We start from the raw sequence: 55,248 nt of genomic DNA, 5'->3' as shown, positions 1-55,248 counted from the left end.
ACACGTCGCCGAGAGCCGCGAGTACGGCACCCGCGTCGCCGAGTTTCCGACCACCCTCGAGGCGGCCGAGGCCTCGCACCGCGCCGGCATGGCGGTCATGATGGGCGCGCCCAACGTAGTACGCGGCGGCTCGCATTCCGGCAACATTGCCGCCGCCGAGCTGGTCGAGCGAGGGGTGCTGGATGTGCTCTCTTCCGATTACTATCCTTCGGCGCTGCTCGATGCCGTGTTCCGCATCGCGCGCATGGAAGATGGCTACGCGTTACCGCGGGCCGTGGCCACGGCCACGCGGCTGCCCGCCGAGGCGGTGGGGCTCACCGACCGCGGCCGCCTCGCCCCCGGGCTGCGCGCCGACCTGATTCGGGTGCGGCTGTGCGACGACCATCCGCTGGTCGAGCGGGTCTGGTCGGCCGGCAGGCAGGTGCACTGATGGCCACTGTCGAGGCGGGTCGGTTGGTGTACGTGATGGGTGCCAGCGGCGTGGGCAAGGACAGCCTGCTGCGTGCCGCTCGGCGCCGGCATCCGCAGTGGCCGGTAGCGCACCGCTATATCACCCGGACGAGCGGCGACAGCGAGGACTGCGTGAGCTTGAGCCGCGAAGAGTTCGCCTGGCGTCGCCAGGCGGGGCTGTTCTGTCTCGACTGGCGGGCCCATGGGCTGGAGTACGCCCTGGGGCTCGAGGTGGAGGCCTGGCTCGAGCGGGGCCTGACGGTATTGGTCAATGGCAGCCGGGATGCGCTGGCGCTGGCCGAGACGCGCTTCGGCGAACGGCTGCGGCCGGTGCTGGTCACGGCGCGCCCCGAGGCGCTGCGGGAACGCCTGGCGGCCCGTGGCCGCGAGAACCCCACCGAGATCGAGGCGCGGTTGGCGCGCCATCGGCGCCTGAGCCATGCCTGCCCCGAGGTGCATCGGCTCGATAACAGCGGTGCCTTGGCAGCAACCGTGGCGGCGCTTGACGCTTGGCTCGCCGGGGAGTGCGTCTCATGAAGCTGCGCTTCGTCGGTACCGGTGACAGCGCTCAGGTGCCGTGCTTCGGCTGTCACTGCGCGGCATGCGAGCGGGCCCGGGTGCTGAGCTGCCATCGACGCGGGCCCTGCTGCGCCGAAGTGAGCGTGGATGGCCAGCGCTACCTGCTCGACGCCGGGCGCACGGACCTGGCCGAGAGCTGCGAGCGGAAGCGCCCTGAAGCCATCCTGCTTACGCATTACCATGCCGACCACGTCCAGGGGCTGTTCCATCTGCGCTGGGGTATCGGCGAGCCGATCCCGGTCTACGGGCCCAAGGATGCCCAGGGCTGTGCCGACCTCTACAAGCATGCCGGCGTGCTTGCCTTCCAGCCCGGGCTCAAGCCGTTTCGCCCCCTGCGACTGGAAGGGTGCGAGGTCATACCGGTGCCGCTCATTCACAGCAAGCCGACGCTCGGTTACTGCCTGGACGACGGCGGGGCGCGGCTGGCCTACCTCACCGACACTTGCGGCCTGCCGGCCGAGACCGAGCGGTTCCTGCGGGGCTGGCAGCCCGATGCGGTAGTGCTCGATGCTACTCACCCGGCCAGTCACGCCGAGCCGCGCAATCACAACAGCGTGGCGATGGCATTGGAGATCATCGAGCGGCTGGCGCCGCGCCGGGCATGGCTGACGCACCTGAGCCATGCCGTGGATGCCGAGCACATGAGGGTGCACCTGGCGCTGCCGCCCCACGTGGCGCTGGCCCGGGACGGGCTCGAACTCGACCTCGACCTTTGCGCGGACCTGGCCCGGCTTGCCTAGACTGAGCGATACATGCCCCAGTACCGCGAGGCCCCGTGCTCGATATCGATACGCCCCAACCCATCTCACGCGACACTCTGCAGGCCCTGCTCGAGCGCCTGGCCGCCGATGCGCCACGCTGCTTCGGCGAGGGCCGGGTGGCCAGCTATATCCCGGCGCTGGCCGAGGTCGAACCCGACCGCTTCGGCATTGCCGTATGCCATACCGACGGCAGCGTGCAGTACGCCGGTAGCGCCGAGACGCGCTTCTCGATCCAGTCGATCTCCAAGGCGCACGCACTGGTGCTGGCCATGCAGCGCCTTGCACCCGAGGCGATCTGGCACCGGGTGGGCCGCGAGCCTTCCGGTCAAGCCTTCAATTCCATCGTCCAGCTCGAAGTGGAGAAGGGCGTACCGCGCAATCCCTTCATCAACGCCGGCGCCCTGATGGTCACGGATATGCTGGTCTCGGACCTGTTCCTGCCCCAGCAGACCCTGCTCGAGCATGTCAGGTATGTGAGTGCCACGCCGGACGTCGAGTTTGACGAGACCGTGGCACGCTCGGAGATGGACCACAAGGCGCACAATGCAGCCCTCGCCTACCTGATGCAGGCCTACGGCAACATCCACAACGACGTGGAAGTCGTGCTGGATGTCTATTTCCATGGCTGTGCGCTGTCGATGAGCTGCGTGGAGCTGGCGAAGAGCTTCGCCTTCCTGGCCAACCACGGCATCAGTCCGTTCGATGGCCGGCCGGTGCTGTCACCGGTTCAGACGCGCCAGCTCAATGCGCTGCTGCTGACTTGCGGGCTCTACGACGCCGCGGGCGATTTCGCCTGGCGTGTGGGATTACCGGGCAAGAGCGGCGTCGGCGGGGGCATCGTCGCCGTCTTGCCCCGGCGCATGAGCATCTGCGTCTGGTCGCCGCGGCTCGACGGCTACGGCAACTCGATAGCGGGGCGACATGCTCTCGAAGGGCTGGTGGCGGGGCTGAACGTGACGCCCCTGGGTTGACCTGCGGGAAAAGGTCAGTAACCGAGCCACCAAACTCGCTTACCTGCGGCCGGCCGTGGCTGCACTATGGTGAGTGAAGGTCATTCGCTTTCGCTGACAGACAGGGAGAGAGTCCATGAAAGCGCTGTGTTGGCACGGCAAGAACGATATCCGTTACGAAACGGTTCCCGACCCGCAGATCGAACATCCCCGCGACGCCATCATCAACGTCAGCAGCTGCGCCATCTGCGGCTCCGACCTCCACCTGTTCCATCACTTCATTCCCGCCATGGAATCGGGCGATGTGGTGGGTCATGAGTTCATGGGCGAGGTCATGGAGGTCGGCTCCGAGACGCGGGATCTCAAGGTCGGCGATCGCGTCGTGGTGCCCTTCACCATCACCTGCGGCGAGTGCGAGCAGTGTCGTCGCGGCAATTTTTCCCTCTGCGAGCGCTCCAATCGCAACAAGGCGCTGGCCGATAAGGTCTTCGGCCATGCCGGTGCCGGGCTGTTCGGCTACTCGCACCTTACCGGCGGCTATGCCGGCGGCCAGGCGGAGTACGTACGGGTACCGTTTGCCGATCAGACCCACGTCAAGGTACCCGATAGCTTGACCGACGAGCAGGTGCTGTTCCTCGGCGACATCTTTCCCACGGGCTGGCAGGCGGCGGTGCAGTGCGGCATCGAGCCGACCGACACGGTGGCCATATGGGGCGCGGGCCCCGTCGGCCAGTTCTGCGTGCGCAGTGCCGTGCTGCTGGGCGCCGAGCAGGTGGTGATCATCGACAACGTACCCGAGCGCTTGGCCATGGCCGAGGCCGGCGGGGCGATCGCGATCAATTTCGACGAGGAGAGCGTGCTCGACCGCCTGCAGGAGCTGACCCAGGGCAAGGGCCCCGAGAAGTGCATCGACGCGGTGGGGCTGGAGTCCCACGTGCCGCGCTCCATCGATTCGGTCTACGACCGCTTCAAGCAGGCCATGATGCTGGAAAACGATCGTGCCCACGTGCTGCGTGAAATGATCTACGTCTGCCGCCCGGGCGGAATTCTGTCGATTCCCGGCGTCTACGGCGGCCTGATCGACAAGGTGCCCATGGGTCCGCTGATGAACAAGGCACTGACCATGCGCACCGGCCAGACCCACGTCAAGCGCTGGACCGATGACCTGCTGGGCCTGATCGAAGAAGGGCAGATCGATCCCTCCTTCGTGGTGACGCACAGCGCTGGGCTGGATCAAGGGCCCGACATGTACAACACCTTCCGCGACAAGCAGGACGGCTGCGTGAAGGTCGTGCTCAAGCCCTGAGCGGCTGCGAGCGGACAAGCGTGAACGGACAAGGAGGTGAACATGAATCTCGATCGTAGCCATTCCCTACAACCCAGCGACAGGTTGGCGCGGGGGCTCGGCTGGCTGGGCATCGGGCTGGGGCTCTACCAGCTGCTGGCGCCGCGCAGCGTGACGCGAGCGCTGGGTGTCGAAGGCGCGGAGGCCATCGTGCGCACCTGCGGGGCGCGTGGCCTTGTCACGGGCATCGGTGCTCTGACCGTCAATCCGAAGCAGGCCCTCTGGGCGCGCAGTGCTGGCGACGTCATGGACCTTGCTGCGCTGCTGGCGCTGCTGACCGACCGCGATCACCCCAAGCGCAGCAACGTCAAGCTGGCGCTCGTGGCGGTGGGGGCGAGTACCGCGGCGAGCCTCTACTGCGCCCAGGCGCAGACCCGGCGTCATGCCTACCAGGGCGGGCGTACGCCCGACTACAGCGGACGCAGCGGTTTCCCACAGGGCTTGGAGCAGGCCCGTGGTGCCGCGGCGCGCAGCGGCGGGCTATCCTCGCGCCCCGCGGCCCTGCCTTCGCCGGCGCGCTCACCGGGCCCGCGGCTACAGGCCTCTTCGCCGCGCCATGTCGATACCGGCGGCTACCGCAAGGGTAGCGACTACGATTACTGAGGCAGGCGAGTCGCGCAGTAAACGCGCAAAGCAAAAAGGCCGAACCCGTCATGGGTTCGGCCTTTTTGTGGGTTCGGCCTTTTTCAGCCCCCGCCGATCCCCTCGACGACATAACCGGAGCCGCCACACTCGGGGCAGGTGCGGTTCTCGATCTTGCCGTCGCCCTTGCACTTGGGGCATACGTTCTGCCCAGTGCCGGGAGTCCCGGGGGGCGCCTCATCGCCCGGCTGCTCGGGCCGGGTTGCGTCGGGTTTGTCTGCCATGTCTGCCTCCTTGCGATCGGGTGGCTTCCCTCCTGAAGGGAAGGGTACCCTGACAAGTTAGGCACCCTTCCCCGGTGGCGACAAGCGAAGCGGTATTGGCGACGATGGTCACGCCTCCCTGGCAGTGCCAGAATGGAGCCTTCAGGAGGATGCCCATGACGCAGATGCACTGGCCGCAATTGCTCGACCCTTCGCGGCTGCACGGAAAACCCACCAGCGGCCGCGACGAGATCGGCCGTAGTCCGTTTCACAAGGATCACGACCGCATCGTCTTCTCCGGCTCGTTTCGGCGCTTGGGGCGCAAGACCCAAGTACACCCCCTGACCGACAACGATCACATCCACACGCGCCTGACCCACTCCCTGGAGGTGGGCTGCGTGGGACGCAGCCTGGGGATGATCGTCGGCGAGCTGCTGCGCGAGCGGCTGCCGAGCTGGATCACCCCCGCCGATCTTGGCGTGATCGTCCAGGCGGCCTGCCTCGGGCACGACATCGGCAACCCCCCCTTCGGCCATGCCGGCGAATACGCTATCCGCGACTGGTTCAAGCGCGCCGAACGTGATGGCAGCGGGCTGCTCGAAGGGCTGACCGAGCGCGAGCGGGCCGACCTGCTCACCTACGAGGGCAACGCCCAGGGCTTTCGCATCGTCACCCAGATCGAATACAACCAGTTTCGCGGTGGCATGCGCCTGACCGCGGCGACCCTGGGTACCCTGCTCAAGTACCCCTGGACCGTGGAGCACGGGGGCGGTGCCGGCAAGTTCGGCTGCTACCAGTCGGAGCGGCCGATGCTCGAGGACGTGACCCGTTGCCTGGGGCTATTGCCGCGTGGAGAAGGGCGCTGGTGCCGGCATCCGTTGGCCTGGCTGGTCGAAGCGGCCGACGACATCTGCTATGCGCTGCTGGATCTCGAGGACGGCCTGGAGATGGGCATCCTGCGCTTCGAGGAGGTGGCCGACGTGCTGCTGCAGATCGCCGGCGACGCCCCGCCCGACTATCCTCGCATGGCCCGCGACGGCGTTTCGCAGCGCCGCCGTATCGCCGCACTGCGTGGCGCCGCCATGGAGCGTGCGGTCAACGACGTGGGAGCCGTGTTCGTCGAGCACGAGAGCGCGCTACTCAACGGCACCTTGACCTCCGATCTGCTCGAACTCTGCCACCCCGACCTGGGCTGGGGCGTGGCGGCGGCCAAGCAGCTGGCCCGCGAACGCATCTTCCAGAACGAGCGCAAGGCCAAGCTGGAGATCGGCGCCTACACCACGCTCGGCATCCTGCTCGAGGCCTTCATCGGTGCCGCCCACGAGCTGCACTACACCGGCCAGGCCAGCTTCAAGCACCAGCGGGTGCTGGCGCTCATCGGGGAGAATACCCCGCGCCCCTCCTGGCCGCTCTACGACAGCTACCGGCGCATGCTCGACTTTATTGGTGGCATGACCGATCACTACGCCGTGGACCTGGCCCAGGAAATGGGCGGCCGCCTCAGGGGGGACTGAAGGGATGAGCGCGTGGCTTCGAGGCTTCTGGGGTACGCTGGCACTGCTGGTGATGACCTCCACGGCACCCGCCGATACGGCCTTGGAACGGCTGGAGGCCGAGGGCTTCGATCACTTTACCCTGGCCCTGACCTGGCATCCGGGTTTTTGTGACTCGCAGCGCCAACCGCCGCGGGAGTGCCGCGAACCGTCGCTGCGGGAAGGGGCCGGGCAAGGCTTCGTGCTGCACGGTCTGTGGCCTTCGCTCCCGGAGCGCTTCGCCGAGCAAGGCGTCGACCGCCGGCGCTGGTGGCAGAAGGGGTGCTTTCTCGAGCGACCGCGGGCCGACGGCAGCTTCTGTCGTGCCCATCCGCCCCTCGGCCTGGAGGAAACCTTGGCCGACAGCCTGGATGAGGCCATGCCGGGGCGGGCCAGTTGCCTCGACCGCTATCAATATGCCAAGCATGCGGCCTGCCTGGAATTGCCTGAAGAGGATTACTTCGCCGCTTCGGTGACACTGCTGGAAATCGTCAACGCGAGCGCTTTTGGCGCCTTCGTGACACTCAACCAAGGCGGGGAGGTCAATCGCAACGACGTGATCGCGGCGTTCGAGGCCGCCTTCGGTGAAGGTACTGGCCGTGCGTTGCGCCTGGAATGCCGTGGGCGCGGCAATCGTATCCTGACGGAGGTGCGCATCGGTATCGACTCACAGCGCCTGGATGATTTCCCGGCCCGCGACACTCTGGTGCCCCAGGATCGCGGACGCTGCGCCACTCGGCTCCATATCGCCGCCTTCGACTGAAGGGCGTTCAGATCGAGGGTTCGCTCAGCGTCGGATTCCTGTCCAGCTCCGCGGCACGATCGATCAACGCCGAGATCACCTCGTCATGCAGGGTGTCGCCCAGGTCGCCTAGGCGGCGCTCGCTGAGCTGCTGCGAAAGGGATTCGCCGCTGACGACCATCAGGCCCTCCGGCGTGCCGGCACAGGTGATGTCCCAGCCGGGCAGGGCGAGCACGCCCATGACCGGCACCGGCTGGCCGCAGCGCTGCTCCAGCCAGGCGGCCAGCCAGCGTGTGGCGCGCAGGGTCTTGGTCAGCGGGCGATGTTCGCTCCAGCCGGGGAAGCGCAATCGCTCCGGCTCGACGGTGACGATGTTGATCTCGCGTCCATCCGCAGTGAACGGCCATGTCCTGGCGCGTGTCTCAACCGCGAAGACGCCATGGGGCGTGACGGCCACGTGGTCGATGATATCGGTGTCGGTCGGCACATCGTGAAAGACATAGTAGGGATGGGCCTCGGGGCGCACCATGCGCTCCAGCTCCTGGCCCACGGCCAGCTCGCAAGCGAGCCCCAGCTTGATGCGACGGATGTGCTGGAAATCGCGAATCAGCAGGAAGCAGTAAACCAGCACCAGTACCGTGCTTAGCGCGCCGTAGAGTGCCCACTCGAGCCAGTTCTGACGGCTGGCGAAGAGCATGCGGCCCATTCCGTAGACCAGCGGTGCCAAGGTCAGGATGGGGCCCAAGGCGCCGTTGAGGAACAGCGTGGCGAAGGCCCGGTCGAGCCGATTGCGCAGGGCCTGGCCGGGTTCGCGCAGATGGCGGGCGTTGAACGGTGAGCGAACCCGGGCGTCATGCAGGTTGCGCAAGGCAATGACGATGACGGCCATGGCCCCCAGCGGGAACAGGAAGATGAGGGGTAGCAGGTACTCCAGCCAGGCCATGGGGTCCGTCCTTGCCGGTAAGCGTCACATAAGCAGTACATTCTAGACAAACCGAGGCGCCTAGGGCCATCTTCAACGGTCACGTGCACCGCAGCATGACGGATAGACGATGAACGATACACGACAGCCAGCCGTGACAGAAGCGGCCGAGCGATTGCGTGATTTTCTGAGGTGCCATCCACGCCTGGCCGTGCTCACCGGGGCGGGTGTCAGCACCGATAGCGGCATTCCCGATTACCGCGATGCCACGGGGGCCTGGAAGAGCGCCCCGCCCATGCAGCATCAGCAATTCATGTCCAGTCACGCCGCCAGGCAGCGTTATTGGGCGCGCGCCCTGGTGGGGTTCCGTGCCCTGCACGGGGCGCGACCCGGCGATGCGCATCGCGCCCTGGCGAGGTTGGAGCAGGCCGGCGTCGTCCATGGCATCGTCACACAGAATGTCGATGGGCTGCACCAGAAGGCCGGCTCACGGCGCGTGATCGACCTGCACGGCCGCGCCGAGCAGGTACGCTGCATGGCGTGTGGCGCCCTGCGCATGCGCCATGACCTGCATGCGGAACTGGCCGAGCGCAATCCCGAGTGGGGGGATACGGAAGCCGAGGTGCGTCCCGATGGTGACGCCGACCTCGAAACCGACTTCTCTTCGTTCGTGGTCCCCGGCTGTTGCCGTTGCGGCGAGGGGATCTGGAAGCCGGACGTGGTGTTCTTCGGCGACAGCGTGCCACGGGATCGGGTTTCACGGGCGCGGGCCCTGGTCGACGAGGCGGAAGCGCTGCTGGTGGTAGGAAGCTCCCTGATGGTCTATTCCGGCTTCCGATTCGCGCGCCAGGCCGACGCCAGCGGCAAGCCGATCGCCTGTCTCAACCTGGGACGCACACGCGCCGATGCGCTCTATGCGCTCAAGCTCGAGGCGCCGATAGGGGAGGTGCTCGCAGCGGTGGCTGCTGGATTCACTGACGTGGGACGAGCGGCAGGCTGACGGGAGACCCTTCCTCGGTCGGCATTGCGACCGGCTCCGGCGAGGCATGGGTCAAAGTGCCCTGCTGGCGCAGCTCGGCCGACAGCTGAGGAGAGCGAGCCGTTTCCAGGGTGCGCTGGTCGATGCGCAGCGTAACCGGCCAAGGCCCGCTTCCGCTCGGGGTGGCACGGGTTTCCGCCAAGGGGCCGTCGGCGTCGCGCAACTGTACCTGGAGCTCGGCGTCCGCACTGGGCTGAAGTCCCGCAGGGGGCTCGACCCGAGCGTTGAGTTCCGTGAATTCAGGTGTGCCGGCACAGCCGGCCAGGACCAGCAGTCCCAGCATGCCGATGCCGAGTCGTCTCGGTCGCATGACTTCTCCTCGTTCAGCCGCCTGACAGCTTGACGGTGTAGCCGAGTCGCTCGAGCTCGGCCTTGAGCAGTTCCCGATGATCACCCTGGATCTCGATGACGCCCTCGCTGTTTATCGAGCCACCGGTTCCGCAGCGCTTCTTCAGCGTCTTTGCCAGCGCCTTCAGTTCTGCGGCGGGCAAGGGAACGCCGCTGATGGTGGTCACTCCCTTACCCTTGCGCCCACTGGTCTCACGGCGTATCCGTACGATGCCGTCGAGCGCAGCGAGGCGGTCCTGCTCGGCCAACTCGGCACAGCGGCAGTCGCGTTGCGGCTGGCGGCAGTCCGGGCAGATGTCGCCATGTTCGGTCGAATAGACCAAGCCGCGCAGCTGGTCCTGCAATGAAGCCATGAAGCGCTCCTGGCGTGTTAGTCGGCGCAGGGAATGATAACGTCTCGCGGAAGGCTCTGCCTACCGCCGCTCGGGCTCAGCGGCCGAACAGGACCTGGCGGTTCTCCCTGGCTCGGGCATGAGCCAGGTTTTCGATCACCGTGGGCAATTGATACATGCTACTGATCATGATCGCCCCCTCGGGGGTCTCCTCGGCATCGGGAAAGCGGTTCAGGTGAATGACCGTCATGCTGGCATCCAGCGCGGCTTTCACACCCACCAGGGCATCGTCGACGGCAATACAGTCCTCGGGATCGAAGCCCATCGCCTGCGCAGCATGCAGATAGAGACGGGGGTCGGGTTTCCAGCAGTTGGCGGTATAGCCGCTATAGAGATGGCTGCCGAAGAAGTCGGCAAAGCCGATAGTTTTCAATGAGGTACGAATCTTGTTCTCGGGGCCGTTGGAAACCACGCCGCATGGGTAATCGATCAATGCCATGAGGGCTTCGCGCGCTCCCGTGATGGCCGAGAGCTCGGTCTCGAGCCGACGGTTCAAATTGCTGCGCATCTCGGCCTCCGTCGCGGCCAGGTGCATCGGGTCGACGCTGCCATGACGCCCCTCCAGCACTGCCACGATATTGCGGAAACGGCTGCCACGAAACTCCCCGACATAATCGCTGGCCTGGAAGGGCAGCCCCAGCCGGGTCAGGCTGGCCGCCATTTCGTCGGCCAGCAGGGGCTCGCTGTCAACCAGCGTGCCGTCACAATCGAAAAGCAGGCATAAGGGGCGAACCATACCAATCTTCCTTCGCAGTCTCGTGACTGTCGAACAGTGCCGTACCTCTTCTATCGGCATGCAGGCCTTGAAGTTTAGGCCGCTCTATGTTTGAAAACGCTGTTTCCTAAGTATTGCGCGTTAGGGTTCCGCTTTCAAGTCTGTCGGACCGTCGGGTTCGTCGCCTGTTACGAGGCCGTAAAGCGGCCGTGATTTGGCTGCCTATAACAGACCCATGTGCCAGATATCACCACCTTTCGTGGACCCTCAGTGCGCTCAGGGGGAAGTCTGGAGATAGAATAAGTAGTTGAATATAATGCCATTTAATAAAAGTTGGCAGGTGTTGGCCCACCTGGTGCAACAGTCAGGGTGAGTAGGACATGCCGGTCGAAATCGAGCAAAGGTTGCTAACCGGTATGACACGCGAAGCTTCGGCTTCACATAAGGAAATTCACGTTCAACTCCTTTGGAGGTGCGAACATGATGTCCAAGGAATTTCTCAAGAAACTCGGCATTGTCGGTATCACTTTCGGCCTGACTGCCAGCCCGCTGGCCCTTGCCGATTTCCATGACGAAGAGGATGAAGGCGCCGTTCCGCAGGAATCTGCTCCGGGTGCTGACGCTGGTGCGGATACCCAGATGGGTACTGAGGCTGGGGCCGATACCGGCATCGATGCCGGCTCCGATACCGGCGACAGCGGCCTGGGTACTGATGCGGACACTGACGTCGGTGCCGATGCTAATACTGACATGGGTGTTGGCTCGGATTCAGAGGCAGGCACCGCCATGGGTACCGATGATACGGGCACCAATGCAGGCGGCGCCGATACTGGCATCGAAGCCGGATCTGAAACGGGCGACAGCGGCCTGGGCACCGATGCTGATGCCGGCGTAGATGCTGAAGCTGAAGGCGACGCAGGCTTCAACGACGATTCCGCCAGCGAGTGGGAAGAAGAGAACGAAGAGGAAGAGTGGGAAGAGGAACAGGATGACGACCAGGATTGGTAAGTACTGATACCCAAGGACGGGTAGTCGCTGACAAGGAAGTTAGTGACGTCATCTGAAGGCTGACCCGATCAGCCGCCTCGAACCGCCCCCGGCCATGCCCGGGGGCGGTTTTCGTTTTACCGGGGCGTCAGACCGGGGCACGGTCATTTTGTGCTCATGTGACATTTTTCTCCACTTGTCTGACGCATCCCAGCGGCGCCCTGGCCAGGGTGGTTTCTTATAACTTCATATTTTTAAACGGATTTAAATTCGAAGAGTCAGATTGGCCTGCATTTCGCTCTAGCCTAAGTGCTGTCGGAATCCTCACGATGCGATTTCGGTACACCACTTCAGGAAAGCAAGTTCAAACTTCAGTTGGAGGTACGAACATGATGTCCAAGGAATTCCTCAAGAAGCTCGGCGTTGTCGGTATCACTTTTGGCCTGTCTGCGAGCCCGCTGGTCCTGGCCGATTTCCATGACGAGGAAGAGGACCAGGAAACCTATCCGGAAGAGACCGCTCCGGAGACTAACGGCAGCGCTCAGGGTGGCGTCGACTTCGATACCGTAGAGTACGAGAACGAAGAGGAAGAGTGGACCACTGACGAAGAGTGGGAAGAGGAGAACGAAGAGGAAGAGTGGACCACTGACGAAGAGTGGGAAGAGGAGAACGAAGAGGAAGAGTGGACCGCTGACGACGAGTGGGAAGAAGAGAACGAAGAAGAAGAGTGGGAAGAGGACACCGAAGCCGACCAGGATTGGTAATGGCCTAGGCTCCTTGAGCCCTCGTAAGACCGCCCCCGGCCATGCCGGGGGCGGTTTCGTTTTGGCCGGTGCATCCTCCTATTGACCCGGCGGTCAGATCAGGAATCAGCCGGTTCGGCCTGTTGCGGCGGGGCATCCTCGAGGATCTCTCCGTCGGGAGAGATCAGGTACCAGTGTCCGCCCAGGTGGTCGAGCCCTTGGCCCAGCGCGTCGCCGGGGTAGACGTCTCGGGCGAAGTAGTAGAGTGGCCAGCCGTCATACGTAACCTGAAGTGTCTCGTCCTCTCGCTCGATGACTCCGAGTCGATCTGCATCTACCTCTTCGCCGGCGATGGGGGGCTCCTCAGTGGCGTAGGGCGGCCAGGCAATAGCGCAGCTCTCGTCGCAGGTGCTGTAATCACCGCCCTGCTCATCCTGCATGAAAACGTAGAGACTCTTGCCGTCCTGGTTGGTCAGGTAGCGTCCGTAGGCTTCCTGTTCGGCGACTTCGAGGCGGGCCTGACCGCTAGGGTCGGAGGTAGGCTCCAACTGTTGCTCCGATTCCTCGGGGCTCATGCCTTCGACCTGTTGCGGATTGTCGTCTCCACCGGTTTCGGTGGTTTCCGGCCCGGCGAGCGCCGGAGCGGTGACGAGCGCCGCCACCAGAAAGCTGCTTGTCAGCGCACTTGGCATCATGTCGACCTCTCCTTGTCAGGTGCCTGGATCACTCTAGGTAACGTCGCGAGAACGGTGCAAGCTCAGCGACGACGGGACAGCCTTTTGGAATTGGCGCTGCTGCGGCGGTGATAGGGCGTCATGGTGCGCCGGCTGGTCACCCACCAAGGTGTCGTCTGGCCGAATGCCATCTGAAGCATGGCCTTCTGAATCTCAAAACCGGTTTCCATACCGGCCTCGAGCTTTTCGGTGACCATCCGCTGGTTCTCCTTCAACATCCGGGCGCTGGTAGGCGATTGGGTCTGCCAAAGGCCTTGGCGCATGGCGATGGTGGACATCGAGGTCGACCAGAGCTCGAAGGCCATGATGCTCAGGCGCCAGATTTCTGCCATCGGTGCCGGAGAATAGGTCATTGGAGGGGTGAAGGGGGTTAGCATCGTGACTCCTTGTCGTTGCTGGCGGCGATTCCACGCCTGCCGGTATCAAAAACCTGAGGGTATTCTTGGCCACTTGGTGCTGCATTGCAACATGAAGTGGCCGGGCATGGCGGACACGAATGGGATCTCAGCCGCGTAGCCGCCAGGCTGCCTCGTTGACCAGGCTGATGGGGCGCCTCCCGTCGAGGGCTAGCGCGATGTTGTCCACCGCGCGCTGAGCCATGGCGTCACGGGTTTCGTGGGTGGCCGAGCCGATGTGCGGCAGTGCTACCACGTTGGCCATGTGCGGCAGCGGCGATTCCGGCGACAGTGGCTCCTGCTCGAACACGTCGAGACCGGCGGCGTGTATCTCCCCGCTCTCCAGGGCGCCGATCAGCGCTGCTTCGTCGACCACCTTGCCTCGGGCAATGTTGACGAAGATCGCCGAGCGCTTCATCAAACCGAACTCGCGCTTGCCGATCAGATGGGTCGTTTCAGCCGAGAGCGGCACGGTTACGCAGACGAAGTCACTCTGTGTCAGCAGCTCATCCAGCTCGCAGCGCAAGGCGCCCAGCTCGCGCTCCAGGTCAGGCTTGGGCGAGGCGTTGGAGTAGAGCACTCGCATGCCGAAGCCCAGCGCGCCGCGACGGGCGACGGCGGCGCCGATGCGGCCGAAACCGATCATGCCCAGCGTCTTGCCGTGCACGTCGCTGCCGAACTGGGCTTCGCCTATGCTCCCCTGCCAGTCGCCGCGGCGAACGAAGTTGGCCAGTTCGATGGCACGCCTGGCGGTTGCCATGATCAGCAGGAAACCGGTATCGGCAGTGGTCTCGGTGAGCACATCGGGCGTGTTGCACAACAGAATGCCGCGCTGGGTCAGTGCTTCAACGGGGTAGTTGTCGTAGCCCACCGAGATGGTGGCGATGGCCTCCAGGTGCGGGGCTTGATCGAGCAGCTCGGGTGTGATGGCGAGACTTGAGCCGACGATGCCGTGGGCCTCGCGCAACGCTTCGCGAAAACCGGGGTCATCGGCGCTCTGCAGGGCTTCGAAGTAGTCGACGTGAAAACGCTGCCTGAGCGGGTCGAGGTGCGTGGGTTTGAGGCGGCTGTAGGCGACGATGCGTTTGGTCATTGTCTCGCTCCGGTGTGCAATGGCGGTTACGGCAAGTCTGGCAGGACGCGCTCGAGTTCGGCCAGGCGCGTGCGACTCGGCAGACCCTCCATGTCGCCCTGCACCTGCACGGCTTCGGCGCCGATCAGGTTGCCGCGGCGCGCGGCTGCCTGTGGCGAAAGGCCATCGAGCAGGGCGCTGATCACGCCCACGGCGAAACCATCCCCGGCGCCCACGGTATCCACCACCTGCTCGACCCGAAACCCGGCTACCGTGGCCTCCGTCTCGCGGCCTTCGAGTACGCCGCGGTAGTAGGCGCCCTCCGGCCCAAGCTTGAGGAACACGGCTTGGGCGCCACGCTCGAGATAGAAATCGGCGATGCCGCGAGGTGTATCGTGCCCGGTCAGCAGGCGTCCCTCGGCCAGGCCCGGCAGTACCCAGTCGGCCTGGGCTGCCATGGCATTCAGCGTTTCGCGCATCGCAGCCTCGCTGGGCCACAGACTGGGGCGAAGGTTGGGGTCGAAGGAGATGCTGGCGCCATGGAAATGGGCCTGGTCGAGCATGTGTCGGGTCAGCTCCCGGCAGCTGTCGGAGAGCGCCGGTGGAATGCCGGTGGCATGCAGGTGGCGCGCGGCGGTGAAGTCGATCTGCTCGGCATCCCCGGGTGCCATGTGACTGGCGGCGCTGCCGCGACGAAAGTATTCTACCCTGGGGTCGGCGCCACCCAGGGCGCGCTCCTTGAACACCAGGCCGGTGGCGTGTTCAGGGTCTTCGCTCAGGTAGCGGCAGTCCAGGCCCTCCGCTTCGAGCTTGTGGCGAATGTAAGTGCCGAAGCCGTCGCTGCCGACGCGGCTCAGCCAGCCGACGCGAAAACCGAGCCGGGCCAGGCCGATGGCGACGTTGGTATCGGCCCCGGCGATGCCGCGCCGGAAGCATTCCACGTCGGCCAGCGCCCCGGGGGTCTCGGCCACGAACAGGGCCATCGCTTCGCCGAAGGCAAGGATTTCCGGTGGGAGAGAGGAGTCGCTCATGGTGCCTCCTGGTCGTGATCGATGTCATGGTCTTGGGCGGGGCCCGCGGGGCAAGTCGAGCCGCGGGCATTCAGCCGGGCCGGGAACAGCGTGCGGCGGGGCGGCTGTGGGGGCGTACCGTCGTCAACTCGTGCCAGCAATTGCTGCACGGCGGCCCGGCCGATGGTCTCGGTGGGCTGGGCCAGCGTCGTGATGCCGGGGGGAACCAGCTCGCACCACGCGAGTTCGTCGATGCCGAGCAGGCCAACTTCGCCGAGGCGCACCCCGAGGGCCTGCAAGGCGCGGGTGGCGGCCAAGGTCACGTTGCCATTGGCGCAGAGCACGGCTGGACGCTCGGCCCGGGCGAGGAAATCCTGCAGGATCTCGCGTGCCGCATCCGGGGCGCATGGCCTCAGGTCGCGGCGCTCACCGTGCAGGTTCGGCTCGTCGGTCAGGCGCTGCTCGAAGCGCTGCCAGCGTTGCTGCCGTGGACTCGCCTGGCCCACCGGTTCGCTGAGAAACAGCAGGCTGCGGTAGCCCTGCTCGATCAGGTGATCGATGGCCATGTCCACGGCGAGCGCGTTGTCGAGGCCGACCACGTCCGCTTCCACTTCCTCCAGCCAGCGGTCGAGCAGGACCAGCGGCAGACCCTGTTGGGTCAGCTCCTCAAGCACATGAGCGGGGCTGCCGGCGGCATTCACCACCAATCCCTCTACCCGGTAGGAGGCAAGCAGGGCCAGGTGGGTGCGCTCTTGCACCGGGTCGTTGTCGGTGTTCGCCACCAGCAGCGAGAAGCCGTGCTCGCGGCAGGCCTGCTCGATGCCATGCATCACCGCGATCGAATAGGGGTTGCGGATGTCGGCCACCAGCATGCCGAGCAGCTTCGAACGCCCTCCCTTGAGGCCGCGGGCCATCTGGTTGGGACGGTAGCCGAGCCGGCGCGCAGCCTCTGCGATGCGCTGCTGCAGGGTTGGCGAGAGCCGCTCGCGCTCGCCGCTGAAATAGCGTGACACGCTGGTCTTCGAGGCATCGGCTTCGCGTGCCACTTCGAGAATGGTGGCGTGCCGGGTGGATCGGGCAGGCATGGGGCTTCTCTTGATGGGAACGTTCCCATCCTAGGCGCGAAACCGTGCATCGTGCAAGTGCCGTCATTCAGGCCAGGGAGGAGTGAGGGGCTGAGACAGGCCGTAATGCAGCGGGGCGGCCATGAAGGCCGCCCCGCTGATGGTTACAAGGAGCCTGCTCGCGCGGCTTACTTCACCTTGGGGTCCAACTCGCCACGGGCGTAGCGTTCGAACATCGCCTCGAGGCTGATCGGCTTGATGCGGCTGGCATTGCCGGCGGTGCCGAAGGCTTCGTAGCGGGCAATGCAGATGTCGCGCATGGCGGTCACGGTTTCCTTGAGGTACTTGCGCGGGTCGAACTCGCTGGGGTTGTTGGCCAGGAAGCGGCGTACCGCCCCGGTGGAGGCCAGGCGCAGGTCGGTGTCGATGTTGACCTTGCGCACGCCGTGCTTGATGCCCTCGACGATTTCCTCGACCGGCACGCCGTAGGTCTCGGGAATCTCGCCGCCGAACTCGTTGATGATGGCGAGCCACTCCTGCGGCACCGAGGAGGAGCCGTGCATCACCAGGTGGGTGTCGGGGATGCGCGCGTGGATCTCCTTGATGCGCTGAATCGAGAGGGTGTCGCCAGTAGGTGGCCGGGTGAACTTGTAGGCGCCGTGGCTGGTGCCGATGGCAATGGCCAGCGCGTCGACCTGGGTGGCCTTGACGAACTCGGCGGCCTCCTCCGGATCGGTCAGCAGCTGGTCGTGGGAGAGCACGCCCTCTGCGCCGATGCCGTCCTCTTCACCGGCCATGCCGGTTTCCAGACTGCCCAGGCAGCCCAGCTCACCCTCCACCGAGACGCCGCAGGCGTGGGCCATCTCGACGGTGCGGCGGGTGACGTCGACGTTGTACTCGTAGCTGGTCGGGGTCTTGCCATCCTCGCCCAGCGAGCCGTCCATCATCACCGAGGAGAAGCCGAGCTGGATCGAGCGTTGGCAGACCGCGGGAGAGGTGCCGTGGTCCTGGTGCATCACCACCGGGATGTGGGGGAACTCCTCCACGGCAGCCAGGATGAGATGGCGAAGGAACGGCGCGCCAGCGTACTTCCGCGCGCCGGCGGAGGCCTGGACGATCACCGGGGAGTCGGTTGCGTCGGCCGCTTCCATGATGGCGCGCATCTGTTCGAGGTTGTTGACGTTGAAGGCTGGAATGCCGTAGCCGCGCTCGGCGGCGTGGTCCAGCATCTGGCGCATGCTGATCAGTGCCATTGACTCACCTGTTCTCTTTCAGTCTGTCTGGGGGTGATGAAGCGCCGCCTGGCAGCGCCGGGCGGCATGGGGGTCAGCGTGCGGCGGCGTCTTCCAGGGCCTTGACGGCGGGTAGCGTCTTGCCTTCCACGTATTCGAGGAAGGCGCCCCCGCCGGTGGAGATGTAGGAGACCCGCTCCTCAATCCCGTACTTGTCGATGGCCGCCAGGGTATCGCCGCCGCCGGCGATGGAGAAGCCGTTGCTTTCGGCGATGGCTTTCGACAGCGCCTCGGTGCCCTTGCCGAACTGGTCGATTTCGAACACGCCCACCGGGCCGTTCCAGAGGATGGTGCCGGCGTCCTTGAGCAAGCCGGCCAGCCGCCCGGCCGTGTCGGGGCCGATGTCGAGGATCATCTCCTCGTCGCCTACCTGGTCGACCGGCTTGACCACCGCCTCGGCCGATTCGGAGAACTCGGTGGCCACCACCACGTCGGTGGGCAGCGGAATCTCGACCTTGGCCATCAGGGCCTTGGCCTGGTCGATCAGGTCGGCTTCATGCAGCGACTTGCCCACCTTGTGGCCCGCCGCGGCAATGAAGGTATTGGCGATGCCGCCGCCGACGATCAGCTGGTCGCACTTTTCGGAGAGCGCGTTGAGCACCTCGAGCTTGGTCGAGACCTTGGAGCCGCCGACGATGGCCACCATGGGGCGCTTGGGCGTGGCCAGCGCCTTTTCCAGCGCGTCGAGCTCGGCGGCCAGCAGCGGACCGGCGCAAGCCTGCGGGGCGAAGCGGGCCACGCCGTGGGTCGAGGCCTGGGCGCGGTGGGCGGTGCCGAAGGCGTCCATCACGTAGACGTCGCACAGCGCGGCGTACTGCTGCGAGAGGGTTTCGTCGTCCTTCTTCTCGCCGACGTTGAAGCGCACGTTCTCCAGCAGCACGATTTCGCCCTCGGCCAGGTCCTGGGCGGTGTCGAGGTACTCCTCGACCAGGCGCACCGGGCGACCGAGCAGCTCGCCCAGGCGCTCGGCCACCGGGGCCAGCGAGAACTCATCGGCCGGCTCGCCTTCCGTCGGGCGCCCGAGGTGGCTCATCAGCATCACCTTGGCGCCGCCTTCCATGGCGGCCTGGATGGTCGGCAGGCTCGCCCGCAGGCGGGCGTCGCTGGTCACCTTGCCGTGCTTGACGGGTACGTTCAGGTCCTCGCGGATCAGCACACGCTTGCCGCGCAGGTCGAGGTCGGTCATCTTGAGCACGTTCATCAGGCGTCATCCTTTCCTTGTGTGAGCGAAACCGGGGTCACCGGGGCGCCGCGGGGAGCGCCGCCATTCGCTGGGCGACGTCGAGCATGCGGTTGGCGAAGCCCCACTCGTTGTCGAACCAGCAAAGCAGCTTGATCAGGCGGTTGCCCGCGACCCGGGTCTGAGTGGCGTCAACGATACCCGAGCGGGGGTCATGGTTGAAGTCGACCGAGGCCATGGGCTCTTCGGTGTAGCCGAGCAGCCCGGCCAGGCGCCCGGTGCTCGCCTCTCGCAGCAGGGCATTGACCTCGGCGGCCGACGTGTCGCGGCGCACGCAGATCGACAAGTCCATGGCCGAGACGTTGATCGTCGGCACGCGCATGTGCAGACATTCGAAGCGCCCGGCCAGGTGCGGCATCAGGCGGTTGATGCCACGGGCCAGGCTGGTGTCGACGGGCACGATGGAGTGCATTGCCGAGCGTGTCAGGCGCAGGTCGGTCTGATGATAGGCATCGATCACCGGCTGGTCGTTCATCGCCGAGTGTACCGTGGTGGTCACGCCATGCTCGATGCCAAGCGCTTCGTCGAGCACGGTGAGCACGGGTACCAGGCAGTTGGTGGTGCACGATGCCGCCGAGACGATGCGATGCTCGGCGGCAAGCTCGCCATCGTTGATGCCGCAGACGATGGTGGTGTCGACGTCGCTCTCGGCGGGCTGGGAGAACAGCAGGCGGCCGGCGCCGGCCGCAAGGTGACGCTCGGCGGTGGCGCGATCCTTGAAGCTGCCCGAGCATTCCAGCACCAGGTCGATGCCGAGCTCGCCCCAGGGCAGGCGGGTGGGCTCCGGCTCGGTCAAGACTTCGATGGACGCGCCGTCGACGACCAGTCGTCCCGCAGCGGCTTCCACTCGTCCGGGGAAGCGCCCGTGGGTGGTGTCGTAGCGGGTCAGGTAGGCGATGGTGGCCAGGTCGGAGAGTTCGTTGATCGCCACGACTTCCAGCGCCGGTTCTTCGGCTCGGCCCGGTTGGCGCTCGCGCAGCGCCCGCAGCACGCACTGACCGATACGACCGTAACCGTTGATGGCGATACGCTGGGCCATGAGGCGGGCTCTCTTGCCGGCGGAAAGCGGCGATTCTAGCGCATTTTCGCCGCATTTGCCCACGTGACCTGCGTCTCTGCCGGTGCTGTGTGGCGTGTGAAAATCCCTGTCGAGCAAGACTTGAAAAATGTCGCAATGACCCTATAAGAAGCTGTACGGCACGGTGGGGTCTGTCCCCCCTGAATGCCGCGGTTCGGGTTGACCCGCTAGACTCAAAAGCCTGATAGCGTAGGAGGTGTTCGATATGTTCGGAGATCTCAAGCGTTTCGATACCGGAGTGTCGCCGGGAGCGGACTGGTTCCGCCAGTGGCTCGACGAAGTCTTTTCGGAAGAGGGAGCGGCGGACATCCGCTCGGTGCCGCACGGCAGCTTTCCGATGATCAATGTCGGGCGTACCGATGATGCCGTCCGCGTCTATGTCCTCGCGGCCGGCTTGACCCACGACGATCTCGAGATCAGCGTTCAGGACAACGTGCTGACCTTGAAGGGACGGCGCGACGCCCTGCCACGGGACGACGATGGCGAGAGTGTACGGCCCAGCTTCCGTCGCGAACGCTTCGACGGAGAGTTCGTGCGCACCATCGGCCTGCCCGAAGGCATCGACGTCGAGCGTGCCGAGGCGCGCTGTCACGACGGGGTGTTCGAAATCCACCTGCCCAAGCGTGAAGAGCTCAAGCCTCGTCGCATCGAGGTTCAGGCGGCCTGAGTCGCCTGACACCAAACTCGACAAGACGATCAGCACGTGAGGAGGTGATGAACATGAACGAAGTCGCTCGTCAAGAACCGCAGTCCCATGTGACCGCGCGTGAAAAGCGCAGCCTGGCCATGCGGCCACCTGTCGACATCTACGAACAGGATAATGCCCTGTACCTGGTTGCCGACATGCCCGGCGTTTCCCGGGATGGTCTTAACGTCGAGGTCGATGGCAACCTGTTGAGCATCGAGGGCGAGATTCGTATCGACATGCCCGAGGGCATTACGGCAACTTATGCCGAGGCCAAGGCCCAGCGCTTTGCTCGGCGCTTCACGCTCAGCCACGAGATCGATACCGCCGCCATCGAGGCACATTTGGAGAAAGGCGTTCTCCATTTGCGGTTGCCGAAGAAGGAGAAGCATAGAAGCCGGCGGATCGAGATCAAAGCGGCCTAGACCAAAGCGCCCTTTCCTTGTGAAAGGGCGCATCCGTTTGCAAGCGAGGGCAACGCTCGGTACGGTTTTCACTACGCTGGGAATAGCGATTCACGACACCATGGAGAGGAAGACATGACCGATATACCCCAACTACTGGGTGACGATGCCGAATACCTGCTGGATCATCGCTGCCGAGGCTTTCCCCGCGAGCAGCTGCACCTGCCGGGACCGGACTTCGTCAGCCGGGTAGTGGCCGACAGCGACCGCAGCCCGGCGGTAATGCGCAGCCTGCAGGCACTGTTCGACCATGGTCGCCTGGCCGGTACCGGCTACCTCAGCCTGCTGCCGGTGGACCAGGGCATCGAGCACTCCGCCGGCGCTTCGTTCGCGCCCAACCCGCGTTACTTCGATCCGGCCAACATCGTCGAACTGGCCATCGAGGGTGGCTGCAACGGCGTAGCCTCCACCCTGGGCGTGCTGTCGTCGGTGGCGCGGCGCTATGCGCACCGTATCCCGATGATGCTCAAGCTCAATCATAACGAGACGCTGAGCTACCCGGCGCTCTACGACCAGACCTTGTTCGCCGAGGTGGAGCAGGCCCACGACATGGGTTGCGTGGCGGTCGGCGCCACCATCTACTTCGGCTCCCCGGAGAGCCGCCGCCAGATCATGGAGATCAGCGAGGCCTTCGAGCGCGCGCATCAACTGGGCATGGCCACGGTGCTGTGGGCCTACCTGCGCAACCCTGCGTACAAGCACGAAGGCAAGGATTACCACGTGGCCGCCGATCTCACCGGCCAGGCCAACCATCTTGCCTCGACGATCAAGGCCGACATCGTCAAGCAGAAGCTGCCGGAGACCAACGGCGGCTACCAGGACATCGGCTTCGGCCATACCCATGCCAAGGTCTACAGCGAGCTGACCTCCGACCATCCCATCGACCTGGCCCGTTATCAGGTGGCGTGCTGCTACATGGGTCGTGCCGGCCTGATCAATTCCGGCGGTGGCTCCAAGGGTCACTCGGACCTGGGCGAGGCGGTGCGCACTGCAGTGATCAACAAGCGTGCCGGCGGCATGGGGCTGATCTCGGGGCGCAAGGCCTTCCAGAAGCCCATGACCGAAGGCGTCGAGCTGCTCCAGACCATTCAGGACGTCTATCTGGACAAGAGCGTGACGGTGGCCTGAGCCAATCTCGACGCGAAGCAAAACGAAAGGGCACGACCTGAAAGGTCGTGCCCTTTTTCGTGACGCTTGTGAAGGAGTCGTCAGCCCAGCAGCTCGTTGGCCTGTTCGACAACGTTTTCCTTGGTAAAGCCGAAGTACTTGAACAGGTCGCCCGCCGGCGCCGATTCGCCGAAGGTGGTCATGCCGATCACGCGACCCTCGAGGCCCACGTACTTGTACCAGTAGTCGGCGTGGCCGGCCTCGATGGCGATGCGCTTGGTGACTGCCTTGGGCAGTACCTTGTCGCGATACTCGGCATCCTGGCCGTCGAAGCGGTAGGCTGAAGGCATCGAGACCACGCGTACGGCGCGGCCCTGGCCTTCCAGCTCGGCTGCCGCCTCCATGGCCAGCGAGACCTCGGAGCCGGTGGCGATCAGAATCAGCTCAGGCATGTCCTCACTGTCCTTGAGGACGTAGGCACCGCGCTGGATTTCGGCCAGTTGCTGCTTGCTGCGCTCCTGGTGCGGCAGGTTCTGGCGTGACAGTACCAGTGCCGTGGGGCCGGAGTTGCGCTTGATCGCGGCGTCCCAGGCGGCGGCGGTCTCCACCGCGTCGCAGGGGCGCCAGGTGCAGAGATTGGGCGTGGAGCGCAGGTTGGTCAGCTGCTCGATCGGCTGGTGGGTGGGGCCGTCCTCGCCGAGGCCGATGGAGTCGTGCGTGAACACGTAGATGGCGCGTTTTCCCATCAGCGACGCCATGCGCACCGAGTTGCGCATGTACTCCATGAAGATCAAGAAGGTGGCGCCGTAGGGAATGAAGCCGCCGTGCAGCACGATGCCGTTCATGATCGCGCCCATGCCGAACTCGCGTACCCCGTAGTGCAGGTAGTTGCCACCCGGATTCTCTCGCGAGATCGGCTTGGCGCCGCTCCAGAAAGTCAGGTTGGAGGGGGCCAGGTCGGCGCTGCCGCCGAGCAGCTCGGGCAGTTGCGGGCCAAGCTCGTTGAGGCACAGCAGCGACGCCTTGCGCGTGGCCAGGGTTTCGCCCTGCTGCTGCATCTTCTCGATGAAAGCTTCGCTGGTGATTTCCGCCGGCAGCTGGCACTGGGCGCGGCGGCTGAATTCCCGGGCGAGCTCGGGGTGCTCGTCGCGGTAGCGGGCGAAGCGGCTCTGCCAGTCCTCCTGCTGCGACTTGCCTCGCTCGCGGGCGTCCCAGGCCTGGTAGATCGGCTCGGGCACGTGGAAAGGCGAGTGCGGCCAGTTGAGCTGCTTGCGCGCCGCGGCCACTTCCTCCTCGCCCAGCGGAGCGCCGTGGCTCTCCTCCTTGCCCTGCTTGTTGGGCGCACCGAAGCCGATGATGGTCTTGCAGATGATCAGGCTCGGTTTCTCCTCATGGCTGCGGGCCAGCTCGATGGCAGCCTTGATCTGCTCCGGGTCGTGGCCGTCGACGTTGGGCACCACGTGCCAGCCGTAGGCCTCGAAGCGCTTGGCGGTATCGTCGGTGAACCAGCCCTCGACCTCGCCGTCGATGGAGATGCCGTTGTCGTCGTAGAACACCGTGAGCTTGCCCAGCCCCAGGGTGCCGGCCAATGAGCACACCTCATGGGAGATGCCTTCCATCAGGCAGCCATCACCGACGAAGCAGTAGGTGTTGTGATCGACGATCGAGTGACCGGGGCGGTTGAACTGCGCCGCCAGGGTCTTTTCGGCGATGGCCATGCCCACGGCATTGGCCAGGCCCTGGCCCAGCGGCCCGGTGGTCGTCTCTACACCCGGGGCGTAGCCGAACTCAGGGTGACCGGCGGTCTTGGAGTGCAGCTGGCGGAAGTTGCGCAGTTGCTCGAGCTCCAGCTCATAGCCGGTCAGGTGCAGCAGGGAGTAGAGCAGCATCGAGCCGTGGCCGTTGGACAGTACGAAACGATCGCGGTCGGGCCATTTGGGGTCATTGGGGTTGTGCTTGAGGTAGTCGTTCCACAGCACTTCGGCGATGTCGGCCATGCCCATCGGAGCGCCGGGATGGCCGGACTTGGCCTGCTGTACGGCATCCATGGACAGGGCGCGAATGGCATTGGCCAGTTCGAATCGGGACGGCATTTGGGTTAGCTCCTCGCCTGCGGCAGAATGGGGCAAGTCATCGGCGGCCTGCCGGGCCGGCCGGTAGTGTTCTGGCTGGGCGCCGCAGGAAGGTACGGCGCGGTCGAATTCGGCCGCCTATTGTCGCCGACTTGCCGCCGAGCATCAAATGACGGGTGCCTCCCCGGGTGGCGCCATGTAAACTCGGTCTCCATGGCGCTGTGTGCCCGCCGGGCGAAAGCCGGGAGCATGCAGCTCGAAGGCCGTCATTCCGGTTCGATGGCACCGCTGCGCTTTGCCGATATACAAAAGGGTCGACACGCATGAGCGAATACTCCCTGTTCACCTCCGAATCCGTCTCCGAGGGACATCCGGACAAGATTGCCGATCAGATTTCCGATGCGGTGCTGGACGCCATCATCGCCCGCGACAAACACGCCCGGGTGGCTTGCGAGACGCTGGTCAAGACCGGTGTGGCCATCGTCGCCGGCGAGATCACCACCTCCGCCTGGGTTGACCTGGAGGAGCTGGTGCGCGAGGTGATCATCGATATCGGCTATACCTCATCGGAGGTCGGGTTCGACGGCGAGACCTGCGGGGTGCTCAACCTGATCGGCAAGCAGAGCGTGGACATCGCCCAAGGGGTCGACCGCAGCAAGCCGGAAGACCAGGGCGCTGGCGATCAGGGCCTGATGTTCGGTTACGCCACCAACGAGACCGACTCGTTCATGCCGGCGCCGATCCACTACGCCCACCGCCTGGTGGAACGCCAGGCCGAGCTGCGCAAGCATGGGCTATTGCCGTGGCTGCGTCCCGATGCCAAGAGTCAGATCACCTTCCGCTACGATGCGGCGGGGAAGCCCTGCGGCGTCGAGGCGGTGGTGCTGTCGACCCAGCATGCGCCGGAGATCGACCAGGAGGAGCTGCGGCGGATGGTCAAGCGCGAGATCATCGAGGAGGTGATCCCTGCCGAATGGCTCTCCGAGTCGACGCAGTTTCACATCAACCCCACCGGGAAGTTCGTCATCGGCGGCCCGGTAGGCGACTGTGGCCTCACCGGGCGCAAGATCATCGTCGATACCTACGGCGGCATGGCGCGCCACGGCGGCGGGGCCTTCTCCGGCAAGGACCCCTCCAAGGTCGACCGCAGTGCCGCCTACGCCGGGCGCTACGTGGCCAAGAATGTCGTCGCCGCAGGGCTCGCCGACAAGTGCGAGATTCAGGTGTCGTATGCCATCGGCGTGGCCGAGCCCACCTCGGTAGCGATCAATACCTTCGGCACCGGCAAGGTGGACGAGGCGCGCATCATCGAGCTGGTACGCGAGCACTTCGACCTGCGCCCCTTCGCCATCACCCGAATGCTCGATCTGCTCCATCCCATGTACCAGCTCACCGCGGCCTACGGTCACTTCGGCCGCGAGCCCTTCGAAACCCGCTATCGCTGGAAGGACAACAAGGGCGAGGAGCACACCGAGACCTTCACCGCCTTCCCCTGGGAGCGTATCGACCGCGCCGCCGCGCTGCGCCAGGCCGCCGGCTTGTAGGTTTCCTTGTAAGCCCAGGCTGACAGCAACTGACAGGCCCCGCCGACAGCGTCGCGCGGGGCCTGTTGCTATGGTAGGAGCCTTTTTCTGGTGAGGCTACCGCTATGCTTCAGCGTCTTGTCGCCGGCCTGTTCTGCCTGGTTGGCGTGTGGCTGCCCCTGGCTGCCTATTCGCACGCACCCTGTCCGGCGGTGCCGGCACCCGATGCGGTGGCGGCACTGGTCGAGCGCCTTGCGGAGTGGGACGACGCCTACTATCGGCAGGGCGAATCCATCGTCAGCGATGACGTCTACGACCAGGCCAGGGCACGGCTCGAGAGTTGGCGGCGCTGTCATCCCGGGCGGGTGCCTCCGGCGCCGGTGCCAAGCCACCCGAGTGGCGACCTCGGCCACCCGGTGCGCCACACGGGGCTCGAGAAGCTACCCGACGCGGCAGCGGTGGGACGCTGGCTATCGCGCCGCGACGATGTCTGGATCCAGCCCAAGATAGATGGTGTCGCGGTAACCCTGGTCTACGCACAGGGCGAGCTCAAGCATGCCATCAGCCGAGGCGATGGCGTGACGGGACAGGACTGGACCGAACGAGTGAAGCGCCTCCCGGCAGTGCCGTCTCGTCTGCCCAGGGTGCAGGACGCCGTGCTACAGGGGGAGCTTTACCTGCGCAGCGCGGCTCACGTGCAGGCCGAGAGGGGAGATGACGGGGCACGGGCCCGCGTGATCGGGCTGTTGGCTCGCGACGCCCTGAGCGATGCCGAGGCCGATGAAGTGGGGGTCTTCATCTGGGAATGGCCGGACGGCCCCGCCACGATGGCGGCGCGGCTGGAAGGCCTGACGGCGCTGGGCTTCGTCGACACGGCTGCCTTCACTCACCCCGTCGACGACTTGGCAAGCATCGAGCAGTGGCGCGACACCTGGTTTCGGAGCCCGCTGCCTTTCGCCACCGACGGCGTCGTGCTGCGCCAGGCCTCGCGGCCACTCGGCGATAAGTGGCAAGCCGAACCGCCAACCTGGGCCATCGCCTGGAAGCACCTGCCTCGAGAGGCGCTGGCCGAGGTTCGCGGCGTCGAGTTCCGCATCGGCCGTACCGGTCGCATCACCCCGCTGCTGCATCTCTATCCGGTAGCGCTGGAGGGGCGTACGATCCGCCGCGTCAGTCTGGGTACCCTGGCCCGGTGGCGGGCATTGGACGTCAGGCCCGGGGATCGTGTCGTGGTTGCCCTGGCAGGGCTGACCATCCCTCGGCTTGAGGGGGTGGCCTGGCGCAACCCCGAGAGAGCGATGCTGACAGTGCCCGATGTCGAGGCCTACCACGCATTGAGCTGCTTGCGCGCCACGCCGGGCTGCGAGGGGCAGTTCCTCGAGCGTCTGGCGTGGCTCTCCGGCCCCGAGGCCCTTGCCCTGTCCGGAGTGGGGGAGGGCACCTGGCGAGCGCTGGTCGAGGCCGGCCTGGTGACGACGCTGCTCGACTGGATGGCGCTGGACGAGCGCATGCTTCAGCGAGCCCACGGTATCGGCGAAACTCGCGCCCGGGTACTGGCGGCGACATTCGATTCGGCGCGGGCGGCCCCCTTTTCGCGCTGGCTGCAAGCGTTGGGGGTACCGCCGGGGGTCGAGACTGCCCTGCCGGCAGACTGGGCGGCATTGGCTAGGTATGAGAGCCGCGACTGGGCGTCGCTGGACGGACTGGGCGCCGAGCGTGCCGCGGCGCTGACCGCGTTCTTCGCTCATCCTGAAGTTCGCCGCCTGGCGGCACGGCTCGCCAGTTACGGGGTGATGGGCTTCGGCGGTTGATTGTCGCCTCCGGCGATCCCAGCCTATAGTAGGTGTCACCGTTTTCCGCTCGAGAGAGGTGACGCATGAACCAGCCCGCCGTTTCCGCCCCGACCGCACAGGACTTCAAGGTCGCCGACATCAGCCTGGCCGACTGGGGACGGCGCGAGATCCGCATCGCCGAGACCGAGATGCCGGCGCTGATGAAGATCCGCGCCAAGTACCGCGACGAGCAGCCGCTCGCGGGGGCGCGCATCGCCGGCTGTATCCACATGACCATCCAGACGGCGGTGCTGATCGAGACGCTGATCGACCTGGGGGCCTCGGTGCGCTGGTCGTCGTGCAACATCTTCTCGACCCAGGACCATGCCGCTGCCGCCATCGCTGCCGCCGGGATTCCCGTGTTCGCCTGGAAGGGCGAAACGGAAGAGGAGTTCTGGTGGTGCATCGAGCAGACCGTGGAGGGCCCCGATGGCTGGACGCCCAACATGGTGCTCGACGACGGCGGCGATCTCACCGCGCTGCTCCACGACAAGCGTCCCGAGCTGCTCGAGGCCATTCACGGCATTTCCGAGGAAACCACCACCGGCGTGCACCGCCTGCAGGAGATGCTTCGCGACAGCACGCTCAGGGTGCCGGCAATCAACGTCAACGACGCCGTGACCAAGTCAAAGAACGACAACAAGTACGGCTGCCGCCATTCGCTCAACGACGCTATCAAGCGCGGCCTCGACCATCTGTTGGCGGGCAAGCAGTCGCTGGTGATGGGCTACGGCGACGTGGGCAAGGGCTCGGCGGCCTCGCTGCGCCAGGAGGGCATGATCGTCAAGGTCGCCGAGATCGACCCCATCTGCGCCATGCAGGCGTGCATGGATGGCTATGAAGTGGTCTCGCCCTACGTCGACGGCGTCAACCGTGGCAAGGAGAGCGTCAATCGCGAACTGCTCTCTCGCATCGATCTGGTGGTGACCTGCACCGGGAACATCGAGGCCTGCGATGCCGCCATGCTCGAGGCACTCAAGCCCGGTGCGGTGGTATGCAACATCGGTCACTTCGACAACGAGATCGACACCGCCTTCATGCGCCGCCATTGGCACTGGGAGGAGGTCAAGCCGCAGGTGCACAAGGTCTACCGCGACAGCACGCCAGGCGACTACGATCCCGCCAGCCGCGATTACCTGCTACTGCTCTCCGAGGGCCGCCTGGTCAACCTGGGCAACGCTACCGGCCACCCGTCACGGGTCATGGACGGCTCCTTCGCCAACCAGGTACTGGCACAGATCCATCTTTACCAGCAGCGCTTCGCCGACTTGCCGCCGGCCGAGAAGGAGGGGGGGCTGGCCGTCACCGTGCTGCCGCGCCATCTCGACGAGGAAGTGGCCCGCTATATGGTCGAAGGTTTCGGCGGAGTGCTCACGCAGATGACGGAGCAACAGGCGGAGTACACCGGGGTGCCCGTCGAAGGGCCCTTCAAACCGGACGCCTATCGCTACTGAAGACGCGGATCTTCATTCGGTTGCGCGATGGGACGCCGCCCACCGGGCGGCGTCTTGCCGTGATGTGTGTGACGTTATGTAGGTTTGCTTGTGAGGGAGGGCGGCCTTGGCTAGCTTTCCCTTTACTCGCAGGCGTCGCTCCTCCCCGCTGCGGCTCCTTCGGGTCACCAATGGATGACGAGGAGAGCGAGAGATGGATTTTGGCCACTTCAAATCGTGTATCGAAGCCTGTCATGTCTGTGCGGCCTACTGCGACCGCTGTGCCGTCTCCTGCCTGCAGGAAGACGACGTCAAGATGATGGCGGATTGCATCCGCCTGGACATGCAGTGTGCGCAAATCTGCCGCCTGGCGGCCTCCTTCATGGCGCAGAACAGCGAATACGCCAATCAGCTGTGCCGCCTGTGCGCCGACATCTGCAAGGCCTGCGGCGATGAATGCGCCAAGCACGAGGCCGACCATTGCCAGGAGTGCGCCCAGGCGTGCCATCGTTGCGCCGAGGCCTGTATCGCCATGGCATCGCATTGAGTTCGGTGCAACGCCTTCAGCCATCGACGAAAGCGAGAAAGCGCCCGGCGATCAGCACCGCTGGCCACAGCAACAGCGACAGGGCGCCAGCCCAGCGCAAGCGCCGGGGTGTGGCGCCCGCTAGCCCTGGCCCCAGGTTGAGCAGTGCGGCGTTGGCAACGGCCAGGCCGATCAATGCCAGCTTGAGGCGGAACAGTCCCATCCCGACGTAGCCGTCAGGGTCGGCAAGGAACAGCATTCCCCCCGTTGTCATGGCCAGTACCAGCCCGCAAACGGCCACTGTCTGCAGCAGCTGGCCCAGTGCCTGCAGTGGCAGGCGCTGGCGCCAGCCCAACAAGCGCAGGTCGAGCGATACGATGGCCCCGATCAGCAACGCGATGCCCAGCACGTGCAGGGCGTTGATGGCCGCATAGCCCCAGCGTGAAATTCGCACCCAGTCAGCCAAGGCGGTTCCGGCAAGCCACGCCAGCAGCGCTTCCACGATGCGCGGTCAGATCCGCCCGGGATAGAGCGCGTAGTGCTCGTCGCCGATCCACAACTGCTCCGCCTTCAGCAAATGCTCGCCGGCATGTTCGCCGGAGACGCGCACTTCGACCCCTTCGGCCAGGTCACCCTCCTCCAGGCCGGCACGTTCGTTGCGCCAGGGCTGGCCGACCTCCACCGTCCACGCCTCGCCATCCACGTCCAGCTGCACTTCGCCATGAGGGTTGCCCAGCCTGACCTGAGTGATGGTGCCTTCAATTTCGATGGTCTCGCCGCCGACCCAGCCGTGGTGCGCCTGGGCCGGTGCGAGGAGAAGCAGCAGGACGATGGCCAATGGCCACTTCGCTTGGCGGTGCATGATCGTCTCCTCCAGATGCATTTTCCTTCAGGCTAGCCCCGCCACCATCGGCTGCAAGGACGACGCGACATGCGTTGGAGCCAGGGGCACTGGCAAGGCTTACAGCCCGGCCAGCCGCATCAGCAGCGGCAGGTAGGCGGGGATCAGCAGTGGTGCGGCCAGCGTGGTGATCAGCACCGCCAAGGCGCCTTTCTCGGGCTTGATGCCGAGTTCCATGGCGACCACGACAACATTGGCGGCCATCGGCACCACGCCGAGCAGCAGCAGGGCCATCGCCAGCTCGGCGGGGAGCGGCAGCCAGGCTTTAAGCAATAGCACGAGAGCTAGGGCCAGCAGGGGCCATAGGCCGTAGCGCACCGCCACACAGCCGACCAGGAAGCGCAGGTCGACCTCTCGGAACGTGACTCGGCCCAGCGTCATGCCGATGATCATCATGCCCAGCAGCGTATAGGTGGCGGGGAAGACCGCCAGGCCGTCTGCCAGCGCGGCGGGCAGTGTCAGGCCGAGCCCGCTGGCCAATAGCGCTGCGAGAAAGGCGTAGAGCAGGGGCAGCCGCGCTATCTTGGCGAGGCTTTGCTGCACCGAAAATTGGCCGCGCGCGCTGAGGTAGAAGCCAACCGTGAACTCGTAAAGCGTCACGCCGAGCATACAGAACAGGTACAGCGTCACGCCCTCGGGCGGCAACAGGATCATGGCGATCGGCAAGCCGAAGTAGCCGGTGTTCCCGGTGCCGGAGGAGAAGGCCAGTACGGCACTCTCCTGCGGCGACAGGAAACGCTTCGCCAACGGATTGATCGTGGCGGCGACGAGGCTTGCCAGCAGGAACAGGGCCAGGGTCAGCAGCAGGTAGTAGGGCGTGGGGCCGCCCAGCATCAGGCCACGAAAGAAGGTGACAGGGGCGATGAGATAGATTAGCAAGGTCGCGATGGGGCGAGGATCGATGGCCAAGCGTCGGGCAGCCACCCAGCCCAGCCCGACGAAGGCCAGCAATGTCCACAGCGGGGCGAGGAGAGCGCTTGGGTCGATCATCGTCTTTTGTCAGTCCCTTGGCGAAAGACGATATGATGCCTGGCTCTGACTGCAGAGTCAGCTGGCTAGCGGCCCGCGCGGCGTAACGGCTCGCTGGGATCAGCCGTCGCGGCGAGTCGATTTCGCTTTTTCAGCCTTGTCGTCGATGTTTTCCTTGTGCGCGCTCTTGTCGCGGGTTACCTGAGCGCCTCCCACGGGCGTCACGTCCCGACTCCGTGTATCGATACCCGGCTTCTTGGCGTTGTGCTTCTGATCGTCGATGTTGGCATCGGGACGATAGACGCCGTCTTGGGCGGGTGAGTCACGGCCTCCCTTGTGACCCGCGGACGAATCGTCGGGTATGTCGCGCTCGGTCAGCCGGCGCGCTCCCTCGCGCAGCTCCTCGCGATCTTCCTTGGGCACCTGCGTACTTTGCGTTTCGTTCCGGTCTGGACGTGATCTTTCCATGCGACTCTCCTCGTCTCGGCTTGGTGTCAGTTACCCTTGCCTTCATCGCCCATGGTGAACGAGGGCGGGTCGCTGGCCGGGAAGCTCTCGGCGCTTGCCTCGTCCAGGTCGCGATCCTCCTGCTGTGCCCCGGCCTCGGAGGGGGTGATCTCGGTGTAGCCCGGTTCCAGCATCCAGCGATTGTCGCGGTAGGCGATCAGCTGTTTCGGGACCCAGAATCGACTCCCCGTCTCGGTGATGATGCCCACCTTCTCGACATCGCTCACATCAGCGACCTTGCCGACCTGCTTGCCTTCGTCATCGAAGACGGCAGTGCCGGTGATGAGTTCATGTGTCATGGCGACCTCCTCGTCCGGTTGTTGCGCTCGGCAGGTTCCATTGCCGGGCTGTGATGATTCATCTTCAGCGTCGTCCTCGCGCGGCCACAGGTCAATGTGACCGAAGCGAAATTTTGTTAGCGAAGTTTGACGAACGGCGGCCTGGCTTATCCAGAGATAGGCGGACTCTAGGTCAGTGGGTTTTCACGACGTCTGTGGATGACTGGAGTTCATGTAGCGGTGTGAAACTTTTCATTGGTCATGGGTTCGGCGGGGCGGCAGAATGCCCGATATCCACAAAACAGACTCGATAAGCTGCCGACCCGGCAGCATGGTATCGATGGCACTGAATTGAGAGGCTTCCATGAGCACGTCGTATCCGCTGGGCATCAGTTTCGAATTCTTCCCCCCCAACACCGAGTTGGGGCGCGAGAAACTGGTCGGCGTGCGTGACGCACTGGCAGAACGGAAACCGCGATTTTTTTCCGTCACGTACGGAGCGGGAGGCTCGACCCAAGGGCGCACCCTCAGCACGGTCAGGACCGTGCGCGAAGCGGGCATCACTACCGCACCGCATCTGTCCTGCATCGGCAGCGAGAAGGCGCCACTGCGCGATCTGCTCGCTCAGTATCGTGAAGAGGGGATCGACAGCCTCGTCGCCCTGCGCGGTGATCTTCCCTCGGGCATGGGCGGCATCGGCGAGTTGCGCTATGCCAACGAGCTGGTGGAGTTCATTCGCGAAGAAACCGGCGACTATTTCGAGATCGCTGTGGCGGCCTACCCCGAGTCTCACCCCCAGGCGCCGAGCTTCGAGCGTGACCTCGAGAACTTTGCGCGCAAGATGAAGGCCGGCGCCAATTTCGCTATCACGCAATATTTCTTTTCGGCCGATGCCTACTTCCATTTCGTCGAGCGTGCGCGTCGCCTCGGCGTCGAAGCGCCCATCGTCCCCGGCATCATGCCGATCGCGAACTACACCAAATTGGCCCGTTTTTCTGACGCCTGCGGAGCCGAGATTCCTCGCTGGATGCGCAAGCAGCTCGAGGCCTATGGCGATGACAGCGAGGCCATTGCCGACTTCGGCACCGAAGTGGTATCGCGGCTATGTCAGCGCCTGCTCGATGGCGGCGCGCCGGGCCTGCATTTCTATACCCTCAACCAGGCCGGCCCCTGCCTGCGAATTCTCGACCATCTCGCCTGATATCCCCTTGGCGCCGGTGCGCAACTGCGTCTAGCCTGATTCTGCATGTCCATGGAACCAGGAACAGGAGGACACCAGATGCGCCATGCAACACTGACGGGAGTTGCCGCCGCCTCCCTGCTGCTTGCCGCCGGGATGGCCCAGGCCCAGGAAAGTCACGAGGTCGAGATGAGCTGGGTGAGCAGTGACGGGGTCGAGGATTCCATCGGTACCATCTCGCTCGAGGATACCGATCACGGCCTGCTGCTCACCCCCGACCTGCGCGAGATGCCGCCCGGCGTCTACGGCTTCCACGTCCACGAGAACGCCAGCTGCGAACCGGGCGAGAACGACGAGGGGGAAATGATTGGCGCCGGCGAGGCGGGCAGCCACTATGACCCCGAAGATACCGGCAGCCACGAGGGACCCTACGGTGACGGCCATCTGGGCGACCTGCCGGTGTTGGTCGTCAACGAGGATGGCGAGGCGAGCCTCCCCGTGTTGGCGCCGCGCCTGAGCCTCGAGGACGTGCAGGACCGCAGCCTGATGATTCACGAGGGCGGCGACACCTACTCCGACGAGCCCGAACTCGGTGGCGGTGGCAACCGCATGGCCTGCGGCGTCGTTGAATCCTGAGGGAGCGCGACCGAACCGTAACGAAAGGGCCCTGCCATTTGAACTGACCCCCATTAGTTGGACGGTTCATTCAGCCAGTGCTCAAGGCCTGAGTCCTGTATTGTACGGGGCTCAGGCCTTTTAGTTTCAGCTTGATGCGTTCATGGTTGTAGTAATGGATGTACTGGTCGAGCCCTTGCTGCAACTGCTCGATGGTGTCGAACCGGTTCAGGTGGAAATACTCGGCCTTCAGGGTGCCGAAGAAGCTCTCCATGGCGGCATTGTCCAGGCAGTTGCCTTTGCGTGACATGCTTTGGGTCAACGCCTGCTCTGCCAACAGGGCACGATAGGCGGGATGCTGGTAATGCCATCCCTGATCGGAATGCAGCAATGGCCGGTCCGAGTGCTTCAAGCAGGCAAAGGCCTGCTGAAGCATCTGCTTCACTAGCGAGAGTACAGGACGCCTGCTGGTCTGATAGGCCACGATCTCGCCGTTGTAGAGATCCATGATGGGCGACAGATACAGCTTCTGCCCGTCAACGTTGAATTCCGTGATGTCAGTGACCCACTTCTTATTCGGACAAGATGCCCGAAACTGCCGGTCGAGCACATTGGGAGCCACATGGCCCACTGCCCCTCGGTAGGCGCGATACCGCTTTGGACGTACCAAGGACTTCAAGCCCAGCTGTTGCATCAAGCGCTGAACGACCTTGTGGTTGATCACTTCACCTGCCTGCCGCAGGACAGCAGTGATGCGGCGATAGCCGTAGCGCCCCTTGTGGCGGTCGTAGACCACCCGGATACGCGCCTTCAGGGGCGCGTATGGATCGTCGATGCCCAGGGCCTTGAGCTGGTAGTAGAACGTGCTGCGAGGTAGCTTTGCTGCACGCAGCAGCAGAGCCAGCGAATGCTCGTGCCTTAACCCTTGGACGACTTGGGCTTTCTGCCCTGCGTTGTCGCCCGCTTCTCTCGGATCAAGGCATCGAGCTTTTTTAGGTAGGCGTTCTCCGCTCGCAGATACGCCAACTCTTCGAGCAATTCTTCATGAGAGCGCTCTTCATCAGGTGGGGGTGGTGGAGAGGGCGGCTTCTTGGTCATCGGGCGGCGTCCCTTGCGCTTTGGCTCTAATGCGGTCAGACCACCACTATGGTACTGATGCTCCCATCTGCCAATGGCGCCGCGCTCGCGAATATCGAACAGGGTCTCCGTCTGTTGCCGTGACAAGCCATCTCGCCACATCCTCTCAAGGACCTCCAGCTTGAAAGCCGCACTGCGGTGCGTGAACTTCTTGCGCAGCCCCATCGCGCCATGCTGACGGTAGTTGTCCCGCCATTTCCTTACCAGGGAGTAGGCCAGGCCATGCTGGCGAGCCACCTCGCTCAAGCTAGTGTCTTCGTGCAAAGCCTGCTGTGCCACCAGCAGCTTGAACCTCTCGTCGTATCGCTTCCTCATAGAAACACCCCGAAGGTTGGAGTGGGTGTCCAACTTTCGGGGTGCAGTTCACATTGCGGCAGGGCCCTTTGCTTTGACGCGTGCGCGATATCGTCAGTTCGAGGTGATCGGCTTGGCGCCACCGCCATGCATGCCGCGCTGGAGCATGAACAGCACCGCACCGATGGCCAGGCCCGCGATGTCGGTATAGATGCCGCCGTAGATCATGAACAGCGCACCGATGAACATGACCAGGCGCATCCACGCCTTGACCGGGCCGAAGAACCACGCCTGGACCGTCGCCGAGAGCAGCACGATGCCCAGCGTAGCCGTCACGCCCACGCGCAGGATCTGCATCCAGCTGCCTTCCATCAGCATGGCCGGGCTGTAGAAGAACATGAACGGCACGATGAATGCCGCCAGGCCGATCTTGAACGAGGCGACCGAGGTGGACATGGCGTTGTCGCCGGAGATACCCGCTGCGGCGTAGGAGGCCAGCGCCACCGGAGGCGTGATCGCCGAGACCACCGCGAAATAGAACACGAAGAAGTGGGCGATCAGCGGCTGGATGCCGATGTTGACCAGGCCCGGTGCGACCACGGAGGCCGCGACGGCATAGGCCGCCGTGGTGGGCATGCCCATCCCCAGCAGGATGCTGATGCACATGGCGAAGAACAGCGCCAGCAGCTGGCTGACGCCGGCCAGGCCCAGCAGCAGCGAGGAGAAGCGTGCACCGACCCCGGTCAGCGAGATCACGCCGACGATGATGCCGGCGCAGGCGCACACGGCAATGATCTGGATCGACATGACACCGGCCAGCTGCAGTGCCCGCAGGATGGCCGACAATCCCATCTTGTTGGGCGAGATCCAGCTCACCACAGCCGCCGCAGCGGTGGCCAGGGTACCGGCGCGGATCACCGAGTAACCCATGAACAAGGCGGCGATCAATATGATGATCGGGGCGAACAGGTAGACCTGCTTGATTAGGCGACGGAACTGCGGGATCTCGTCCTTGCGCATGCCGCGCATGCCCTTGCGGGCCGCCTCGAAATCCACCATGAAGTAGATCGAAGCGAAGTAGAGGATCGCCGGGATCAATGCCGCTACAGCAATCTCGGTGTAGGGGATGCCGGTGATTTCGGCCATGATGAAGGCACCGGCCCCCATGATCGGCGGCATGATCTGGCCACCCGTGGAAGCGGCGGCCTCGATGGCGCCGGCACTGCGGCCGGGGTAGCCGACCTTCTTCATCAGCGGAATGGTCAGTGAGCCGGTGGAAACCACGTTACCGGCACTGGTGCCGTTGATCATGCCCATCAGGCCGGAAGCGAAGATCGCCACCTTGGCGGGGCCGCCCCGCGCGCGTCCGGCGGCAGCGAAGGCGAAGTTGACGAAGTAGTCGCCTACCTTCGATGCCTGCAGGAAGGCGGCGAAGATGATGAACAGGATGATGTAGGTCGAGGAAACCGCCGTGGTCGGACCGAGGATGCCGGTATCGGTGTAGAGCTGGCTGAAGAAACGATTCATCGACAGGCCGGGATAGCCGAGGAAGCCTGGCAGATAGGGGCCGGCCCAGACGTAAAGCAGGAAAATGGCGGAGATGACGACCAGCGCCAGGCCGGCGACGCGACGGGTCAGCTCGAGAATCAACAGCGCGCCGGCAATGGCGGCCCAGGTGATGCCGACAGGGGCGAAAGCGGTGCCGGTGGAGGCGCGCAGCGGGGTATTGAACACCACCAGCAAATAGCCGGCGCTGGCCAGGGCGCAGACCATCAGTACCAGGTCGGCGGGGGAGAGCTTCTCGCGCACCTGGCGGTAGCCCCAGGAGAGCAGGATGCCGCCAATCGTGGCGGCCAGCATCGGATAGCCGTAGTGCCAGGTCTCGACGGACGGGTCGATGCGCATGGCGCCGCCGCTGATCTCGCGGAACATGAAGACGACCTGTACCAGGGCGTAGGCCGCCGGGAGCAGGAGGGCATAGCTGAGCCAGGCCAACCAGGCGGGGGAGCGTGAGGTTCCCTCTTCGTTGGCGAAGCGACTTCCTGCATAGAACGCATAGCCGAGCACGAGCGCACCGGTAATGTGCACGATACGAAATGACCAGGTTTCCATCGGGAACATGTTCAGCGAAATCAGATGGAAACCGGAGTAGACGATGGCCAGGCCGGCAACCACCAGCCAGTGCCAGCCGACATAAAGCCTTCGGTTGGATTCGACGACGTCCTCGTCGACCCCGTCGGCGATGGAATCGGGGGTCTTTTCGACCGCCTCCTCGGATGCCCCGGGACGGGGATCGGAAGTGTTGCTCATGGGGATGTCACCCTCGGGTGTAATGCAGCAGCAGTGTCATGACATGCCCCGCACCCGGTGCGGTGCGGGGCATAGGCCGAGATGCGGCGCTTATTTCTTCAGCGAGTCGTCGATCTCGTAGCCGTTCTCTTCGTACCAGCGTACGGCACCCGGATGGAACGGCAGCACCTTGTTGTGCTCCAGGTTTTCCGGAACGCTATGCTCGGCACTGCGATGCACGTTGCGCATCTTGTCGTTGTTCTCCATGGTCACGCGGGTGACTTCGTAGACGAAGTCCTCCGGCAGGTCGCAGCCGGCGATGGCGAAGTTCCACATGGAGACCGCGCGGGCATCTTCCTCGAGGGTCTCGTAGGTGCTGGCGGGGATGGTGAACTCGGAAACCGGGAAGGCGTCGATGACCTGCTGCTGCTCTTCCTCAGTGAACTCGATGATGTTCACATCGGTCTGCACTTCCAGCTGGCTGACCGCCGGGATCGGGATGCCGGCAGCAAAGGCGATGACGTCGATCAGGCCGTCCTGAAGCTGGCCGCCGAGGTCGCCCCAGCCGCCGTTGCGACGGTCGAAGTTCACACCCAGCTCCTCCAGCATGGCCGGGAAGTAGGTGTCGGAAGTGGAGGCCGACGGGCCGAAGCCGATGCGTGCGCCATCGGGGATATCGGAGATCGACTCGATGCCGCTTTCACTGAGGGCAGTGATGGAGAACGGCGTCTCGTACATCGGGAACAGGGCGCAGACGTTATCCATCTGCACGCCGGGCGCCAGCGGGCTCTCGCCCTTCACGGCATCAGAGGCCGGACCCATGGTCGTCAGGCCGAAGGCCACATCGCCGCCATGCACCAGGGCCAGGTTCTGGGTCGGGCCGCCGGTCACTTCGCCGCCGCCGGAGATGTCGAGTTCGTCGGCGATCAGATTGGCCCAACCGGAACCATAGACGAAATAGGTGCCGCCCTGGCTGGCAGTTCCGACGGTGAAGTTGTCCGGCCAGTCGGAGCGATCTTCTTGGGCCGAGGCTGAGGCGGCGGCGAGCACTAGTGCGCTGGCCAATGTTCCGGTGATCACTTTGGGAGTGACGTTGCGCATGGCTATCTCCGTTACATTTGTGGTTATGCGTCAGCGGCCTTTCGACACGCTGTTCGTTCAGTATGGCGCAGAACGTGCCCTGGCGCGGGGGCGCCGGGCTCGCGTTTGGCTCAGGATATAAGCAGGCGCTATGCCAGCCGTTAATTTAGCGAATCACAACGGCGGGTTACAAAGATTACATTCGACCTAGGTCGAATGGCTGCGGTCGGGTAGGGTCTGGAGTTCCGCACAGGCGGGAGAGGCGTCATGCGGAAATCCGCACAGTCGGGGCCGGCTGCGGCATCCGCGAGCCAGGGCGTACGCTTCGCGTTGGGGTGTGCCTCGGCCCGGAAGGAAGCCCGGGGCCGAGGACGGCCTGTCGCGTCAGCGACTGCCAGGGTCGAGTATCTTCACCGTCTGGATGGTGTTGCGACGCTGCTCCTCACGCTCACGGTTGACGCGAGTTTCCAGCTCGGCACCCGTGTCCTCTTCGATGGGTGCCTGTTCGAAGAAGTCGCAGTTGACGCAGTCTCGATAGCGTACGCCGTTCTGCTCCCAGGCTCGGATGCGGTCCATCTCGGCGCAGCGGGGGCAGATGGCGCCGGCTATGAAGCGTTTTTGAACGGCCATGTCGCCTCCGTAGGATGGCCGCCGGTAAGCCTCGGCGGCGGTGTGTTCATCGTTGGCCCACGCCCGGTGTCAGGCGGCGCGGATGCCGCTATGACGCAGCAGCGGTTCGACGCTGGGCTCGCGGCCACGAAAGGCGCGAAACAGCTCTGCCGCATCGCGCGCGCCACCCTGCTCGAGAATCTCGCGACGGAAGCGGCGCCCGGTCTCGGAGTCGAAGATGCCGGCTTCCTCAAAAGCGCTCCAGGCGTCTGCGGAAAGCACCTCGGCCCATTTGTAGCTGTAATAGCCTGCGGCATACCCGCCGGCGAAGATGTGGCTGAAGCCGTTCTGGAAGCGATTGAAGTCGGCCTTCGGCACGACCGACACGGCGCTGCGCACCTCGTCGAGCAATGCCTGGACGTCCGCCGCCGAGGGTGTGCTCAGCTCGTCATGCAGGCGCAGGTCGAACAACGAGAACTCGAGCTGACGTACCAGGCCCATGGCCGACTGGAAATTCCTGGCTGCCTGCAGGCGTTCCAGCAGTTCGGCGGGCAACGGTTCGCCGCTATCGACGTGGCCGGCGATGAGGTCGAGCCCCTCGCGCTCCCAGCAGTAGTTCTCCATGAACTGGCTGGGCAGCTCCACGGCATCCCAGGCCACGCCGTTGATGCCCGAGACGTCGGCAACGGTCTGCTGGGTCAGCATGTGGTGCAGGCCATGACCGAACTCGTGGAACAGGGTGGTAACCTCGTCGTGGGTCAGCAGTGCCGGCTTGTCGCCCACCGGGCGCGTGAAGTTGCAGGTGAGATAGGCGACAGGCAGCTGCAGCCCGCCATTCTCGTGGCAGCGCCGTACCCGGCACTCGTCCATCCAGGCGCCGCCGCGCTTGCCTTCGCGGGCGTAGAGGTCGAGATAGAAGCCGGCAATGGGAGAGCCGTTCTCCAAGATGCGGAAATAACGCACTTCGGGGTGGTAGCGGGGCGCTTCGAGGTCCTCATCGAAGGTGACACCGTAGAGGCGTTCGACGACTCGGAACAGGCCGTTGACCACTCTTGGTGCAGGGAAGTAAGGGCGTAGCTGTTCCTGGGAGATGGCGTGGCGCGCTTCGCGCAGCTTCTCGCTGGCGTAGCCAACGTCCCAGGGGCGTAGTTCGTCGAGGCCCAGCGACTCGCGGGCATAAGCCTCGAGTTCGGCGAATTCCTCTCGCGCCTGAGGCACCGCACGGCGGGCCAGGTCGTCGAGGAACTCCCGTACCTGCCGCGGCGATTCCGCCATCTTGGTGGCCATCGAAAGCTCGGCATAGCTGCTGAAGCCGAGCAGCACGGCCAGCTCGTGCCGCAGCCGCAGGGTCTCCTCGATGACCGGGGCGTTGTCATATTCGCTGGCGTTGGGCCCCTGGTCCGAGGCGCGGGTGACGAAGGCGGTATACACCTCGCGACGCAGCTCACGATTCTCGGCGAAAGTCAGTACCGGATAGAAGCTGGGGAAATCCAGCGTGATCCGATAGCCCTTGACGCCCTTGGCCTCGGCGTTGGCGGCGAGTGTTGCCAGGGCGCTCTCCGGCAGCCCGTCCAACGGCGAGGCGTCGGCAATGTCCTTGTGCCAGGCCTGGGTGGCATCGAGCAGCTGGTTGGAGAAAGTATTGGAGAGCTCCGACAGGCGAGCCTTGATCTCGCCGTATCGCTTCTTCTGCTCGGCCGGCAGGTCGACCCCCGCCAGGCGAAAGTCGCGCAAGGTATTGTCGACGCTGCGCCGCTGCGCCTCGTCCAGCTCGACCCAGGCAGGCCCCTCTTTCAGGGCCTGCCAGGCATGAAACAGCCCTTCGTGCTGCCCTAGCCAGGTGCTGTAGTCGGAGAGTTGGCCGAGGCAGGCCTGGTAGGCCTCGCGCAGGGCCGGCGAGTTCATGGTGCCGTTGAGGTGCGATACCGGCGACCAGGCGCGAGACAACCTGTCGTTGAGGGCTTCTATCGGTGCGGCAAGACTCTCCCAGGTGGGCGTATCTCGCTGTGTGCGCTCGACCAGGGCCTCGATGGCGGTGCGGCTTTCGGCGAGCAACGTCTCGATGGCCGGCACCACGTGTTCCGGCTTGATCTCGGCGAAGGGGGGCAGCTCATGGGATTCAAGCAGCGGATTGGGGGGCATGCGCACCTCGGGTTGTCATGTTCGAAGGTCCTGAATAGGCATTAGATGCGGCCACGGAGGGCAGGTTTCAATCCCGCCGGGGATTGGTGGTGGCGTGTCGGCCTGATAGGCTTGCGCCTCCACGAAGTCGAGGTAACGGCATGCACGCAACCCTGGAGCGCTGGAGTTCCCGCAGAGCCTTCATCCTGGCGGTAACCGGCGCGGCGGTGGGACTTGGCAATATCTGGCGCTTTCCCTATATCACCGGCGAGAACGGCGGGGCGATCTTCCTGCTGCTCTACGTGGCCTTCGTGCTGCTGCTGGGGTTGCCGGTAATGATAGCCGAGATCCTGATCGGACGCGCCGGGCGACGTTCGCCGGTGCAGTCGCTGGGTTACCTGGCCGGGCGTGCCGGGGCCAGTCGCCATTGGCGATGGCTGGGGGTGTTCGGTGCTTTCACCGTGTTCTGCATTCTCTCCTTCTATTCCGTGGTTTCGGGCTGGTCCATTGAATTCTTGATCGCCGCGATCAACGGCGATTTCGTCGGTCGGGTCGCCCCCGAGATTGCGGCCGGCTTCGAGGGATTCCTGGCCGATCCGCGCCGCATGACCTTCAACCACACGCTGTTCCTGTTCATGACCATGACCGTGGTGGCAGGCGGTGTCGCCAAGGGATTGGAGCGGCTCAACAACCTGCTGATGCCGCTGCTCTATCTCCTGCTGTTGCTGCTGGCCGGCTATGCCGCTACCACCGATGGCTTCGGGCCGGCGCTGTATTGGCTGTTTCGTCCCGATTTTTCAGCGGTCACGCCGCTGGTCGTCATGCATGCCATGGGGCACGCTTTCTTCACCTTGGCAGTGGGGGCTTGTGCGCTGATGGCCTACGGTGCCTACATGCCGGAGCGCCAGAGCCTGCCGCGTGCGGCAGGCGCGGTGGCGGTGCTCGATGTCAGCGTGGCACTGCTGGCCGGTATCGCGATCTTCTCGGTGGTGTTCTCCCAGGGCATGGATCCGGGGGAGGGACCGGGGCTGATGTTCGTCACCTTGCCGATCGCCTTCGCCGAGCTGCCCTGGGGGGCACTATGGCTCAGCGTATTCTTCCTGCTGCTGCTGCTGGCGACCTGGACGTCATCGATCAATCTGGCCGAACCGATGGTCGCGACGCTCCAGGGGTTGGGGGTCGGCCGTGGCAAGGCGGCGGCCTTGGTGGGTATTTCAGTATGGTTGATGGGGCTGCTGTCGGTACTGTCCTTCTCCACACTGGCCGAATGGCGCCCACTGTTCGGCATGACCGCCTTCGACCTGGTCACCACCATTCCCCCCGAGATCTTCCTCCCGCTGGGCGGGATGCTGATCGCCGCCTTTGCCGCCTGGTTCATGCGGCACCAGGATGCCCAGGACGCCCTGGGCATCGGTGAGTCGGGCTTTCTCCTGTGGCGCGCGGTGGTACGCTGGGTTTCGATCCCTCTGGCAGCGATGGTGCTGATCGGCGGGTTGCTGTAACCACACGTTGAGACCGGCCAGCGTGCCGGCCTGGAGGTTAGCATGAGCGCGAACGAGCCTGTTCGCAGTTGGCAGGGCGCTCGTCCTATGCTGGGGGCGCGGGTCTATATCGATCCGGCCAGCGTGGTGCTGGGCGACGTGGTGCTGGGCGACGACTGCTCGGTCTGGCCCATGGCGGTGATCCGCGGCGACATGCATCGCATCCGCATCGGGGCGCGTACCAGCGTGCAGGACGGCAGCGTGCTGCATATCACCCACGCCAGCGATTTCAATCCCGCCGGGTTTGCGCTGACCGTCGGCGATGACGTCACCATTGGGCACAAGGCGATCCTTCACGGTTGCACGCTGGGCAGCCGTATCCTGGTGGGCATGGGGGCCATCGTCATGGATGGTGCCGTGGTCGAGGACGAAGTGATCATCGCCGCCGGAGCGGTGGTCACCCCGGGCAAGCACCTGGAAAGCGGTTTCGTTTATGCCGGCAACCCGGCCAAGGCGCTGCGACCGCTGAAGCAGAGCGAGCGGGAGTTCTTTCCCTATACCGCAGGGAACTACGTGAAGCTCAAGGACCAGTATCTGGCAGAACGGGGGGAGTAGCCCGAGCTCCGGAACGAACAAAACGTTTCACTAAATCATTGTTTCTTCAGACTGGGGCGGGTGATAATCTGGGTTTTTATCCAGTTTAGAGGGCTTGCCCCGGCATGGCCGATTTTCGCACCCATCTTGGCGTGGCCGCGGCCGGCGGTGCCGTGCTGGCGCATGGGGGCTGGCAGGCGGGGCTATGGAGTCCGTGGCAGGGGGCGGTGGCGTTTGGGCTGGTGGCCCTCGGCGGCATACTGCCCGATATCGATGCCGACAGCTCCAAGGCGATCCGGCTGGTCTTCAACCTGCTGGCGGTGCCTGCCGTGGTCGCCGGAGTCTTGCTGTTTCAGGCCTGGATGGGGCCGGGGCCGTTGCTGCTGGTGTGTGGCGCGATCTACCTGGCCGTGCGCTACTTGGCCGGAGCCGCTTTCAGTCGCTTCACCGTGCATCGGGGGCTCTGGCATTCGCTGCTGGCCGCCGCCCTGTGTGGCCTGGCTGTTACCGCGTTGAGTCATCGCCTCTTCCACCAGCCGGCCTGGCTTGCCTGGGCGCACGGTGTATCGCTGGCCGTCGGTTTCGTCATTCACTTGCTGCTCGATGAACTGTATAGCGTCGATCTCACCGGGGCACGCATCAAGCGCTCCTTCGGCACGGCCCTCAAGCCCTTCGACATGAGGGCCCCGGGCAATTCGGTCGCCATGCTGGTGACGGCGGTCGCGTTGGGGCCCTGGCTACCGCCGTTTGCGCCGTTGCTGGGCCTGCTGGCTCAGGGCGCCGCCTTGTGGCGATAGTCCTCGGCCTTGAGCCCGTATTTGCGCAGCTTGTCGTAGAGCGTCTTGCGCGGCAGCCCCAGGTGCTCGCAAACCTCGGTGATCTTGCCGCGATGGCTGGCCAGCGACTGGCTGATCAGGCTCTTCTCGAACAGTTCCACCTGCTGTGGCAGGGCCAGTTCGGCACTGTCCGCCTCGACCCCTTCCAGCAGCACATCGATGCGATAGTCGAAGGCCGAGCCGAGCAGCACGTAGCGCTCGGCCAGGTTGCGCAGCTCGCGCACATTGCCGGGCCAGTCGTGCGCCATCAGGGTGGATATCCCGCCGGTCGCCAGCGGCGGCGCCTCGAGCCCGCTGCGGTTGGCGGCGACCACGGCGAAGTGCTGGAACAGCAGGGGGATGTCCTCGCGCCGTTCGCGCAGAGAAGGAATCGGCAGGGTGACCACATTGAGGCGGTAGTAGAGATCCTCGCGGAACTCGCCGGCCTCGGCGGCCAGCTTGAGGTCGACCTTGGTCGCGGCGATCACACGGATGTCCAGTGGCACGGCCTCGTTGGCCCCGAGTCGCTCGACACAGCGCTCCTGCAGCACGCGCAGCAGCTTGACCTGCAGTGCCAGCGGCATCGACTCGATCTCATCCAGAAAGACGGTGCCGCCATTGGCGTGCTCGAACTTGCCGATACGGCGTTCGACGGCGCCGGTGAAAGCGCCCTTTTCATGGCCGAACAGTTCCGATTCGATGATGCTTTCCGGTACCGCGCCGCAGTTGATGGCGACGAAGGGATGTCCGCCACGGGGGCTGCGCTCGTGGATGGCACGAGCCACCAGGTCCTTGCCGGTGCCCGTCTCCCCGTACAGCAGGACATCGGTTTCCACCTGGGCGATGCGTTGCACCATCGAGGCGAGCCGTTGAATGGCGGGCGTACGCCCCACCAAGCGAGGGCCCGGGGCGGCCTGCTGCGCTTCCAGTTCGGCCTTGAGATGGCGATTTTCCAGGCTCAGGCGTCGCTTGTCGCTACCGCGGCGCACCATTTCCACGAGCCGTTCGCCGGCGAAGGGCTTTTCCAGGAAATCCCAGGCGCCTTCTCGCATGGCCTCGACCGCGGTCGAGATATCGCCATGACCGGTAATCAGGATGACCGGGAGATCCGGGTCGCGCAGCCGAATCTCGCGTAGCAGCGCCATGCCGTCCATGCCGGGCATGCGGATATCGCTGACGATCACGCCGGGAAAGTCGGGTGTCAGGACTTCCAGGGCGCTCTCGGCGCTGGCGTGAGGTTCTGGCTGGTAGCCGGCCAGCTCCAGTGTCTGTCCTGCGGTAATGCGCAGATGGGGCTCGTCATCGATGATCAGTACCGGGATGGCCGCCGGGTCATGCATGAGAGCGCTGCTCCTCGGTTGGCGTTGACTGGGAACCGTCGGGTCGTTCTTCCCTCGGCAGGGTAATGATGAAGCGGGCGCCGGCGCCAGGTCGGTTGCTGGCTTCGATGCTTCCCCCCAGGTCCTTGATGATGCGCGCCGATATCGACAGGCCCAGGCCCAGTCCGCTGCCCGGCGTCTTGGTGGTGAAGAACGGCTCGAAGATGCGCGACAGGTGCGGCTCGGGGATGCCGGGGCCCGTGTCGCTGACGCCGATGCGCACCTGACCCGCTTTGGCTTCCACGCTGAGCATGAGCTGGGGGACAGGCGTCTCGGTCATGGCCTGCAGGGCATTGCCGATCAGGTTGACCAGGACCTGCTCGAGCCGCACCAGATCGGCGTGTACCCACACTTCGTCTTCCCAGCACCGCACGACTTCGACTTGGTGAAGGCGGCTCTGGTAGAGCCGCAGTGCATAATCGAAGCAGGCCTGGACCGATACCGCCGTCAGTGAGCTGTCGCTCTTGCGCGAGAACTGGCGCAGCTGGGCGCTGATCTCGGCCATGCGCTCGGTCAGTTCGACCACCTGAGCGAGGTTGGCGTCGGCAGCATCCAGCCGCTGGCGCTGGAGAAAGGCACGGGCGTTCTCGGCATAGGCACGAATGGCGGCCAACGGCTGGTTGAGTTCGTGATTGATGCCGGCGGCCAGTTGCCCGAGGACGGCCAGCTTGGCTGCCTGGACCAGCTCGTCCTGGGTCTGACGCAGGTTTGCCTCGGCGCGACGGCGCTCCTCGATCTCGTCGGAGAGCAGCCGGTTGGTCTCGAGCAGGTCGCGCGTCCGCAGTTCGACGTTGCGCTCCAGTTCGTCCCGCGCGCTTGCCAGGGTTTGACGCTCGCGCTCGGCGAAGAGCTCCCGCTCGCGACGCAGGCGGAGGCGCTGCCAGCCCACGCCGCCTGCCAGGGTCACTACGCCATACAACCCGCCGGCGAGAAGGGCAGAGAACCACTGCGCCTTATGGACGGCGTCGAGTGGCTTGAGGATATGCATGTTCCAGCCAAAGGCCTCCATGTGTCGGGCCAGACCCAGGTAGCGCCTCTCTGCCAGCGGGCCCTGGTTGAGCTGCACCAGGCGGCTGCCGTCCGGGCGCTGCTCGTAGACGTCGATGCCCGACGGGGTGAGCGGCTCGTCGGCGTAGCGCCGGGTGGCCAGCAAGGCCTGGCGCTCTTGCTCCGAAAGCGGATGCAGCGCGGCCATGCGCAACTCGGGATGGCTGGCCATGAAAATGATGTCGTCCTTGTCGGACACCATCAGCACGGCATCCTGCTCCGCCCAACTCTCCTCGACCGCATCCAGCAGGATCTTGATGACCATCACCCCGCTGGGGCGCGCATCGGGGGCCGTGTCGTCAAGCCAAACGGGGGCCGAGAAATAATAGCCGCGCTCCAGCGACTGGACGCCGAGCCCATAGAAACGGCCGCGGCTGCCGGCAATGGCTTCCTGATAATAGCTGCGGAAGGCGTAGTTCTGGCCGATGAAGGTATTGGGGCGATGCCAGTTGCTGGCAGCCACGGTGTTGGCTTCGGCATCGAGCAGGTAGACGTCGGAGACGTCGGCCGTGGCTCGGAACTGGTCGAGCAGCAGGTTGAGCGGCATGGGGTCCTGCTGCCCCCGGTTGAGCAGGAAGCGTTTCACCATCTCGCGCGAGGCGAGCAGCTGTGGCAAGTAGTCATGGCGGGTCAGATGGCCTTCCAGGCCGGCGGCAGAGAGGCGAAGCTCGTTCTCCGCTTCTCTCACCAGGGTCAGCAGGGCCTGCTCGCGTGCCACCTGAGCGGCCTGCCACATGACCACGACCAGGCCCAGCGGCAGCAATAGCAGCAGCAGCCGGCGCAGCGGTACCGACAGGCGGGGCGGGCGATGCGGAACTTTCACGCGGCGCGTTCCTTACAGATGTATTTCCGGAAGCGCCTGGGCGCGACGCAGGGCTCGCTGGGCACGGGTTTCCGCACGCTCCATTTCCAGCAGCTCCTCCTCGACGAACACCAGGTGTTCGTGGGAGCGTGCGCGGGCGTCTTCGGCGCGACCCTCGAGGATGGCGTCGAGCAGGGCACGATGCTGCTTCATCAGCATGGGGCGCGATTGCGGCTTCTCGAACAGGTGCGCGAGGTTGTCGACGATGCTCTTTTCCAGCAGATGGAAGATGCCGCGAATGGTATGCAGCAGCAAGACGTTATGGGCGGCCTCGGCGATGGCCAGGTGAAAAGCGGCATCCGCCTTGGCTTCGAGTTCGGGCTCGCGGCCGGCAAAGCAGGCTTCCAGCTCCTCGAAGTGCTTGATGAGCATGGCGCGATCGGCCGGGGTCGAGCGCAGGGCGGCGTAGTAGGCCGAGATGCCCTCCATGGCGTCTCGGAACTCGAGGAGATCCAGGTGGAATTCCTGGTGCCTGGCCAGCATGTCGAGCAGCGGGTCGCTATAGCCGCTGTTGAGTTCGCGCGTAACGAAAGTGCCGCCGCCCTGGCGGCTGGTCAGCAGGCCGCGAGTCGCCAGCTTCTGAATCGCTTCGCGCAGCGAGGGGCGTGATACGCCAAAGCGTTCGGCCAGCTCGCGCTCCGGAGGAAGACGTTGGCCGGGCTTGAGGCTACCTTCGAGGATCATCGCCTCGAGGCGCTCGGTAATGACATCGGCAAGGCGTGGCTGACGTACGTTCTGGTAGGTCATGCGGGACTTCCCTGGGGAGTCGTCGTTGCTTAATTGGTCTTACCAATATTGACTCGAAAGTCCGCCGCTTGCAATCCGCCTTGCGAGCACGAGGGGCTGAATCGACACTCGCCAGGCTAGCTGCGCCTTATGCATCGACTAAAGTCTACGGGCTGAGCCTGGTCGAAAGCGCCGCTAGCGTTTGACACTGGCGGGGCGTAACCCTAATGTTCATCCACCTCTTCGGGTAAATTGGTAAAACCAATTTACCGCCAGTGATAGAAAGAATGCTAGCAGTCGAGCCACAAGAAACGTGACGAATGCCGTAAGCCGCCGCGGCCGACAGTGAGGAAGTCTCATGACGTCAGTCAAGCTGTACCCAGCCAAGCCGGAGAAAGTGTATCTCTTCGGTACTTGCCTCATCGACCTCTTTTATCCCCAGGCCGGCCTGGATGCCGTGCGCTTGTTGGAGCGCGAGGGGATCGAAGTCCTCTACCCCCAGGACCAGACTTGCTGCGGTCAGCCGGCTTATACCTCCGGCTATCATGACGAGGCGCGGGCCGTCGCTGCGGCGCAGCTCGACCTGTTTCCGGATCCCTGGCCCATCGTCGTTCCCTCGGGCTCCTGCGGCGGCATGATGCGTACTCACTATGCTCAGCTCTTCGCCGGTACCGAGCGGGAGACGCAGGCCAACGAGGTGGCAGCACGCATCTATGAACTCACCGAATTTCTGCTGCATGTCTGCCAGCTCCGGCTCGAGGACCATGGGCCTGCCGAGAAGGTGGCCATGCATACCTCCTGTAGTGCACGGCGCGAAATGGGGCTTGCCGAAACGGGCCCGATGCTGCTGGCCCGGATGGGCCAGGTCGAACTGGTCGAGCAGGCTCGCGCTGCCGAATGCTGCGGCTTCGGCGGCACCTTTGCCGTGCGTCACCCCGAGGTTTCCGCCGCCATGGTCGAAGACAAGACCCAGGCGATCGAAGCGGCCGGCGCCCAGCGCTTCGTCACCTCGGATTGCGGCTGCCTGATGAACATTGCCGGGCGTTTCGAGCATCAGAAGAAGCATGTCGAAGGCGAGCACATCGCCAGCTACCTGTGGCGGAGGACCTCATGAGCGCAGCCCACGAGCCGGTGCAGACCTTCACCCCGCGCGAGTTTCATCGCCAGGCTCACGACGCGCTCGTGAACCCCCAGATTCGGGCCAATTTCCGTCGGGCGATGGATGGCCTGATGGCCAAGCGCCGCGACGTGTTCAGCGATTGGGACCTCGAGACCCTGCGCGAGCTCGGCGCCAGCATCCGCCTGCGAGCATTGGCCAGATTGCCCGACCTGCTCGAACGGCTGGAGGCCAATTGCCAGGCCAACGGCATCCAGGTGCATTGGGCCGAGAACGGCGACGAGGCGTGTCGCATCATTCGCGACATCTGCGAGCGCCACGACGCCAAGGCCGTTATCAAGGGCAAGTCGATGGTTTCCGAGGAGATGCATCTCAATGCCCACCTGGAGGAGGCGGGCATTGAGGCGCTGGAATCCGACCTCGGCGAATACCTGGTGCAGCTCAACGAGCAGACTCCCTCCCACATCATCATGCCGGCGATCCATCTCAACACCGACGAAATCTCCGAGATCATGCACGACAAGACGGGTATCGAGCGCACCCGGGACGTCGACGCCATGACCGCGGCAGCCAGGGCCCAGCTGCGCGAGCGTTTCATGAGCGCCGACGTGGGCATCTCGGGCGTCAACTTTGCGGTGGCCGAGACCGGTACGCTGTGCCTGGTGGAGAACGAGGGCAACGGTAGGATGACCACTGCCGTGCCGCCGGTGCACATTGCCGTGACCGGCATCGAGAAGGTAGTCGAGCAACTTCGCGACGTGCCGCCGCTCTATGCACTGCTCACCCGTTCGGCCACTGGCCAGCATGTCACTACCTACTTCAACATGATCAGCTCGCCCAGGAAGCCGGAAGAGCACGATGGACCGAAGGAGGTCCACCTGGTGCTGGTCGACAGCGGCCGCTCCCGTATCTACCAGGACGACGAGCTGCTCGACACCCTGCGCTGCATTCGCTGCGGCGCCTGCATGAACCATTGCCCTGTCTATACGCGGGTGGGCGGCCACACCTACGGCACCACCTACCCGGGACCCATTGGCAGCATCCTGATGCCGCACATGATGGGGCTCGAAGAGACCAAGGATCTGCCCACGGCGTCGAGCCTGTGCGGTGCCTGTGGCGAAGTGTGTCCGGTGAAGATCCCGATTCCCGACCTGCTGGTGCGCCTGCGGCGAGAGTCGGTGGGCGAGGGGCGTGGCAACGTTCCCGGCGCGGGCGTCAAGAGAACGAAGCAGGAAGTAGCGGCCTGGAAGAGCTTCCAGTGGTTGGCCACGCACCCTGTCGCCTGGCGTAGTGGTACGGCGATTGTCGGCAAGCTACAGGCGCTGGTCCCGTCGAAGCTGGGGCCTTGGACCGAGTACCGCACCGCACCCAAGCCGGCCAAGACCTCGCTGCATACTCTGGTCAAGCGTCATCAGGCGGAAAAGGGCGAGGGAGGGAAGCGCTCATGAGTGCCCGCGACAATATTCTAGGGCGCCTGCGCGCGCGCCACGACGGCCAGATCACGGCGCCACAGAGCGATTTTGCCGTGGTTACCGGGCGTGGGTGGAGCGCGCAGGAGCGGCTCGAGCGATTCGAGCGGTTGATTACTTCGGTCCACGGCGAAGTGGTTCACACCACTCGAGGCGCCTGGACTTCGGCCCTGGCCGAGGTGCTCGAGACCAAAGGCATTCGTCGGCTGGCCCTGGGCCGCGAGCACCCTGTCGCAGCCGAGGCCCGGACCGCACTCGTCGATAGCGACGTGGCCCTGATCGATGCCGATCGGAACGTTGAAGCCTGGCGGCATGAGCAGTTCCACGACACCGATGCCGGTCTGACCTCTACCCGGGGCGGCATCGCCGAAACCGGTAGCCTCTGGCTGTGGCCGACCCCCGACGAGCCGCGGCTGCTGAGCCTGGTACCGCCGATTCATATTGCGGTACTCGATGCCGAAGCCGTCGAGGATACGTTCTTCGACGTCATCGAGGCCCATGACTGGGCTGGGGGCATGCCCACCAACGCGCTGTTGATATCGGGGCCGAGCAAGACCGCCGACATTGAACAGACGCTGGCCTACGGCGTGCATGGCCCGCGCGAATTGATAGTGCTGTTACGCCACGCCGAGGCGCACCCATGACCACTGCAACGTGGGCGCCATCCGCCGACAGCTGGCAGGAGTTGAAGCGGGAACTGCTTGAGATCATGGATGGCGACCGCTTGATTGACGATCCGCTGCGCACCCTGGCCTACGGCACCGATGCCAGCTTCTATCGGTTGATCCCCAGGCTCGTGGTGCGTCCCGCCGACGAGGACGAGTTGGTGGCGGTGCTGGCCGGCTGTCGCAAGCGCGGCCTGCCGGTGACCTTCCGCGCCGCCGGGACTTCGCTTTCGGGGCAAGCGGTAACCGATTCGGTACTGATTCAACTGCGTGAGGGCTGGCGCGGCCATGAAATTCTCGACGGCGGCCGGGCGATTCGCCTCCAGCCCGGGGTGGTCGGCGCAAGAGCCAACCAGCTATTGGCCCCCTACGGTCGCAAGATCGGTCCTGACCCGGCTTCCATCAATAGCTGCATGGTGGGGGGGATTGCTGCCAACAATGCCTCGGGCATGTGCTGCGGCACGGCGCAGAACAGCTACCGCACGGTGCGCGATATTCGCGTGATACTTGCCGACGGCACCCGCCTGGATACCGCCGACCCGGCCAGCCGCGAGGCCTTCCGTCGCAGCCACGCCGAGCTTGTCGAGGGCCTGGAGCGGCTTTCCGCCGAGACCCGGGCCAACGAGACGCTGGCGGAGAAGATCCGCCATAAGTACCGGCTCAAGAACACCACCGGCTATGCCCTCAACAGCCTGGTCGACTTCGACGACGGCATCGAGATCCTCAAGCACCTGATGATCGGCTCCGAAGGCACGCTAGGCTTCATCAGCACGATAACCTACGACACCGTCGTCGACGAACCGGAAAAAGCCGCGGCGCTGGTCTTCCTGCCGGACATGGCGACCACCTGCCGCGCCACTATTGCGCTCAAGGCGACGCCGGTATCGGCCGTAGAGCTGATGGACCGCGCCGCGTTGCGCTCGGTCGAGAACAAGCCGGGCATGCCCGAGGGGCTCAAGGCCCTGCCTGCGAAAGCGGCGGCGCTGCTGATCGACGTGCGCGGCAACGACGAGACCGAGCTCGAATCGCGGCTTCAGGCAGTGCGGGCGATCTTCGAGGGTATTCATACCCTGGAGCCGGTCGCTTTCACCCGCGACAAGGCCACCTACGACCTCTACTGGAAGATTCGCAAGGGGCTCTTCCCAGCCGTCGGGGCGGTCCGTGATACCGGCACAACGGTGATCATCGAGGATGTCGCCTTCCCCATCGAGCGTCTCGACGAGGGCGTGCTGGCTCTGACCCACGTCTTCCACCGCCACGGCTACCCCGAGGCGATACTGTTCGGTCATGCCCTGGAGGGCAACCTGCACTTCGTCTTTCCCCAGGGCTTCGAGAGGGCAGGCGAGGTGGAGCGCTACCAGGCGCTGATGGATGAAGTGGCACAGCTGGTTGGCGTCGAATACGGCGGCTCGCTCAAGGCGGAGCACGGTACCGGGCGCAACATGGCGCCATACGTTGAGCTGGAGTGGGGCCCCGAGGCCTATGGCCTGATGTGGCAGATCAAGGCGCTGTTCGACCCCGATAACCTGCTCAACCCCGACGTCATTCTCAGCCGCAACCCGACCCTGCATCTAGAGAACCTCAAGCCGCTACCGGCCGCCGACCCCATCGTCGACAAGTGCATCGAATGTGGCTTCTGCGAACATGTCTGTCCCTCCCGCGATCTCACCCTGACGCCCCGCCAGCGCATTGTTGTCGCCCGCGAAATGGCCAGGCTCGAGGCACTGGGAAGCCATCTCGAGGCCGTTGATGCGGCACGCCTGGAGCAGCTGCGAGAGGATTACCGCTATGCCGGCGACGAGACCTGCGCTATCGACGGGCTCTGTGCCACCCAATGCCCGGTGGGCATCAATACCGGTGAACTCATTCGCCAGATGCGCCATGAGCGATTGGCGCAGCATGCCGACACGGCACGTCGGCTTGGGCGCCATTTTTCCGGTACCACGCGCCTGGCGCGGGGCATGCTCAACCTGGCGGGGGCCGGGCGAGCCATGCTCGGCGTACCGGCACTGACCAAGGTGAGTGGAGCCATTACCCAGGCCAGCGGCGGTCGGGTGCCGCAGTGGATTCCCACCCTGCCCAAGGCGGCGCCGGTACGTGTGTTGAAACGAAAACCGGCGAGCCAGGAGGTGCGCGACAAGGTGGTCTACTTCCCCTCCTGCGCGACTCGCGTCTTTGGTGCCGGGCATGGCGACAAGGAAAGTCGCTCGATCATGGAAATCACGCTTGCGCTGCTCGACAAGGCCCGCTTCGAGGTCATCGTGCCCGAGATGACGGGCCATCTTTGCTGCGGCATGGCCTTCCAGTCCAAGGGGTTATTTGACGAGGCGGCACACAAGGCGCGCGAGCTGAATCGCGAGCTGTTGGTGGCGAGCCAGAATGGTCGTTTCCCGATCCTCAGTGACACCAGCCCTTGCGTGTTGCATATGCAAGGACGGCTGGATGAGCGTCTGAACGTGCAGGAGCCGGTGGCCTTCGCCCACGATTTTTTGCTGCCGCGTCTCGACATCACACCGCTGCAAGAGCGCGTGGCGGTGCACGTCACCTGCTCCAGCACTCACATGGGGCTAGGGGAGTGCATGGTGGCCCTGGCGCAGGCCTGCGCCCGCGAGGTGGTGGTGCCTGCCGAGATAACCTGCTGTGGTTTCGCCGGTGACAAGGGTCTGGTCACGCCGGAGCTGAACGCTTCGGCACTCAAGGGGCTGGCCGAGCAGGTAGGCGAATGCGATGCGGGATATTCCAACTCCCGAACCTGCGAGATCGGCCTGTCGCTGCATGGTGGCATCCCGTATCGCTCCATTCTCTCGCTTTTGGACCGTGCCAGCCGCGAACGCAGCGACATGGCAGGCACCGCCTGAACCCTCCACAACCCCTCGCTTGCCGGGGGTGTGGAGGGTTTCGCCGGCCTCGCGCCGACACGGCATCGTCACGCGCCTGAAACTTTTTTCCCGAAAGCCCTTGCGAGGCATCTGCCAACCCCGTAAAGTACGCTGCCGGCGACGGGCAACGTTGCAGGCGGTGGGCAGGGTGGTAAGTGGTTGTCTCGTTAGGTGTTTTCGATTCGTTTCGTAAAATTCCCGCTTGACGCCCGCGGCGGATTCGGTAGAATGCGCACCACTCGAGACGGCGCCCGCAGCGCGGGAGTTCGACGCCAGGGTTACCCCGGTGACGGCCTCGAAGGGAGTTGACAAGCTCCGCCGGATCAGTAGAATACGCCTTCCTCGCAGGGCGCTGGC

Annotated in this window: 54 protein-coding genes (1 of these 54 only partly in view); 27 read left to right on the top strand and 27 right to left on the bottom strand. The window is 64.7% G+C overall.

Translation table 11 applies throughout. The features are described 5' to 3' along the window. From ACOJCM_RS06870 to ACOJCM_RS06845, 6 genes are all read left to right on the top strand, one after another. Nucleotides 1–430: the 3' portion of an alpha-D-ribose 1-methylphosphonate 5-triphosphate diphosphatase gene (locus ACOJCM_RS06870; protein ID WP_445211327.1), read on the top strand. 713 nt of this gene lie to the left of the window's left edge; the window shows 430 of its 1,143 coding nt (coding positions 714–1,143); its start codon lies off the left edge, out of view; it ends in the stop codon at nt 428–430. Then, nucleotides 430–987 (top strand): phosphonate metabolism protein/1,5-bisphosphokinase (PRPP-forming) PhnN, encoded by a 558-nt coding sequence (gene phnN / locus ACOJCM_RS06865; RefSeq protein ID WP_445211326.1) that lies wholly within the window; start codon nt 430–432, stop codon nt 985–987. The genes ACOJCM_RS06870 and phnN overlap by 1 nt, the downstream gene beginning before the upstream one ends. Next, entirely contained in the window at nt 984–1,769 is a 786-nt protein-coding gene (gene phnP / locus ACOJCM_RS06860; protein WP_445211325.1) for a phosphonate metabolism protein PhnP, read from the top strand. The genes phnN and phnP overlap by 4 nt, the downstream gene beginning before the upstream one ends. A gap of 35 nt (nt 1,770–1,804) precedes the next feature. Beyond that, entirely contained in the window at nt 1,805–2,761 is a 957-nt protein-coding gene (gene glsB / locus ACOJCM_RS06855) for a glutaminase B (RefSeq protein ID WP_445211324.1), read from the top strand. 115 nt (nt 2,762–2,876) lie between these two features. Then, nucleotides 2,877–4,046, top strand: coding sequence for a zinc-dependent alcohol dehydrogenase (locus tag ACOJCM_RS06850; RefSeq protein WP_445211323.1), 1,170 nt, complete (start codon nt 2,877–2,879; stop codon nt 4,044–4,046). Between the two features lie 42 nt (nt 4,047–4,088). Then, nucleotides 4,089–4,688, top strand: a complete 600-nt coding sequence (locus ACOJCM_RS06845; RefSeq protein ID WP_445211322.1) for a hypothetical protein — start codon at nt 4,089–4,091, stop codon at nt 4,686–4,688. A gap of 83 nt (nt 4,689–4,771) precedes the next feature. Here ACOJCM_RS06845 and ACOJCM_RS06840 read toward each other — a convergent pair whose 3' ends face one another. Then, on the bottom strand, nt 4,772–4,951 hold the full coding sequence (locus tag ACOJCM_RS06840) for a hypothetical protein (RefSeq protein WP_445211321.1): 180 nt from the start codon (nt 4,949–4,951) through the stop codon (nt 4,772–4,774). A 155-nt stretch (nt 4,952–5,106) separates the two neighbouring features. On the opposite strand from ACOJCM_RS06840, the gene ACOJCM_RS06835 reads away from it, so the two are divergent. Then, entirely contained in the window at nt 5,107–6,444 is a 1,338-nt protein-coding gene (locus tag ACOJCM_RS06835; protein ID WP_445211320.1) for a deoxyguanosinetriphosphate triphosphohydrolase, read from the top strand. Nucleotides 6,445–6,448: 4 nt separating this feature from the next. Continuing rightward, the gene (locus tag ACOJCM_RS06830; RefSeq protein WP_445211319.1) at nt 6,449–7,225 is read left to right on the top strand and encodes a ribonuclease T2 family protein; all 777 of its coding nucleotides are present in this window, start codon (nt 6,449–6,451) and stop codon (nt 7,223–7,225) included. A gap of 7 nt (nt 7,226–7,232) precedes the next feature. Here ACOJCM_RS06830 and ACOJCM_RS06825 read toward each other — a convergent pair whose 3' ends face one another. Then, nucleotides 7,233–8,147 carry a nuclease-related domain-containing protein gene (locus ACOJCM_RS06825; RefSeq protein WP_445211318.1) on the bottom strand — a complete coding sequence of 305 codons (915 nt, stop codon included), beginning with the start codon at nt 8,145–8,147 and terminating at the stop codon, nt 7,233–7,235. Nucleotides 8,148–8,256: 109 nt separating this feature from the next. On the opposite strand from ACOJCM_RS06825, the gene ACOJCM_RS06820 reads away from it, so the two are divergent. Next, nucleotides 8,257–9,126 carry an NAD-dependent protein deacetylase gene (locus tag ACOJCM_RS06820; protein WP_445211317.1) on the top strand — a complete coding sequence of 290 codons (870 nt, stop codon included), beginning with the start codon at nt 8,257–8,259 and terminating at the stop codon, nt 9,124–9,126. Here ACOJCM_RS06820 and ACOJCM_RS06815 read toward each other — a convergent pair. From ACOJCM_RS06815 to ACOJCM_RS06805, 3 genes are all read right to left on the bottom strand, one after another. Continuing rightward, the gene (locus ACOJCM_RS06815) at nt 9,098–9,475 is read right to left on the bottom strand and encodes a YbaY family lipoprotein (protein ID WP_445211316.1); all 378 of its coding nucleotides are present in this window, start codon (nt 9,473–9,475) and stop codon (nt 9,098–9,100) included. The genes ACOJCM_RS06820 and ACOJCM_RS06815 overlap by 29 nt on opposite strands. Before the next feature lie 13 nt (nt 9,476–9,488). Next, nucleotides 9,489–9,866 carry a translation initiation factor Sui1 gene (locus ACOJCM_RS06810; protein WP_445211315.1) on the bottom strand — a complete coding sequence of 126 codons (378 nt, stop codon included), beginning with the start codon at nt 9,864–9,866 and terminating at the stop codon, nt 9,489–9,491. A gap of 76 nt (nt 9,867–9,942) precedes the next feature. Then, nucleotides 9,943–10,641: an HAD family hydrolase gene (locus ACOJCM_RS06805; RefSeq protein ID WP_445211314.1), complete on the bottom strand. Its 699-nt coding sequence runs from the start codon at nt 10,639–10,641 to the stop codon at nt 9,943–9,945. 459 nt (nt 10,642–11,100) lie between these two features. On the opposite strand from ACOJCM_RS06805, the gene ACOJCM_RS06800 reads away from it, so the two are divergent. Beyond that, entirely contained in the window at nt 11,101–11,628 is a 528-nt protein-coding gene (locus ACOJCM_RS06800; protein WP_445211313.1) for a hypothetical protein, read from the top strand. A gap of 368 nt (nt 11,629–11,996) precedes the next feature. Further along, nucleotides 11,997–12,371, top strand: coding sequence for a hypothetical protein (locus ACOJCM_RS06795; RefSeq protein ID WP_445211312.1), 375 nt, complete (start codon nt 11,997–11,999; stop codon nt 12,369–12,371). Nucleotides 12,372–12,469: 98 nt separating this feature from the next. Here the strand turns inward: ACOJCM_RS06795 and ACOJCM_RS06790 are convergent, their stop codons facing one another. From ACOJCM_RS06790 to ACOJCM_RS06755, 8 genes are all read right to left on the bottom strand, one after another. Next, complete coding sequence (locus tag ACOJCM_RS06790; RefSeq protein WP_445211311.1) at nt 12,470–13,045, bottom strand: COG4315 family predicted lipoprotein; 576 nt, start codon at nt 13,043–13,045, stop codon at nt 12,470–12,472. Nucleotides 13,046–13,107: 62 nt separating this feature from the next. Next, nucleotides 13,108–13,461: a hypothetical protein gene (locus ACOJCM_RS06785; RefSeq protein ID WP_445211310.1), complete on the bottom strand. Its 354-nt coding sequence runs from the start codon at nt 13,459–13,461 to the stop codon at nt 13,108–13,110. Nucleotides 13,462–13,588: 127 nt separating this feature from the next. Beyond that, entirely contained in the window at nt 13,589–14,572 is a 984-nt protein-coding gene (locus ACOJCM_RS06780; protein WP_445211309.1) for a 2-hydroxyacid dehydrogenase, read from the bottom strand. 26 nt (nt 14,573–14,598) lie between these two features. Then, nucleotides 14,599–15,582, bottom strand: a complete 984-nt coding sequence (locus ACOJCM_RS06775; RefSeq protein ID WP_445211308.1) for a sugar kinase — start codon at nt 15,580–15,582, stop codon at nt 14,599–14,601. Then, the gene (locus tag ACOJCM_RS06770) at nt 15,579–16,646 is read right to left on the bottom strand and encodes a LacI family DNA-binding transcriptional regulator (RefSeq protein ID WP_445211307.1); all 1,068 of its coding nucleotides are present in this window, start codon (nt 16,644–16,646) and stop codon (nt 15,579–15,581) included. The genes ACOJCM_RS06775 and ACOJCM_RS06770 overlap by 4 nt, the downstream gene beginning before the upstream one ends. A 167-nt stretch (nt 16,647–16,813) precedes the next feature. Beyond that, the gene (gene fba / locus ACOJCM_RS06765; RefSeq protein WP_445211306.1) at nt 16,814–17,878 is read right to left on the bottom strand and encodes a class II fructose-bisphosphate aldolase; all 1,065 of its coding nucleotides are present in this window, start codon (nt 17,876–17,878) and stop codon (nt 16,814–16,816) included. 73 nt (nt 17,879–17,951) lie between these two features. After that, on the bottom strand, nt 17,952–19,118 hold the full coding sequence (locus tag ACOJCM_RS06760; protein ID WP_445211305.1) for a phosphoglycerate kinase: 1,167 nt from the start codon (nt 19,116–19,118) through the stop codon (nt 17,952–17,954). 37 nt (nt 19,119–19,155) lie between these two features. Next, a complete protein-coding gene (locus tag ACOJCM_RS06755) occupies nt 19,156–20,196 on the bottom strand; it encodes a type I glyceraldehyde-3-phosphate dehydrogenase (RefSeq protein ID WP_445211304.1) in 1,041 nt (346 codons plus the stop codon). 244 nt (nt 20,197–20,440) lie between these two features. On the opposite strand from ACOJCM_RS06755, the gene ACOJCM_RS06750 reads away from it, so the two are divergent. The 3 genes from ACOJCM_RS06750 (at nt 20,441) to ACOJCM_RS06740 (ending at nt 22,512) form a co-directional block, all read left to right on the top strand. Continuing rightward, nucleotides 20,441–20,902, top strand: coding sequence for an Hsp20/alpha crystallin family protein (locus ACOJCM_RS06750; RefSeq protein ID WP_445211303.1), 462 nt, complete (start codon nt 20,441–20,443; stop codon nt 20,900–20,902). Nucleotides 20,903–20,955: 53 nt separating this feature from the next. Then, entirely contained in the window at nt 20,956–21,345 is a 390-nt protein-coding gene (locus ACOJCM_RS06745; protein WP_445211302.1) for an Hsp20/alpha crystallin family protein, read from the top strand. A gap of 114 nt (nt 21,346–21,459) precedes the next feature. Beyond that, a complete protein-coding gene (locus tag ACOJCM_RS06740) occupies nt 21,460–22,512 on the top strand; it encodes a class I fructose-bisphosphate aldolase (RefSeq protein WP_445211301.1) in 1,053 nt (350 codons plus the stop codon). Nucleotides 22,513–22,592: 80 nt separating this feature from the next. Here the strand turns inward: ACOJCM_RS06740 and tkt are convergent, their stop codons facing one another. Then, on the bottom strand, nt 22,593–24,584 hold the full coding sequence (gene tkt, locus ACOJCM_RS06735) for a transketolase (RefSeq protein ID WP_445211300.1): 1,992 nt from the start codon (nt 24,582–24,584) through the stop codon (nt 22,593–22,595). Nucleotides 24,585–24,886: 302 nt separating this feature from the next. Here tkt and metK point away from each other — a divergent pair, with 302 nt between their 5' ends. From metK to ACOJCM_RS06715, 4 genes are all read left to right on the top strand, one after another. Then, nucleotides 24,887–26,107, top strand: a complete 1,221-nt coding sequence (gene metK, locus ACOJCM_RS06730) for a methionine adenosyltransferase (protein WP_445211299.1) — start codon at nt 24,887–24,889, stop codon at nt 26,105–26,107. Between the two features lie 104 nt (nt 26,108–26,211). Beyond that, a complete protein-coding gene (gene ligB / locus ACOJCM_RS06725) occupies nt 26,212–27,897 on the top strand; it encodes an NAD-dependent DNA ligase LigB (RefSeq protein WP_445211298.1) in 1,686 nt (561 codons plus the stop codon). Between the two features lie 65 nt (nt 27,898–27,962). Then, entirely contained in the window at nt 27,963–29,372 is a 1,410-nt protein-coding gene (gene ahcY, locus ACOJCM_RS06720) for an adenosylhomocysteinase (RefSeq protein WP_445211297.1), read from the top strand. Between the two features lie 193 nt (nt 29,373–29,565). After that, nucleotides 29,566–29,898 (top strand): four-helix bundle copper-binding protein, encoded by a 333-nt coding sequence (locus ACOJCM_RS06715; RefSeq protein ID WP_445211296.1) that lies wholly within the window; start codon nt 29,566–29,568, stop codon nt 29,896–29,898. Nucleotides 29,899–29,914: 16 nt separating this feature from the next. Here the strand turns inward: ACOJCM_RS06715 and ACOJCM_RS06710 are convergent, their stop codons facing one another. From ACOJCM_RS06710 to ACOJCM_RS06690, 5 genes are all read right to left on the bottom strand, one after another. Beyond that, nucleotides 29,915–30,343, bottom strand: coding sequence for a hypothetical protein (locus ACOJCM_RS06710; protein ID WP_445211295.1), 429 nt, complete (start codon nt 30,341–30,343; stop codon nt 29,915–29,917). Between the two features lie 45 nt (nt 30,344–30,388). Continuing rightward, the gene (locus ACOJCM_RS06705) at nt 30,389–30,739 is read right to left on the bottom strand and encodes a DUF6152 family protein (protein ID WP_445211294.1); all 351 of its coding nucleotides are present in this window, start codon (nt 30,737–30,739) and stop codon (nt 30,389–30,391) included. A gap of 99 nt (nt 30,740–30,838) precedes the next feature. Continuing rightward, nucleotides 30,839–31,768, bottom strand: coding sequence for an AEC family transporter (locus ACOJCM_RS06700; protein ID WP_445211293.1), 930 nt, complete (start codon nt 31,766–31,768; stop codon nt 30,839–30,841). Nucleotides 31,769–31,867: 99 nt separating this feature from the next. Then, a complete protein-coding gene (locus ACOJCM_RS06695; RefSeq protein WP_445211292.1) occupies nt 31,868–32,215 on the bottom strand; it encodes a hypothetical protein in 348 nt (115 codons plus the stop codon). A gap of 26 nt (nt 32,216–32,241) precedes the next feature. Beyond that, nucleotides 32,242–32,553 carry a hypothetical protein gene (locus ACOJCM_RS06690; protein WP_445211291.1) on the bottom strand — a complete coding sequence of 104 codons (312 nt, stop codon included), beginning with the start codon at nt 32,551–32,553 and terminating at the stop codon, nt 32,242–32,244. Nucleotides 32,554–32,896: 343 nt separating this feature from the next. Between ACOJCM_RS06690 and metF the strand changes: the two genes are divergently transcribed. Both metF and sodC read left to right on the top strand, forming a co-directional pair. After that, complete coding sequence (gene metF, locus ACOJCM_RS06685) at nt 32,897–33,733, top strand: methylenetetrahydrofolate reductase [NAD(P)H] (protein ID WP_445211290.1); 837 nt, start codon at nt 32,897–32,899, stop codon at nt 33,731–33,733. 78 nt (nt 33,734–33,811) lie between these two features. Further along, entirely contained in the window at nt 33,812–34,348 is a 537-nt protein-coding gene (gene sodC / locus ACOJCM_RS06680; protein WP_445211289.1) for a superoxide dismutase [Cu-Zn] SodC, read from the top strand. Nucleotides 34,349–34,418: 70 nt separating this feature from the next. Here sodC and ACOJCM_RS06675 read toward each other — a convergent pair. The 5 genes from ACOJCM_RS06675 to prlC form a co-directional block, all read right to left on the bottom strand. Further along, nucleotides 34,419–35,779, bottom strand: a protein-coding gene (locus ACOJCM_RS06675; RefSeq protein WP_445211288.1) for an IS3 family transposase whose coding sequence is annotated in 2 segments (ribosomal slippage) — nt 34,419–35,323 and nt 35,323–35,779 — 1,362 coding nt in all. Because the reading frame shifts where the segments join, the coding sequence is not laid out codon by codon here. A gap of 93 nt (nt 35,780–35,872) precedes the next feature. Continuing rightward, nucleotides 35,873–38,068: a TRAP transporter permease gene (locus tag ACOJCM_RS06670; RefSeq protein ID WP_445211287.1), complete on the bottom strand. Its 2,196-nt coding sequence runs from the start codon at nt 38,066–38,068 to the stop codon at nt 35,873–35,875. 90 nt (nt 38,069–38,158) lie between these two features. After that, entirely contained in the window at nt 38,159–39,148 is a 990-nt protein-coding gene (locus ACOJCM_RS06665) for a TAXI family TRAP transporter solute-binding subunit (RefSeq protein WP_445211286.1), read from the bottom strand. 363 nt (nt 39,149–39,511) lie between these two features. After that, nucleotides 39,512–39,757: a YheV family putative zinc ribbon protein gene (locus ACOJCM_RS06660; protein ID WP_445211285.1), complete on the bottom strand. Its 246-nt coding sequence runs from the start codon at nt 39,755–39,757 to the stop codon at nt 39,512–39,514. 69 nt (nt 39,758–39,826) lie between these two features. Next, entirely contained in the window at nt 39,827–41,878 is a 2,052-nt protein-coding gene (gene prlC, locus ACOJCM_RS06655) for an oligopeptidase A (RefSeq protein WP_445211284.1), read from the bottom strand. Nucleotides 41,879–42,018: 140 nt separating this feature from the next. Between prlC and ACOJCM_RS06650 the strand changes: the two genes are divergently transcribed. From ACOJCM_RS06650 to ACOJCM_RS06640, 3 genes are all read left to right on the top strand, one after another. Continuing rightward, nucleotides 42,019–43,359 (top strand): sodium-dependent transporter, encoded by a 1,341-nt coding sequence (locus ACOJCM_RS06650; RefSeq protein WP_445211283.1) that lies wholly within the window; start codon nt 42,019–42,021, stop codon nt 43,357–43,359. Between the two features lie 42 nt (nt 43,360–43,401). Next, nucleotides 43,402–43,953 (top strand): gamma carbonic anhydrase family protein, encoded by a 552-nt coding sequence (locus ACOJCM_RS06645; protein WP_445211282.1) that lies wholly within the window; start codon nt 43,402–43,404, stop codon nt 43,951–43,953. Between the two features lie 104 nt (nt 43,954–44,057). Further along, nucleotides 44,058–44,729 (top strand): metal-dependent hydrolase, encoded by a 672-nt coding sequence (locus ACOJCM_RS06640; protein WP_445211281.1) that lies wholly within the window; start codon nt 44,058–44,060, stop codon nt 44,727–44,729. Here the strand turns inward: ACOJCM_RS06640 and ACOJCM_RS06635 are convergent. The 3 genes from ACOJCM_RS06635 to ACOJCM_RS06625 are packed head-to-tail and all read right to left on the bottom strand — an operon-like array spanning nt 44,705 to nt 48,782. Continuing rightward, the gene (locus ACOJCM_RS06635; protein WP_445211280.1) at nt 44,705–46,087 is read right to left on the bottom strand and encodes a sigma-54-dependent transcriptional regulator; all 1,383 of its coding nucleotides are present in this window, start codon (nt 46,085–46,087) and stop codon (nt 44,705–44,707) included. The genes ACOJCM_RS06640 and ACOJCM_RS06635 overlap by 25 nt on opposite strands. Then, a complete protein-coding gene (locus tag ACOJCM_RS06630) occupies nt 46,080–47,996 on the bottom strand; it encodes a sensor histidine kinase (RefSeq protein WP_445211279.1) in 1,917 nt (638 codons plus the stop codon). Before ACOJCM_RS06630 ends, ACOJCM_RS06635 begins: the two co-directional genes overlap by 8 nt. Before the next feature lie 12 nt (nt 47,997–48,008). Then, nucleotides 48,009–48,782: a GntR family transcriptional regulator gene (locus ACOJCM_RS06625; protein WP_445211278.1), complete on the bottom strand. Its 774-nt coding sequence runs from the start codon at nt 48,780–48,782 to the stop codon at nt 48,009–48,011. 337 nt (nt 48,783–49,119) lie between these two features. On the opposite strand from ACOJCM_RS06625, the gene ACOJCM_RS06620 reads away from it, so the two are divergent. Genes ACOJCM_RS06620 through ACOJCM_RS06605 form a run of 4 tightly spaced genes read left to right on the top strand, consistent with a single transcriptional unit; the run spans nt 49,120 to nt 54,870 of the window. After that, nucleotides 49,120–49,875 (top strand): (Fe-S)-binding protein, encoded by a 756-nt coding sequence (locus tag ACOJCM_RS06620; RefSeq protein ID WP_445211277.1) that lies wholly within the window; start codon nt 49,120–49,122, stop codon nt 49,873–49,875. Then, a complete protein-coding gene (locus ACOJCM_RS06615; RefSeq protein ID WP_445211276.1) occupies nt 49,872–51,326 on the top strand; it encodes a LutB/LldF family L-lactate oxidation iron-sulfur protein in 1,455 nt (484 codons plus the stop codon). Before ACOJCM_RS06620 ends, ACOJCM_RS06615 begins: the two co-directional genes overlap by 4 nt. Next, the gene (locus ACOJCM_RS06610; RefSeq protein ID WP_445211275.1) at nt 51,323–51,991 is read left to right on the top strand and encodes a LutC/YkgG family protein; all 669 of its coding nucleotides are present in this window, start codon (nt 51,323–51,325) and stop codon (nt 51,989–51,991) included. Before ACOJCM_RS06615 ends, ACOJCM_RS06610 begins: the two co-directional genes overlap by 4 nt. Continuing rightward, on the top strand, nt 51,988–54,870 hold the full coding sequence (locus ACOJCM_RS06605; protein WP_445211274.1) for an FAD-binding and (Fe-S)-binding domain-containing protein: 2,883 nt from the start codon (nt 51,988–51,990) through the stop codon (nt 54,868–54,870). Before ACOJCM_RS06610 ends, ACOJCM_RS06605 begins: the two co-directional genes overlap by 4 nt. Nucleotides 54,871–55,248: the final 378 nt, after the last annotated feature.

The organism is Billgrantia hypersalina, assembly GCF_052584175.1.
Note: the sequence above shows the minus strand (reverse complement) of the source record. Positions and strands in the feature narration are given on the sequence as shown.

Bases quoted from the DNA above. Each gene is read 5' to 3' on its own strand.
- phnN (WP_445211326.1), top strand. From the start codon at position 430: ATGGCCACTGTCGAGGCGGGTCGGTTGGTGTACGTGATGGGTGCCAGC.
- phnP (WP_445211325.1), top strand. From the start codon at position 984: ATGAAGCTGCGCTTCGTCGGTACCGGTGACAGCGCTCAGGTGCCGTGC.
- ACOJCM_RS06850 (WP_445211323.1), top strand. From the start codon at position 2,877: ATGAAAGCGCTGTGTTGGCACGGCAAGAACGATATCCGTTACGAAACG.
- ACOJCM_RS06845 (WP_445211322.1), top strand. From the start codon at position 4,089: ATGAATCTCGATCGTAGCCATTCCCTACAACCCAGCGACAGGTTGGCG.
- ACOJCM_RS06840 (WP_445211321.1), bottom strand. From the start codon at position 4,951: ATGGCAGACAAACCCGACGCAACCCGGCCCGAGCAGCCGGGCGATGAG.
- ACOJCM_RS06835 (WP_445211320.1), top strand. From the start codon at position 5,107: ATGACGCAGATGCACTGGCCGCAATTGCTCGACCCTTCGCGGCTGCAC.
- ACOJCM_RS06830 (WP_445211319.1), top strand. From the start codon at position 6,449: ATGAGCGCGTGGCTTCGAGGCTTCTGGGGTACGCTGGCACTGCTGGTG.
- ACOJCM_RS06825 (WP_445211318.1), bottom strand. From the start codon at position 8,147: ATGGCCTGGCTGGAGTACCTGCTACCCCTCATCTTCCTGTTCCCGCTG.
- ACOJCM_RS06820 (WP_445211317.1), top strand. From the start codon at position 8,257: ATGAACGATACACGACAGCCAGCCGTGACAGAAGCGGCCGAGCGATTG.
- ACOJCM_RS06815 (WP_445211316.1), bottom strand. From the start codon at position 9,475: ATGCGACCGAGACGACTCGGCATCGGCATGCTGGGACTGCTGGTCCTG.
- ACOJCM_RS06810 (WP_445211315.1), bottom strand. From the start codon at position 9,866: ATGGCTTCATTGCAGGACCAGCTGCGCGGCTTGGTCTATTCGACCGAA.
- ACOJCM_RS06805 (WP_445211314.1), bottom strand. From the start codon at position 10,641: ATGGTTCGCCCCTTATGCCTGCTTTTCGATTGTGACGGCACGCTGGTT.
- ACOJCM_RS06800 (WP_445211313.1), top strand. From the start codon at position 11,101: ATGATGTCCAAGGAATTTCTCAAGAAACTCGGCATTGTCGGTATCACT.
- ACOJCM_RS06795 (WP_445211312.1), top strand. From the start codon at position 11,997: ATGATGTCCAAGGAATTCCTCAAGAAGCTCGGCGTTGTCGGTATCACT.
- ACOJCM_RS06790 (WP_445211311.1), bottom strand. From the start codon at position 13,045: ATGATGCCAAGTGCGCTGACAAGCAGCTTTCTGGTGGCGGCGCTCGTC.
- ACOJCM_RS06785 (WP_445211310.1), bottom strand. From the start codon at position 13,461: ATGCTAACCCCCTTCACCCCTCCAATGACCTATTCTCCGGCACCGATG.
- ACOJCM_RS06780 (WP_445211309.1), bottom strand. From the start codon at position 14,572: ATGACCAAACGCATCGTCGCCTACAGCCGCCTCAAACCCACGCACCTC.
- ACOJCM_RS06775 (WP_445211308.1), bottom strand. From the start codon at position 15,582: ATGAGCGACTCCTCTCTCCCACCGGAAATCCTTGCCTTCGGCGAAGCG.
- ACOJCM_RS06770 (WP_445211307.1), bottom strand. From the start codon at position 16,646: ATGCCTGCCCGATCCACCCGGCACGCCACCATTCTCGAAGTGGCACGC.
- fba (WP_445211306.1), bottom strand. From the start codon at position 17,878: ATGGCACTGATCAGCATGCGCCAGATGCTGGACCACGCCGCCGAGCGC.
- ACOJCM_RS06760 (WP_445211305.1), bottom strand. From the start codon at position 19,118: ATGAACGTGCTCAAGATGACCGACCTCGACCTGCGCGGCAAGCGTGTG.
- ACOJCM_RS06755 (WP_445211304.1), bottom strand. From the start codon at position 20,196: ATGGCCCAGCGTATCGCCATCAACGGTTACGGTCGTATCGGTCAGTGC.
- ACOJCM_RS06750 (WP_445211303.1), top strand. From the start codon at position 20,441: ATGTTCGGAGATCTCAAGCGTTTCGATACCGGAGTGTCGCCGGGAGCG.
- ACOJCM_RS06745 (WP_445211302.1), top strand. From the start codon at position 20,956: ATGAACGAAGTCGCTCGTCAAGAACCGCAGTCCCATGTGACCGCGCGT.
- ACOJCM_RS06740 (WP_445211301.1), top strand. From the start codon at position 21,460: ATGACCGATATACCCCAACTACTGGGTGACGATGCCGAATACCTGCTG.
- tkt (WP_445211300.1), bottom strand. From the start codon at position 24,584: ATGCCGTCCCGATTCGAACTGGCCAATGCCATTCGCGCCCTGTCCATG.
- metK (WP_445211299.1), top strand. From the start codon at position 24,887: ATGAGCGAATACTCCCTGTTCACCTCCGAATCCGTCTCCGAGGGACAT.
- ligB (WP_445211298.1), top strand. From the start codon at position 26,212: ATGCTTCAGCGTCTTGTCGCCGGCCTGTTCTGCCTGGTTGGCGTGTGG.
- ahcY (WP_445211297.1), top strand. From the start codon at position 27,963: ATGAACCAGCCCGCCGTTTCCGCCCCGACCGCACAGGACTTCAAGGTC.
- ACOJCM_RS06715 (WP_445211296.1), top strand. From the start codon at position 29,566: ATGGATTTTGGCCACTTCAAATCGTGTATCGAAGCCTGTCATGTCTGT.
- ACOJCM_RS06705 (WP_445211294.1), bottom strand. From the start codon at position 30,739: ATGCACCGCCAAGCGAAGTGGCCATTGGCCATCGTCCTGCTGCTTCTC.
- ACOJCM_RS06700 (WP_445211293.1), bottom strand. From the start codon at position 31,768: ATGATCGACCCAAGCGCTCTCCTCGCCCCGCTGTGGACATTGCTGGCC.
- ACOJCM_RS06695 (WP_445211292.1), bottom strand. From the start codon at position 32,215: ATGGAAAGATCACGTCCAGACCGGAACGAAACGCAAAGTACGCAGGTG.
- ACOJCM_RS06690 (WP_445211291.1), bottom strand. From the start codon at position 32,553: ATGACACATGAACTCATCACCGGCACTGCCGTCTTCGATGACGAAGGC.
- metF (WP_445211290.1), top strand. From the start codon at position 32,897: ATGAGCACGTCGTATCCGCTGGGCATCAGTTTCGAATTCTTCCCCCCC.
- sodC (WP_445211289.1), top strand. From the start codon at position 33,812: ATGCGCCATGCAACACTGACGGGAGTTGCCGCCGCCTCCCTGCTGCTT.
- ACOJCM_RS06670 (WP_445211287.1), bottom strand. From the start codon at position 38,068: ATGAGCAACACTTCCGATCCCCGTCCCGGGGCATCCGAGGAGGCGGTC.
- ACOJCM_RS06665 (WP_445211286.1), bottom strand. From the start codon at position 39,148: ATGCGCAACGTCACTCCCAAAGTGATCACCGGAACATTGGCCAGCGCA.
- ACOJCM_RS06660 (WP_445211285.1), bottom strand. From the start codon at position 39,757: ATGGCCGTTCAAAAACGCTTCATAGCCGGCGCCATCTGCCCCCGCTGC.
- prlC (WP_445211284.1), bottom strand. From the start codon at position 41,878: ATGCCCCCCAATCCGCTGCTTGAATCCCATGAGCTGCCCCCCTTCGCC.
- ACOJCM_RS06650 (WP_445211283.1), top strand. From the start codon at position 42,019: ATGCACGCAACCCTGGAGCGCTGGAGTTCCCGCAGAGCCTTCATCCTG.
- ACOJCM_RS06645 (WP_445211282.1), top strand. From the start codon at position 43,402: ATGAGCGCGAACGAGCCTGTTCGCAGTTGGCAGGGCGCTCGTCCTATG.
- ACOJCM_RS06640 (WP_445211281.1), top strand. From the start codon at position 44,058: ATGGCCGATTTTCGCACCCATCTTGGCGTGGCCGCGGCCGGCGGTGCC.
- ACOJCM_RS06635 (WP_445211280.1), bottom strand. From the start codon at position 46,087: ATGCATGACCCGGCGGCCATCCCGGTACTGATCATCGATGACGAGCCC.
- ACOJCM_RS06625 (WP_445211278.1), bottom strand. From the start codon at position 48,782: ATGACCTACCAGAACGTACGTCAGCCACGCCTTGCCGATGTCATTACC.
- ACOJCM_RS06620 (WP_445211277.1), top strand. From the start codon at position 49,120: ATGACGTCAGTCAAGCTGTACCCAGCCAAGCCGGAGAAAGTGTATCTC.
- ACOJCM_RS06615 (WP_445211276.1), top strand. From the start codon at position 49,872: ATGAGCGCAGCCCACGAGCCGGTGCAGACCTTCACCCCGCGCGAGTTT.
- ACOJCM_RS06610 (WP_445211275.1), top strand. From the start codon at position 51,323: ATGAGTGCCCGCGACAATATTCTAGGGCGCCTGCGCGCGCGCCACGAC.
- ACOJCM_RS06605 (WP_445211274.1), top strand. From the start codon at position 51,988: ATGACCACTGCAACGTGGGCGCCATCCGCCGACAGCTGGCAGGAGTTG.